Genomic DNA, 57,671 nt, shown 5'->3' with positions numbered 1-57,671 from the left:
TCGCCGGCTTCGAGGATACCCTTCTGCTCGGTGAACTTGCCCCATATGCCAGCGAAGCAATCTGCCTGCAGCTCTACACGGACCGACAACTTGTTCGCTTCCGTCTCGCTCATCCGCTGGCGTGCCTCATTGAACTTAGGCAGGATGCCGAGCAGATTCTGAACATGATGGCCGACCTCGTGGGCAACCACGTAGGCCTCTGCAAAATCGCCGGAGGCGCCGAATTGGCGGCTCAGTTGGTTGAAGAAGGCAGTGTCGAGATAGACCTTGTGATCGCTCGGGCAATAGAACGGCCCGGTCGCTGCCGAGGCAAAACCGCACGCTGACTGCGTCTGCCCGGAAAAGAGGACGAGCCGAGGCTCCTCGTACTGACGGCCCTGAGACTGGAAGATCCCGTTCCAAGTGTCCTCGGTCTCGGCAAGGACGGTGCGAACGAAGGCGGTCATTTCATCGTTGGCGGGCGTCTGACCGCCGGACTCGCTCTGCTCATAGCCTGGGCCGCCCGTCGTCGTGCCGCCGTCCATGATCTGTAGCAGGTCGATACCCATGGCCTTCAGGACAAGATAGATGACGACCAGGAATATGATGGTGCCGATGCTCAAGCCGCCGCCGCGCCGGCCCATGCCGCCGCCCGACGGAAAACTGAAGCCCCCTCCTCTGCCCAATCCGCCCATGGAAGGATCGCCACGGCGATCTTCGATATTGTCGGACTGGCGCCGGCCTTTCCATTCCATAATGGTTCTCCCGGACTAAACCTTCGGTCGTTATCTATATATCTCGGCGATCAGGAAATTCCAGCTATCTCGGGGCGGCAGCCTTGCCGAAAACGGCAGGTCAATCGTTTGCTAGATTTTGTGTCTGCGCGTAGTCAGGCGATTGCGACCGCTGCCTCAGGGGCGTCCGCGACTGGTCCGCGGTCGCGTTCCAACATCCGTTTAAGCGCAAAGTGGCTGGTGCCCACGACGAGTAGTGACGCATAGCCATCCACCGCGTAGTGCCAGCCCAGATAGACGGAGCTGGCCATGACGAACGCGGTGTAACAGAAGGCGATGATACCCAGACGGCGCGAAATCTCCGCCGCGAAAAATGCATTCAGCGCAACCAATCCCACGTGCACGCTGGGAAACGCTGAGATGCCGGAGCCGAGCCCCGGTGTATGGTGCGTATGAAGAGACCAAAGGTAGCTTTGAACCATGCTGGTGGTCGTGGGGCCGTCAGGCGATGCCAGGAAGCTCAATAGTTCCGCAAAGCGCTGGGTGTCGCCGGTCACTGCCCCGTAGAACACTGGCCCGGCGGACATGAAAAGACCCGCGAGAATGTTTCCGCAGACCACCCAGACCAGCATGAACATGCCAATATAGCGGACGCGTACCGGAGCCGCTCGCGGCGAGGTTGCTACGTAGAACAGCGTTCCGAAGCAAACCGCGAACCACAATACGCTGTAATTCCAATCCACGAGTTTGACGATCGCATCGTGCCCGGCAATCGACAGTAGGATCTTCCAGGGGTCTGGGCCAAAGGATAGCAGTGCATCCGTCTTTGCAAGCCATTGGTCGTAGAGAAAGCCGCCTCGAATAACCGGCAACAAATTCTTGATTGTTGTGAACGTGCCCTGAAAGACCATCAGCGCCATCAGCAACGCCATGCCTGAAAGAAGATGAGCTAACCGATGGGGTGAGAACACTCTTCGTGTCGCCAGCGATCTTTTCGCCCCAAAGCGAAGCAAGATCCGTGCGTAGTCAAAAATGCCGGCTATGAGCGGCATTAAAAACAGAAACAGGTAGGTCCATTGGTCGAAATACAGCCCGAAGGACATCATCTCGACGTGACCGTAAGCGACCAGCAACAGGACACCAAGTACGAAGTAGAACAGAACCACCAGATAGAGCCAACCGTCCGCCATTAGTCGGTGGCGGACATGCGGCAGCAACTCGAAGGTCCAAGCTCTCAGATTTGCAAGTGCTTTGTCACGATCAGCCATTGTGATTCTGGATGCCCGCAAGCAAACCGCCTTTTGGTCTGCAATGCCAAATAGAAAGCACACTAAGTATTAATTTTCACGAACCAGTACTATTAAAAACGTCGACCGGACGAACATTTTTGCATGGAAGCCAAGGAGCACTTCCAGGACATCGCTCCTTGACGACACACCGACAATCGGGCCTCCTTGCACAACGAAGGCTGAGGAGGAGACAGGCGATGAAGGCGGTGCGGCTCGAAGCGCCCGGGAAGCTGGTTCTGTGCGAGATGGACCTGCCAGAACCGGCTCAAGGCGAATTGCTTGTCCGCGTGGAGGCCTGCGGCATCTGCGGGACCGATCGCCATCTGTTCAAGGGAGAGTTTCCTTCCAATCCACCAGTCACGCTCGGCCACGAGTTCACCGGGATCATCGAAAAAATAGGCGGCAGTGTCAGCGGCTTTCGCGAAGGCATGCGCGTCACCGGCGATCCCAACATTGCCTGCGGCCGCTGCCCCGAATGCCAGCGCGGCCGCGTCAATCTGTGCCGCAAATTGCAGGCGATCGGCATCCATCGCGACGGCGGTTTTGCGGAGTATGTTTGCATACCGCAGCAGCAGGCCTTCGAGTTGCCCGATGCACTGCCTCCCCTCCACGGCGCCTTTTGCGAGCCGCTTGCATGCTGCATCCACGGAGTCGACCTCGCCGAAATCCGCACCGGCTCTTCCGTCGTCGTGCTTGGCGGCGGTGTGATCGGATTGCTGGTCGTTCAGTTGGCCCGGCTGGCGGGAGCAACCAATGTCGTCCTCGTGACCCGCAGCGAGGAGAAGCGTCGGCTCGCCGAGGAGCTTGGAGCGACCGCCAGCGTAGACCCTTCGACGCGTGAGGTCGTCGCGCACCTGACGGCGACGGACGGCGTGCTGCCCGGCGGCGCAGACGTCGTGATCGAATGCGCCGGCGTTGCCGAGACGATCGAGCAGGCAGCAAGCCTCGCACGTCGCGGCGGCACGGTTGTGATCCTCGGCGTCATGCCGCAGGGTGTGAAGGTCGCGATCGAGCCGTTCGATCTCCTCTTTCGCGAGATCAAGCTCACAAGCTCGTTTATCAATCCCTTCACGCACCGGCGGGCCGCCGATCTCATTGCGTCAGGCACCATCAAGGTCGAACCGCTGATCTCCCGTCAAATCGGCCTCGAGGAGGCCGTCGAAGTCATCTCCAACCCTGCTCGAAAAGGCGAGATCAGGGCGCTCGTGGTGCCGGGCATCCGCTAGGCTCCGGCAAGAGCCGCCAATTCCTGTCGATTCCGTAATTTATGGGGTTCCGTTTACAAATACATTTGCCTATAAGCCGCTTCTAGCCTGAAAAGACCATCATATGCGCGACCCGGCCGGTGCCTCCCACCCTGGCCGGCTTTCTGCGCAGCTAGGAAACGGAAAACGCCCATGCCGAAGCGCCAAGACCTCAAATCGATCCTCATCATCGGCGCAGGACCGATCGTCATTGGCCAGGCTTGCGAATTCGACTACTCCGGCACCCAGGCCTGCAAGGCGCTGAAGGAGGAAGGCTACCGCGTCATCCTCGTCAACTCCAACCCGGCCACGATCATGACCGACCCGGGTCTGGCCGACGCGACCTACGTCGAGCCGATCACCCCCGAAGTCGTCGCCAAGATCATCGCCAAGGAACGCCCCGACGCGCTGCTGCCGACCATGGGCGGTCAGACGGCACTGAACACCGCGCTCTCCCTGAAGCGCATGGGTGTGCTCGATCGCTACAATGTCGAGATGATCGGCGCCAAGCCCGCCGCCATCGACAAGGCCGAGGACCGCGCCCTCTTCCGCGAGGCGATGGAAAAGATCGGCCTCGAAACCCCGCGCTCGATGCTCGCCAACGCCACCGACATCAAGGATGCCGACCGCAAGACGCATGAAGCCGAGCGCAACAAGCTGAAGGAAAGCCTCTCCGGCCCAGATCAGGCAAAGGAGCTCGACAAGGCGCTCGACGAACTGGAAAACCAGTGGAACCTCGGCGAGACCGACCGCAAGCAGCGCTATATCAGCCACGCCATGGCGATTGCCGCCCAGGCGATCGACGTCGTCGGCCTGCCCGCCATCATCCGCCCCTCCTTCACCATGGGCGGCACCGGCGGCGGCATTGCCTATAACCGCTCGGAGTTCTTCGAGATCATCGGCGGCGGCCTCGACGCCTCGCCGACGACCGAAGTCCTGATCGAGGAATCGGTTCTCGGCTGGAAGGAATATGAAATGGAAGTCGTCCGCGACAAGGCGGACAACTGCATCATCATCTGCTCGATCGAAAACATCGATCCGATGGGCGTCCACACGGGCGATTCCATCACTGTCGCGCCGGCACTGACGCTGACCGACAAGGAATACCAGATGATGCGTAACGCCTCGATCGCGGTTCTGCGCGAGATCGGCGTCGAGACCGGCGGCTCGAACGTTCAGTTCGCCGTCAACCCGAAGGACGGCCGCCTCGTCGTCATCGAGATGAACCCGCGCGTCTCGCGCTCGTCGGCGCTGGCATCGAAGGCCACCGGCTTCCCGATCGCCAAGGTCGCCGCCAAGCTCGCCGTCGGTTACACGCTCGACGAACTCGACAACGACATCACCGGCGGCGCAACGCCTGCTTCGTTCGAACCGTCGATCGACTACGTCGTCACCAAGATCCCGCGCTTCGCATTCGAGAAGTTCCCGGGCGCCTCGCCGGTCCTGACCACCGCCATGAAGTCGGTCGGTGAAGTCATGGCGATCGGCCGCACCTTCGCGGAATCGCTGCAGAAGGCGCTGCGTGGCCTCGAAACCGGCCTCACCGGCCTCGACGAAATCGAAATCCCCGGTGTCGAGGAAGGCGAATCCAGCCAGAACGCCATCCGCGCTGCAATCGGCACGCCGACCCCGGATCGCCTGCGCATGGTTGCCCAGGCGCTGCGTCAGGGCATGAGCCCGGAAGAAGTCCACGAAGGCTGCAAGATCGACCCGTGGTTCATCGCCCAGTTCAAGGCGATCGTCGACATGGAAGCCCGCATCCGCGAGCATGGCCTGCCTGCAGATGCCACGAACCTGCGCACGCTGAAGGCCATGGGCTTCTCCGACGCCCGCCTCGCCACGCTGACGGGCAAGCGCCCGAAGGAAGTCGCCGAACTGCGCAACAGCCTGAACGTCCGCCCGGTCTTCAAGCGCATCGATACCTGCGCTGCCGAGTTCGCCTCGCCGACTGCCTACATGTACTCGACCTACGAAACGCCTTTCGTCGGGGAGCTTCGCTCTGAAGCCGAAGTCTCCGCCGCCAAGAAGGTCGTCATCCTCGGCGGTGGCCCGAACCGTATCGGCCAGGGCATCGAGTTCGACTATTGCTGCTGCCATGCCGCTTTCGCTCTCCGCGACGCCGGCTATGAAGCGATCATGATCAACTGCAACCCGGAAACGGTCTCGACGGACTACGACACGTCAGATCGCCTCTACTTTGAGCCGCTGACGGCCGAAGACGTGATCGAAATCCTGCGCGCGGAGCAGGAAAAGGGCGAAGTCGTCGGCGTCATCGTGCAGTTCGGCGGCCAGACCCCGCTGAAGCTCGCCGAAGCGCTCGAGAAGAACGGCATCCCGATCCTCGGCACTGCGCCTGATATGATCGACCTTGCCGAAGACCGCGACCGCTTCCAGAAGCTTCTGATCAAGCTCGACCTGACGCAGCCGAACAACGGCATCGCCTACTCCGTCGAGCAGGCCCGCCTGGTCGCCACCGAAATCGGCTTCCCGTTGGTCGTGCGTCCGTCCTACGTCCTCGGCGGCCGCGCCATGCAGATCATCCACGCCGAGAGCCAGCTGCAGACCTACCTGCTCGACACCGTTCCGGAACTGGTGCCTGAGGACATCAAGCAGCGCTACCCGAACGACAAGACCGGCCAGATCAACACCCTGCTCGGCAAGAACCCGCTGCTCTTCGACAGCTACCTGTCGAACGCCATCGAAGTCGACGTCGACTGCCTCTCCGACGGCAACGACGCCTTCATTGCTGGCATCATGGAGCACATCGAGGAAGCCGGCATTCACTCCGGTGATAGTGCCTGCTCGCTGCCTCCGCGCACGCTCTCGTCCGAAATGATCGACGAACTCGAGCGCCAGGCGAAGTCGATGGCCAAGGCGCTCAACGTCGTCGGGCTGATGAACGTCCAGTTCGCCATCAAGGACGGCACCGTCTACGTACTGGAAGTGAACCCGCGCGCCTCGCGTACCGTTCCCTTCGTCGCCAAGACCATCGGCGCCCCGATCGCCAAGATCGCCGCCCGCGCCATGGCCGGCGAGAAGCTCGATCCGCTCTTCGCCGCCTATGGTGAGAAGCCCGATCCGCGCAACCTGAAGCACATCGCCGTCAAGGAAGCCGTCTTCCCGTTCGCCCGCTTCCCCGGCGTCGACACGCTGCTCGGCCCGGAAATGCGCTCGACCGGCGAAGTCATCGGCCTCGACACCGACTTCGCGCTGGCCTTCGCCAAGTCGCAGCTCGGTGCCGGTGTCGAACTGCCGCGAGACGGAACGGTCTTCGTTTCGGTCCGTGATGCCGACAAACCGCGCGTCCTGCCGGCCATCCGCGTTCTCGTCGGCGAAGGCTTCAAGGTTTTGGCAACCGGCGGCACGCAGCGCTTCCTCGCCGAAAACGGTATCACGGCAACGAAGATCAATAAGGTCCTGGAAGGTCGTCCGCATATCGAGGACGCGATCCGTAACCGCCAGGTTCAGCTCGTGATCAACACGACCGACGGCAACAAGGCGATCTCGGACTCCAAGTCGCTTCGTCGCGCGACGCTGATGCAGAAGGTCCCTTACTACACCACGATGGCCGGCGCCGAGGCAGCCGCCCAAGCCATCAAGGCGCTGCGGGCCGGCAACCTCGAAGTTCGCCCCCTGCAAAGCTACTTCTGATAGGGAGGGCCGGCCATCGCGCCGGCCTTTCTTTTTTCGGACAACCAGAACCGCTAGATTCGCGCTCGCGCATCCTGTGCGTCCGCCTTGACGTTCCAGGCATCCTGAAATGCCGGTCGCGGCCGATCCTGCAAAATCAGCTTTCCTCCTTCTTCACGGCGCGTCGGAATGGCAAGGCGATCGATCGCACCCTCCAGCGTCATGGCAAGGTCGCGGGCAAAGACCCGATTGCCGATGTGCCACGAGTGGGTCCAAGAACCGATCTGCGGCTGCGAGGCGGGGTCAATCGTCTTGAAATATTCACCGCAGTTGACGTCCACCGCTTTGGTATTGACGTCCGCAGGAAGCCCAACGCGACCGACACGTGGGGCAACGCCAAGTCTTTTCGCGTTTGAGACGGCAAGGACCGAATCGAATGGGTTCGAGTAGTTGGTGAGCCGCATGATCCGACGGAACATCGGCTGGTTCCAGTCGCTGGCAAGCGACAGGCTGCTTGTGGAGACATCGCCGCCGATGAAGGCCGCCTGACCGATGCGCCAGTCCGCCTTGAAGAGATCGCCATGCTTGTCCGACTGTGCAAAGGCATCCATGATCACGTAACAGCCGGTTGAATGACCCAGCAGATGCACATTGGTTTCACAGCCGGACTGCTGGCTCTGCTTCAGGAGCCGGATGCCCTTCGTCACGAGCTCACTCGCGACAGCCGCGGCATCCGATCGGTCTTCCAGATAGTTGAGTGTCTGGTTGTCGCTCGGCCAGTCGAAGGCCACGATCTCGCCATGCCAGCCTTCCGCGCGCAGATCGGCGCGAAGCTGCCGGATGCGCTTCAAGACAGTCGGGATGTCGTTGTTATAGCCATGCACGAAGATCAGCACATCGCCCCGCGGGCCGATCGAATTCGGGTTCTCGTCGCCATCCGCGAGCCCCTGCACCTCCGCGACCCAATCCTTGGCACTCGATACCGCCTGACGCGCATCGTAGCTGTCGAGCGTGGAAGGCACCTTCAGAAACTTTATCGGTCCAGGTTCGGCAATCAATGCATCGCCTGCACGCTTTCTGGCACTGATGATATAGTTGTCGCTCATCTTCCCCTCCTGCGCCAACCAGCCCATATCGCCTTAGGCGATCATATCAGCTTACAGATTCAACTCGAAGACGCCAATTCTGAACCGATGCGGGCAATATCGCTACGGAACCGTTCGACTTCCTGTTGCCGCAGGCCTTCATCCGGAAATCGCAGCAGAAAGGAGGGATGGACGGTGACGAACAACTGCCGACCGCCCTCAAGCGGTATGAACTCGCCTCGCGCATCCTCAAGCTTCTGTTGCCAACCCGTGAGCGCAAAGAGTGCCGTCGCCCCCATTGCGACCACCAGCTTCGGCTTGACCAGCTCCAATTCCCGGTCGAGCCACCAGCGGCAATGCTCTACCTCTCCCCGGTTCGGCTTTTGATGGATGCGCCGCTTGCCGCGCGGTTCATATTTGAAGTGCTTGACTGCGTTGGTGACATAAAGCTCCGCGCGATTCATGCCCGCTGCCAACAAGGCCTCGTCGAAAACCCTCCCCGCCGGACCGACAAACGGACGCCCGGCAAGATCCTCCTGGTCCCCAGGCTGCTCGCCAACAAACATGATTTCCGCGTCCTGCGGTCCCTCCCCGAAGACCGCCTGTGTCGCCTTGGCATGCAATGGGCAGCGGCTGCAGGCCGCCGCCTGTTCGCGAAGCGCCTCCCATGTCCCTTCAGCAGCAGATGGCGCAGTCGGCAGGTTCCGGGATGCCGCCTGAAGCTTGTCGTGGAAGGCAGGAGGCATCGTCGCCTCACGCCTGGCCATCGCCAGCACCCGCTGCTCGGCATTCGCGATGAGGTCGGGAATCAACTCCGCCTCGGGCATATTCTTCCAGTATTTCTTCGGCATCTCCGCCTGCATCGCCTTCACCTTCAGGCGCGCAGGATTGAAAATATTGGCAAAATAGGTCTTCCAAAGTTCATCGGCAGGATCGGTAAGGTCAGGTTTGGTGCAGGGCTCATCGCTGAGTGATAACCTCACGCCATCCCAGCTCGCCGAACCCTTTGGCGTCAGGATCATCCAGTCCATGTCGTTGAACCGGCGCTGAAAGAACGGCGCCTTGCGCGTGACGATGTGATGATCCGGCTCGAACCAGGCGAGAAACTTCCGCCTGCCATTCACGGAAATGCCGGATCCCACTTCCTTGAAGCGAAGGAAAGCCGTCATCTTGTGGGCATCGCGGCGAACGCTTTTTTCCATCAACCGCGCAACCGAAACGTCTTCGTCGGACGCCACCGATAGAAGCGACTTGTCGGACTGAAGCCGCCACAGCAGCCGATAGAGAAGAAAGAAGCGGACGGGATCGGAATGGCAAATCACCGCTGAAGCAAGATCAATAAACGCCGGAGGCACTGTCATCGACCGACTGCCGGACACGGGTTGCGGAGGCAATACGTCGCGCTCCCAGAAGAGCTGCTTCTCACCGCCTTCTTCACGCCATTCTATGTCCTCCGGTGCAATGCCGGCACAGGCCAGAGCGCGGGCGGCATTGCGCCATTCGTCGAATTCGCCCCTGCCCTTCAGAACCACGCGGCGCATCAGAGCAGCGTCAATTGCTCGGGCGGCGGCTCGAACATCGTCCGCAAATCCGCTCGATCCGCCAATTGACGTGGCGTCCAGCCCTCTGCCGTCACAAAAGCCTGCACTTTCTTGATCGAGACACCGAGTCTGGAGAGGTCGTCCAAACGCAGCCTCCGGAAGCGACGGGCCGAAAGGATCGCCTTCACCGTTTTGGTTCCGAGCCCCGGCACGCGAAGCAGCCGTTCTCGCTCCGCCTTGTTGACGTCGACTGGAAAGTCGGCCCGATGGCCGAGCGCCCATGCAAGCTTGGGATCGAGATTGAGATCCAGCATTCCGCCGGGCCGCGTCGCGGTGATCTCCTCGATCCCGAAACCGTAGAAGCGATACAGCCAGTCTGCTTGGTAAAGTCGGTGTTCACGCATCAGTGGCGGCTTGATCAGAGGCAGGTTCTTCGAGGAGTCCGGAATGGGACTGAAGGCGGAATAGTAGACCCGCTTCAGGCTATAGCTGCCATAGAGCTGCGCACTCGTCCCAAGGATCGTCGCATCGTTTGCCCCATCGGCACCAACAATCATTTGCGTGCTCTGACCGGCTGGAACAAAACGCTTGCGCGTCTTCGATTGGAGCGTCGGCTCGTCGGCCGCCTCTATCTTCAATCGCAGGTCCCCCATCGAACGGCGGATGTGTGAGGGCCTTTTTTCCGGCGCAAGGCGCGCAATGCCGCTGTCCGTCGGAAGCTCGATGTTCAACGACAGACGATCCGCGTAAAGCCCTGCCTCTTCAATGAGATGGGCCGATGCCTCCGGAATCGACTTGAGGTGTATATAACCGCGGAAGTCATGGGAGACGCGTAGTTCGTGAACGACACGGACCATTTGCTCCATCGTATGATCCGGGGAGCGGATGATGCCCGACGAGAGAAACAACCCCTCGATATAGTTGCGGCGATAGAATTCCAACGTCAGCCAAACCACTTCCTCCGGTGTGAAGCGCGCCCGTTCTACATTGCTGGAGGACCGATTGATGCAATACGCACAATCGTAAATGCAGAAGTTCGTCAGGAGGACTTTCAATAGCGATATGCAGCGTCCATCAGGCGCATAGGCGTGGCAGATGCCGGAACCCTCGGTGGAGCCAAGGCCGCCACTTTTCGCCGAATCGCGCTTTTGTGTTCCGCTGGAAGCGCAGGATGCGTCATATTTTGCTGCATCCGAGAGAATTGCCAATCGTTCTTTTAGAGACTTCCTCATCTTCATGTTCACTATATGTTCTTGCTCAAAAAGTCAATCGAGGTTGGTTTCCAGCCACTCCGACCGGCCTCCGGCCAGCGATACGAATTTTATGGAAATCAGCGGTGGCGATCTGCTATAACCGCAAAAGTTAGGATTGTTGCACGGTTCCGAGGTTCCCCCTCGGGACCTGTTTTCTTTTGTGTCCGCGGCTATGTGGATACAGGGAGTGAAGGACAAAAAAATGGTTGATAAGGTACCGATGACGCAGGGTGGTTTCGTCAAGCTGCAGGAAGAACTGCGCTGGCGTCAGCAGGAGGAGCGTCCCCGGATCATCGAGGCAATCGCCGAAGCCCGTGCGCATGGTGACCTCTCGGAAAACGCCGAATACCATGCTGCGAAGGAAGCTCAGAGCCACAACGAAGGCCGTATCAGCGAGCTCGAGGACCTGACCGCGCGTGCCGAGGTCATCGACCTGTCGAAGATGTCCGGCGACAAGATCAAGTTCGGCGCGAAGGTGAAGCTCGTCGACGAGGATACCGAAGAAGAAAAGACCTATCAGATCGTCGGCGATCAGGAAGCCGACGTTAAGGCGGGACGTATCTCCATCTCCTCCCCAATCGCGCGTGCGCTGATTGGCAAGGAAGTCGGCGACTCCATCGAAGTCAATGCGCCCGGTGGCTCCAAGGCCTACGAAGTCCTTTCCATTTCCTGGGGCTGATTGATCCGTGGACGGTCGAGGGCAGCCGGCTATCGCCAAGGTCAGTGACGTCGAGATTATTGCGCCTAACTTCAAGAAGCGGCTCTCCGGCGTCACGTCCACCATCATCCAGTTGATCCCGGTCCAGCGCGCACTCGGCGAGAAGATTGCAGCCCTTGGACCGGGTCTTCCGGCATCCTTGCCGCACATCCGTTTTCGTGACTTGCTGAAGCTATGGCGGGCGCCGCGCGGCAAGCGGTTTCGCATATGGCACGCCCGTCGCAACATCGAAATGCTGCCGGCCATCCTGATGCGCGATGTCTTGCGCATGCCGCTGAAGATCGTCTTCACCTCGGCGTCCCAGCGCCGCCACTCCGGCTGGACGAAATGGCTGATTTCGAAGATGGACGCGGTGATAGCAACCAGCGGCAAGACGGCGAATTATCTCGAAGTGCCGAGCACCGTCGTTCTCCACGGGATAGACACAACCCGCTTTTCGCCGGCAGATGATAGGGTAGCGGCCAAACGGCTGCTTGGTCTCGACGAGACGAAGAAGATCGCCGGCTGCTTCGGTCGCGTTCGCCATCAGAAGGGCACCGACCTTTTCGTCGACAGCATGATCCGTCTGCTCCCGTCCCGGCCCGACTGGGTCGCAATCGTTGCCGGACGCGCCACGGCACAACACGTCGAGTTTGAAAACGAACTGAAGGCGCGGGTTGCCTCTGCCGGCCTGTCCGATCGCCTACTATTCGTAGGCGAGCACACCAACATCAACGACTGGTATCGTGCACTCGATATGTTTGTCGCGCCACAACGCTGGGAAGGCTTCGGCCTGACGCCGCTCGAAGCGATGGCGACCGCCGTTCCCGTTGTCGCGACGGACGTCGGAGCCTTTCCGGAACTGCTGCTCACCGGTGACCAGGAAACCGGGATAATCATCCCGCGTGACGATCTCGATGAGATGGTACTGGCCGCTGCCCATTTCATGGATGACGACGCCCGTCGCCAAGAGGCTTCACTCCGCGCGAGGAACCACGCGATAAGCGCCTTCAGCATTGAAGGCGAGGCCCGGCGACTTGGCGCGGTCTACACGGCCCTATGACCGGGGGCCGTCAAGGCTTGCGCTTGAAGAGTTCAAGATAGGCGTCGGCAACAGCGCCTTCAGAAAACTGCCCCATCAACGTGTCCCGCCCACCGGCGGTCACCTTTGCCGCCAGCAAGGGATCATTGATCAAACGCTCAATGGCCTTCGAAAAACCGTCGGTGTCGCCGATCTCAACAAGAAGCCCGTTCTCGCCGTCCCTCATGAACCACGACGGCCCCTCTGAACGGCTGGAAACGACGGGTTTGCCCTGCGCCCAAGCCTCCAGAATGACGTTGCCAAGCGGCTCATGGTTCGAGGGCATGACGAAGATGTCGGCAGCCGCCACAAACGGCCGCGTGTCTTTCTGCCATCCGAGAAACCGCACCCGGTCCGTTACACCGAGATCTGATGCGACTTTTTTGACGTTTTCCAGTTCCTCGCCCTCGCCGGCGAGCCAGAGATAGACGCCCGGCAGCTTCGCCACCGCTGCCGTCAACAACGCGAACTCTTTCCGCGGCACGAAACGCCCCATGGACATGACGACGGGCGCGTCTCGTGGCGTGTCGAACGCGGCACGATCGACCGGGGCCACTTGCTCGGTTCTCGTGAAGTTCGAGATCACCTCAACTCTACGCGTCCAACCGATTTCGCGCACATGGTCGGCAATGCCGGGTGTGTTGCAGACGAGAATGTCGGAGTTCTTGAAATACTTCAGATCGGTCGGATAATCTCCCAACCTGGAGATCTTGATGCATCCCTTGTAGTTCGGCATCAATTCGCTCGCGCGTGGCGCCCAGGCCATGATTGCATCCGGCCGAAGCCGTCGCGCACCAAAGGCGACTTTCAGCGGCAACAGGATCCGATCCAGCGACACATTCCGAAAATTGCTTTCCACGATCGCGACCGAAGCCGGCATGTCCTTGCGCCAGATCCGGTTCGGTCGAATGACTGCGCTCTGCTCGACACCGCGCCGAGCCAGGGCGTTGACGAGGTGCACGAAGAACCGCTCGGCCCCGCCATCCTTGCCAAAGTGGAAATGCATCACCTTCACGGCGCACTTGTCCCCGTCTCGAACAAACGGATGTAGGCCTGCGTGATCGCTTCTTCGGAAAACCGGTTCTTAAGCGTCTCCTGACCGCCATCGATCAATGCGGTGCGCAGGTCGGGCTCATCACGAACGCGTGCGATCGCGTTCGCGAGACCGTCGACATCGCCGCAATCAACCATCAGGGCATCCTTGCCGTCTGTCATCACCCAGCTCGGGCCTTCGGCGCGAGAACCAATCGTCGGCTTGCCAGCGCCCCACCCTTCAAGGCATACATTGCCGAGTGGCTCGTGCAGCGACGTCACGGTGAATACATCGGCGGACGCAAGGTAGGCGTAGGCATTGGTCTGCCATCCCGCAAAGCGGACACGCTCCCGCAGGCCGAGTTCGTCGGTTAGCTTTTCAAGGTTTTCGCGCTCCGGCCCATCCCCCAGCAGCCACAGAAATGCGCCTTGCGTCTTTGCGATGGCCTTGATCAGCACATCGAAGCCCTTCCGCTTAACGAAGCGACCCATGCCGATGACGACGAAAGCTTCGGCGGGTGTTTGCAGTGCTTCCCGGGCAATCGGCTCGCTTGGGGTCGAGCGGGTAAAGTTTGCAATGACTTCCACGCCGCGCGTCCAGCCGAGTTCGCGCACGCGCTTGCCTATATCGGGTGTGATACAGACGAGCGTTTCGGAATTGCGATAGTAGCCGAGGTGCTCTGGATAATCACCGAGCCGCGAAATGCGTCGAGCGTTCTTGTACCGCGGCATGAAGCGGCTTGCGCGCAATTGCCACGACATGATCACGTCAGGCTGAAAATCGTTCAGGATAGCGCGCATGCGCGCCGACAAGATGAAGCGCGAGAGCGAAATGCGCCGGAACGTCCCCTCATAAACCTCACCACATTTTTCAATGTCCTTGCGCCAGCTGCGATCGGGACGAATGAGCGCGCGTTGCTCCACGCCACGATCGTGGAGCGCATTGACGAGGTTGACAAAGAAACGTTCAGCTCCGCCCTCCTTGCCGAAATGGATATGCATCACCTTCATCGCGATTGGACCTTAGTGCTTTCCTGCGTCGTCAAAGCTCGGATGCTTCTCGGCAGCCTTGCGCTGATACAACTTTGCCTGCGTGAGAAATGCGTAGACTGCACCGGTCATCGCCTCGACAAAGCCCGACTGTCCGCAGCGCCACAAACCGTTGTGAAAATAGAGACGCCAGAAATACAGCAGCGGGCTGAAAATCAGTCTGGCGAAGGTTGTGCCCTCGCCCAAGGCGAAGTGTTGATCGGCCTTCAACGTCGAGTACTTGTTCTCTTTGAGGATCTGTTCATCGATGACGAGTGGCCGGTAGTGAAGCAGACTCCCGGACGAGGCATCCTGAACCCGGCCGGTCGGCACGATACCTTCGTGCACGGTTTGCGTGAGGTCATAAGCGCCTCTGCCTTTGCGAACAAGCCGCAGATTCTTCCGCTCGTGGACATGCTCAGGCGTGTAGCCGTAGCCGATCAGATAGGGGCGACGCGCAACACGCCAGCCAACAACATCGTCTGGCGCGGCGATCAGTTCCGGCAAAAGCCTTCTCAGTGGCGCATCGAGCCGTTCATCGGAATCAATATTCAAGCGCCAGGGCTGCGTGCACTGATCGAGCGCAAATTGCTTCTGCCCGGCGTAGCCGCGCCACGCCTCGTGAAACAACCGGATCGGCCATCCCTTGTCGATATAGGATTGCAGCAAGGCAACGGTGCCATCCGTCGAGCCGGAGTCAACGACCACAATCTCCGCGCACTTGTCCAAGCTCTCGATGCAATTGCCGAGATACGCTTCTTCGTTCAAGCAAATGATGAACGCGGAAATAGGCAACTTGGTCATTGAACGATCTTCGTGTCTTCTTCCGCAGCAAACGGCTCACAAAGCGCCTTCAATAAGGCATAAGCCGCTCAATTCATAGAGCTTAGCTGCGCTCAGACTTCGACTAGGCCCACCCGCTTCACCTGTCGGATCGTCAGCATCGTTCGCACCGTGTCCACGTGCTCGTTTGCCGTCAGCACCTCGATAACGAAGTCCTGGAAACACGTCAGGTTCTCGGCAACGCAATGCAACAGGAAGTCGCTGTCGCCCGAAACCATCCAGGCCTGACGCACCAGCGGCCATTGCGCCGTCGCTGCCGCAAACGCCTTCAGGTTGGCTTCGGACTGATGCTTGAGCCCTACCATGCAGAAGGCGACAAGATCGAAGCCCAGCTTCGGGCTGTTCAGCATCGCGTGATAGCCTTCGATGACGCCGGTCTCTTCAAGCTTTCGCACGCGCCGCAGGCAAGGCGGCGCCGAAATGCCGACACGGTCGGCGAGATCGACATTGGTCATCCGCCCGTCTGCCTGCAACTCCCGCAGTATCTTTATATCGATGGCATCAAGTTCGGCGCGAAGCACAATCCTGCCCTTCCTTTAATTCATGATTGCCAGCTTCTATATAAAGCGGCGGAATTCGCAAGAAAGTTTCAGCTCGGCGACGGATTGTTGCACCGGCAGCCGAGAAAGCCTTGTTGGTAACGCAGGGCTGCCCTTGAATAAAAGCACTGGACGTTCATAAATGGCGAATGGATCGCGAAACGGCCGCATTCGCCACTTAGCCGCCGCCCTCCTGACAGTCGAAAGGAAATACCCATGTCCGCCCGCCACACCAAGGTGCTCATTATCGGCTCCGGCCCTGCCGGCTACACGGCTGCCGTCTATGCAGCCCGTGCAATGCTGAAGCCCGTTCTGATCGCCGGCCTCGATCAAGGCGGACAGCTGATGATCACCACCGACGTGGAAAATTATCCGGGCTTTGCCGATCCGATCCAGGGACCGTGGCTGATGGATCAGATGCTGCAGCAGGCAAAGCATGTCGGCGCCGAGATCGTCAATGACATCGTCACCGAAGTCGAGCTGAACCAGCGCCCGTTCGTGGCGCGCACCGATAGTGGTCAGGTCTGGACGGCTGATACGCTGATCATCGCAACCGGCGCCAAGGCAAAGTGGCTCGGCATCGAAAGCGAACAGCATTTCCAGGGCTTCGGCGTTTCCGCCTGCGCGACCTGCGACGGCTTCTTCTACCGCAACAAGAACGTGATTGTTGTCGGCGGCGGCAACAGTGCTGTCGAGGAAGCGCTGTACCTCTCCAACATCGCGAAGTCCGTGACGGTCGTTCACCGCCGCGACAGCTTCCGTTCGGAGAAAATCCTGCAGGAACGCCTGTTCTCGAAGGAAAACATCAAGGTGCTCTGGAACACCGAGGTCGCCGAGATCACCGGCACGCCGGCCAAGCCGCCGATGCCGCCGTCGGTTACGGGCGCTCGCCTGCGCGACACGCGCACGGGTGCGATCACCGAGGTTGCAGTCGACGGCGTCTTTGTGGCGATCGGCCATGCCCCGGCGACCGAACTCTTCAAGGGCAAGCTGAAGCTGAAGGACAATGGCTATCTGTGGACCGCCCCGGATTCGACCGCGACCAGCCTGGAAGGCGTTTATGCCGCCGGTGACGTGACCGACGACACCTTCCGCCAGGCGATCACAGCCGCGGGCCTGGGATGCATGGCTGCTCTTGAAGCCGAACGATATCTGACGGGCCACATGCCCGTTGCCGTGGCCGCGGAGTAGGATCGGCTATGAGGGGTGGGGGAATGCCATTGGATTGGGACAAGCTGCGTATCTTTCACGCAGCTGCCGAAGCGGGTTCGTTCACGCATGCGGCGGATAAACTGCATCTGTCCCAGTCCGCGATCAGTCGTCAGGTAAGCGCGCTTGAGCAGGATGTCGGTACCAAGCTCTTCCACCGCCATGCGCGCGGCCTGATCCTGACGGAACAGGGCGAACTGCTGTATCGCACGGCCCACGACGTGCTGCTGAAGCTCGAAACCGTGAAGATGCAGCTGACCGAAACGACGGAAACGCCGACAGGCAAGCTGCGCGTCACCACGACCGTCGGCCTCGGACAGGGCTGGCTGACGGACAAGATTCAGGAGTTCATGCAGCTCTATCCCGACGTCCAGATCCAGCTGATCCTCGACAACGAGGAGGTGGACGTCAACATGCGCTACGCGGATTGCGCCATCCGCCTGCGTCAGCCGGTGCAGTCCGACCTCATCCAGCGTAAACTGTTCACCGTTCACATGCACGTCTACGCGGCGCCTTCCTATATTAACCGCCATGGCGAGCCGCAGACCGTCGAAGACCTCGACAACCATCGCATCATCACATTCGGCGAGCCGGCACCGAGCTACCTGCTCGACGTCAACTGGCTTGAAGTCGCCGGGCGCTCGTCGGACAACAAGCGAATCCCGCATCTGCAGATCAATAGCCAAACCTCGATCAAGCGCGCCTGCCTGCTCGGCATGGGCGTCGCGTGCATGCCCGACTACATCGTCGGACGTGACCCTGGCTTGATCCAGCTACCGATCAATGCGGACGTGCCGTCCTTCGATACCTACTTCTGCTATCCGGACGAAATGAAGAATGCGGCCAAGCTGAAGGCCTTCCGCGACTTCATCGTCAGCAAGGCGCGCAACTGGAACTTCTAGTTGCCTCCATCAGAAATACAAGCCGTGCAACCTATGCATGTCTGGCATGCATAAATCGGGGTTGCCGTTTGCTCATTAAAACACCATATCGCACATAGCTGATGCAGACGGTGGCTTTTCCTCCCAGTTCCACCGCATTAGCTGTTCCCCTCTGGAGGTTTTGACCTTCACACCTATAAGGGCCCCGATCTTTCGGTGGCCCTCTTTTTTTGCCCGATTTTTTCGCACTGCAGCAGAAAATTGTGCAGCGCATAGCAGGCATGCGCAAACATGCATTGTAATCTGCCTCTCAAAGCATCATATCCAATTCAGCTGATGCATTTCGTGGCTTCTCTCCCAGTGCCACCGCGTTAGCTGTTCCCCTCTGGAGGTTTATTGACCTTCATACCTTAAAGGGCCCCGATCTTTCGGTGGCCCTCTTTTTTTGCCCAAAATCTAGCCACATCGCGAAAGTCCGCATCTCACGCCGTCGTGACTTGCATATCGGAAATTGCCGATCCATATATCGCTTAGAAACGATTTATAATTCGAATAACGACGATGGAAAAAGACGAGATATTGAAGGCAATCGCTCATCCTACGCGGATGGAAATCCTCAACTGGTTGAAGAATCCCGAAGAGCACTTCACCTCGCAGGAGCATCCGTTTGAGATGGGCGTGTGCGCCAGTCAGTTCGAGCGCTGCGGTCTCTCACAGTCGACAGTCTCGGCGCATCTCGGGACATTGAGCCGCGCGGGTCTCGTGACGACACGGCGCGTTGGCCAGTGGATCTTTTACAAGCGCAATGAGGAGACTATCGCGGCATTCCTGAAGCAACTTGCCATGGACCTGTAAAGATGCCGTCGGCTTCCTGGCCTTCCGCCTCCGGCAGATTGGCGTCCGGTTGGGCAAAACAGCACCCGGACGACGTCAGCAGGCCGTGTCTCCATTTCACGTCAGCGATGCTCCCCGCGACCGATACCACCCTCACCCCATCCTCCGCCGAATAGCACCCGCTTCGGCCAAGTGATCTTCCCACTGAGAAAGGACCTACATGAGCAAGCTTTTCGAACCCGCCAAGGTTGGCGATATTTCCGTTAGGAATCACATCGTGATGGCGCCGCTGACGCGCAACCGATCGCCGGGCGCGATCCCGAATGATCTCAACGTCGAGTATTACCGTCAGCGTGCCACGGCCGGCCTCATTATCACTGAGGCAACCGCAATCACCCATCAAGGTCAGGGCTATGCCGACGTTCCGGGCCTTTACAAAGAGGAAGCACTCGACGGGTGGAAGCGTGTCACCGATGCTGTCCACGCCGCGGGGGGCAAGATCGTCGTGCAGATGTGGCATGTCGGCCGTATCTCGCACACGACACTGCAGCCGAACGGCGGCAAGCCCGTCTCCTCTACCAACCGCATTGCCAAGGCCAAGACCTACCTGGTCAGTAACGACGGCTCCGGCGCGTTTGCCGATACCTCCGAGCCGCGCGCCCTCGAAACCTCGGAAATTCCGGGTATCGTTGAAGATTATCGCAAAGCGGCGCGTGCCGCGATCGACGCTGGCTTCGACGGTGTCGAAATTCACGGCGCAAACGGCTACCTGCTCGATCAATTCCTGCGTGACGGTGTGAACGACCGCAACGACCAGTATGGCGGCTCGATCGAAAACAGGGCGCGCTTCACTTTTGAAGTGGTAGATGCCGTGACCAAGGAAATCGGTGCCGGCCGCACCGCAATCCGCATTTCGCCGGTCACGCCTTCAGGAGAAAGCTACGATTCTGCCCCCCAGGTCCTCTTCACCCATGTCGTCGAGGGTCTGGCAAGATATGATCTCGCCTATATCCACGTCATCGAAGGCCAGACGGGCGGTGATCGCGATTTCATGCAGGGCACAAACCCCGCCTTCGACTATGCAGCTCTGCGCCAGACTTACGAGAAGGCTGGCGGCAAGGCGAACTGGATGGTCAACAACGGCTATGACCGGGAAATGGCGATCGATGCCGTCGAGAGCGGCCGCGCCGATCTTGTCGCTTTCGGCAAACCGTTCATCGCCAATCCGGATTTGGTCGAACGCCTGGAAAAGAACCTGCCGCTGAACGCGCCGCAACAGGCAACCTTCTACGGTGGTGGGCCACAAGGTTACATCGACTACCCCGTGGTGGAAAAAGCCGCCTAACCTCAAGAGCATGATGTGGGATCCCGCCGTAGGCGGGATTTCCTTTTCTCCTGACGCCGTTAGGATGCGGCCATGTTCGAATCCCATCTCGACCGCTGGCGACTGACCGTCGACGGTGAACCGATCATCACCCATTCCAGCCACCTGTTGCCGGTCCTCTGGGACGGAAAACCTGCGATGCTGAAACTCTCCCGGGATGAAGCCGAGCGAGCCGGCGGCGCCCTGATGCAGTGGTGGGATGGCATCGGCGCTGCCAAGGTCTACGCACACGACGGCGAGGCCGTTCTGCTCGAGCGAGCAATGGGCAGTCAGTCACTGCTGGCAATGGCAATGGACGGCGCCGACGATGCGGCAACCCGCATCATGTGCTGCACCGTCGCCAGGCTTCATGCGCCACGCAGGCAGGCATTGCCAAAGCTCATTCCGCTAGCCCGCTGGTTTCGCGAGCTGGAACCGGCTGCCCGAGCTCACGGGGGCACATTGGCCCACTGCCACAGGGTTGCTGAAAGCCTGCTTGCCGACGCCACAGATCCCGTCGTCCTCCACGGCGACATTCACCACAGCAACATCCTCGATTTCAAACAGCACGGCTGGCTAGCGATCGACCCCAAGGGCCTCATCGGTGAACGCGGCTTTGACTATGCCAATATCTTTGCCAACGAAGACCTTCCGACAATAACCGCTCCCGACCGCCTACAGCGACAACTCCGGATCGTCGCGAGCGAGGCTGGCCTAGAGCCAAAGCGCTTGTTGCAATGGATCGCAGCCTATTCCGGCCTGTCGGCGGCCTGGTTCCTCGGCGATGGATCGACGGCGCAGGCCAAAAGTCCTCTCGCCGTCGCACGTATTGCACTGACCGAACTGCAGCAGAGTTAGACGATCAACGCAACCCGGATGGGTCCTAATGCCCCGCTTGCACCGAAACACGCGCTTGGACTTCCGCCCCTATTGAGCGGAGGCAACCGAGCGAAACCAGCGAGGCATGAACAGCTTCGTCGATGGGCGTATGCGGCTCGCTGCCGAGCTCGGCGACCAATCGTTCATTCGACATCCGCAACGGCTCCCGCCAGAGATAGCGCATCTCTTTCAACTCTTGCATGAAGGTGATGAACGGCGCCGACAGCGGTACGATCCACCACGGAAAGGTGCGCGTCTTTATCTTGTTGCCGGCCACCCGGTTAATCGCGGCGGCCATCTGGCCGCCATCAGCATCCCAGAAGCCGTCCATGTGATAAACCGCAAAGGATGGCAGGCGATCGCCACGTTCGACGAGACGGATCATCGTCTCCGCAACGTCGGGCAGATAGGCCCATTGATGCCCGATACCACGTCGCGCCGGATTCTTGACTGTGTGCACCGGCTTGCCCGGTGTGACCATCCCTTGCGAGAACCAGCTATTTGCTGCCCCCGGTCCGAAGAAATCGCCGGCGCGGACAATGATGACCGGCACCCCGGTCCGCGAGGCAGCCTCCAGACGTCGCTCCATTTCGACGCGGATCGCTCCCTTCTTCGTCACAGGATGCTGTGGGCTGTCTTCCCGGAGAATGGGAAAGGCATCTGGTCCGAAATTATAGACTGTTCCTGGCAAGACGATGCGGGCGCCGACCGAGCGGGCGGCAGCGATCGCGTTGTCAAGCATCGGGAGAACCAGCTTCTCCCAGTTGCGATAACCCGGTGGATTGACGGCGTGGATGATAAGGCTGACGCCTTGCGCGGCCCTCATGAGATCGGCAGCCTTCATCGCATCGCCCTGGATCCACTCGAAGTTCGGCACCGTCGCGCGCGCCCTGGCTGAATGCCGGTTCAGCGCCCGCACCCGCCAGCCACGTGCGGCGAGCTTGCGTGCGACTTCGCCGCCAATTCCGCCGGTCGCGCCCAGCACCAGGGCAACTTGTTTGTTCTGCTCCGCCATGATGATCTCCGTCATTTTTCAACTGACCGGATCATGCCGACATTCCAACATAAACGAAATTGACGAAATTCGTGCTATCACTATACATAAATCCATGAACAGGGAACCCGACTGGCATTTCTACCGAACCTTGCTTGCCGTTCTCGAATACGGATCGCTTTCGGCAGCAGCCCGCAATCTGGGCCTCACGCAGCCGACGGTTGGACGGCACATCGATGCTCTCGAGGAGGCAATCGCCTCACAACTCTTCGTCCGCTCGCCGAACGGTCTGTTGCCCACCGACGCAGCCCTTGAATTGAAGCCTTACGCCGAAGCCTTGGCCGCAACATCGGCCGCGCTGCTGCGCACGGCATCGGGACATCGGGAGCGAGTTGCCGGCACTGTCCGGATAAGTGCCAGCGAAGTGATCGGCGTGGAAGTGCTTCCGAACATTCTTGCACCGCTCGTCGCGGCTTATCCCGACCTCAACATCGAACTCTCTGCATCGGATGCCATCGAGGACCTTCTTACCCGCGAGGCAGACATTGCCGTTCGGATGGCGCAGCCGACCCAGGATCAGCTTGTCGCCCGCCACATAGGGGAGATACCGCTGGGCTTCCACGCCCACCGTCGCTATCTCGAGCAACACGGAGTGCCGCAGGAGATATCAGACCTAACACGACACCGCCTCGTCGGCTTCGACCGCCCGACGGCCTACATCAGAGCCATGATAGCGCGCTTTCCCATTCCTGAGGGGCTCACCTTCGCCTTCAAGAGCGACAACCCGCTTGCGCAAATCTCTGCTATTCGCGCCGGCATCGGGATAGGAATTTGCCAGGCGGGGCTCGGTGCCAGGGACCCGGATCTTTTGCCCGTCCTGCCGGAGCATTTCCGCATACCGCTCGACACATGGGTCGTCATGCACGAGGGAACGAAGACAGCACGCCGTTACCGCGTCACGTTCGACGCGCTCGTAGACGGCCTGCTGAACTACGTGGGAGAAACGGCGCGCAAGCGCCAGCGCTGATCATCGCAGTGGCGATCAGGCACCATGTCATGCGCGCGGCGAGGTTTCGCTGGAATGGCTTTTCCATGTGCCGTCGACCACCTCGGTCTCCGGCCGGTCCCCGCCTTCGGCGTACTCCTCATGCCATTTTCCCTTGTCATCCTGCCAGCTGATTTCTGCGGAATCACCGCCGACCTGCTGTTCGGCCGCGACAATACGGGCTGCTTCGAGCGCTTCGGAGTGTGTCGGGAATGCTTCGGAATACACACCACCCAACCGGTAGGCCCAGCCCCCGTCGTGAGGCACGACCTCGTAGACCACCTTGACCATGCATTTCACTCCTCTTCTTCTTGTTCGCGCTCCAATGCTGACCGGATTGCATCCAGTTCTGCGCGGGCCGCGTTGCAAGAGACGAGTGGGCGCCGCGATATGCTTCCGGCTGACCGATGCGTTAGTATTCCATTAAATTCTCAAGACTGCAAACGCACTGGCCACCATGCTCGCTTGCCATGCAAAATCATCGCTTTAGACTTCTTGGATGAATCAAAGTCGGAGCTTTTCGTGCAAATCGTGTCGCGACTGAAAGACGAAATGTTCCTGGTGTTGGCAATGGCCGTCGCCGTCGTCGCGTATTTCTCGGAACATACGGTCCTTGAGATGGGGCGCGGCATGTCGCTGATCGCGGCCGTAGCGCTTGTTGCCACGATCGTCGTCGCCTCCGTTCGCGTCGCCCATCATGCCGAGATCCTGGCAATCAAGGTCGGCGATCCCTACGGGACGATGATCCTGACGCTGTCGGCGGTTGCCGTAGAGGTGATCATCCTCGCGATCATGATGAGCGGCGAAAGCTCCCCTACCCTCGTTCGCGATACGATCTACGCTGCCCTCATGCTCGACATCAACGGCATTCTCGGCCTCGCCGCTCTGCTCGGCGGCTTGAAGCACGGCGAGCAACCCTACAACGACAATTCTGGCAAAACCTACGGCGTCATGATCCTCACCGCCATGGGCATCTCGATGATCGTTCCGGAATTCGTGCCCGACGACAAATGGCACTATTATTCCGCCTTCACCATCGTGGCGATGATCGCGCTCTACGGCTTGTTCCTCCGTATGCAAGTCGGTCAGCACAGCTACTTCTTCAGCTATGCCTACCCGCGGGGCGAGCGGAAGAAGACGGACGCCGAGGAACACTCGGCCGAAGACTCCACGATGGTCTCGATTGCAACAATCCTGATCGGCGTCGTCATCATCGGCCTCCTAGCGGAATTCATGTCGACTTTGATGACGGAAGGCTTGCGAGACACCGGCGCCCCAGTCGCGCTTACCGCCATCGTTGTGGCTGCGATTTCGGCGGCCCCCGAAATCCTCACGGCGCTGCGCGCCGCTTTGCGCAACCGCATGCAGGCGACCGTGAACATCGCCATGGGCGCCTCGCTATCGACCGTCATCCTGACGGTCCCTGTCATGGAGGCGATCGCCCTCTACACCGGCCAGCCTTTCATCATGGCGATGACGCCGGTACAGACGGTTATGGTGGCGATTACGCTGATTGCGGCGGCGATCAATCTCAACGACGGCGAAACCAACGCCATCGAAGGCATGACGCACTTCATTCTTTTCGCGACGTTCCTGATGCTAACGGCACTCGGTCTCTGAACGAACGCGGCGAAACAGCAGATCGTCAGGCGGCGGCACGAATGCCTGGCTCGAACAGAACGGCACGATCGCGCCCAGAATCCTTCGCCGCGTAGAGTGCTGCGTCAGCCATCTTGAAGAGGTCGGCCAAGGAGGTTTGGCTTTCCTCTACAGCAGCAACGCCGATGCTCACCGTAAACGATATCCGCTCACCGCCACACGCGACGACAAGGTCGTGCGCGGCTTTGCGGAGGTTCTCCGCCGTCATCAGCGCTTCATTTGCGGTCGTGTTTGGCAGGTACACGCCGAACTCTTCTCCACCCAGCCGGCCGAAGCTGTCGCCCGGTCGCATGGTGCGGCTAATCGCGTCTGCAAACGATACAAGAACCGCGTCGCCGGCGTCGTGACCGAAGCGGTCGTTCACTTGCTTGAAGAAATCGAGGTCGATCAGCAGCAGCGCATTGCCCGCGAGCATGGTGCGCGGCATCCGCGACATGAACCAGCGGCGGTTGCCAATGCCGGTCAGCATGTCCGTTTCGGCAACACGCCGCAACTCTGCTTCCGTTCGCTCCGTGACAAGGATGATGACGAACAGCGCGACCGCGAATTGGGTCATTATCCGCAAGAAGAAAGCCCATATCGGTGTCATCGGTGCCACGTCAGGGACAAGGAGGCCAACGACCACCATCAATGCCAGTAGCCCGCCTAAACCGATCGAGGCGGCGAGCAGTATCCGCGCTGGCAACCGCTCACGTTCGCCATCCCTCAGTATGCAAGCGGCAGACACCGTTAGCGACGCAAAAGCAAAGCCGTTGCCGATGCTTCCGCGCATGTAACTTGTGACGTGAAATTGCGTCGCCAGCGCCACAACGGCCGCCACGGCCGGAATGGCAAGGGACGCCCAATCCATGCGCCGCAATTTGCCGCTGCTCAGCCGGCGAATGCCTATCCAGAAGAGCGCGTAGCCGGTCATGCCAAGAACAATACTGCCGAAACCCCAAACAGGAACCGACAGCAGATGCTGCTCGCCCAATCCGGCCAGGGTCGAGGCTAGCGCAAGCGCAAAATAACTAGCCGCGAGTGCTCCTAGGCCTTCGCCATTCCGCGATTGGATACGCATGTAAACAAAGCAGACAGCACCGACCAGAAAGGAACATTGGTGCAAAAGGAGAACAGTCGCCAAATCGAGATGGATGATCATGATCCCGAAAACATGAGAGCCAAGGAAGTTGGCCCGACACATAAGCGACAGTTGTTAGCGAAGACTGAATTGCCGGCCTGCAAAAAAGAACCCGCCGTTTCCGGCGGGTCGATATTCATCAACGCTCAGATCGGAGCCTTACTTGCAAGCCCCGCAGAAGCGCTGGATGCGCTTGCAGGCCTCCTCAAGCAGCGCTTCCGAAGTCGCGTAGGAGATGCGGAAGTTGGGGCCGAGGCCGAAGGCCGAGCCATGAACGACGGCAACACCTTCGCTTTCCAGCAACTCCGAAACGAAGTCTTCGTCGGTCTCGATCACCTTGCCTGACGGTGCTGTTTTGCCGATCAGGCCGGCGCAGGACGGATAAACGTAGAAGGCGCCTTCCGGCGACGGGCATGTGATGCCCTTGGCCTGATTCAGCATCGACACGACGAGATCACGGCGGCCTTCGAAGATCTTCTTGTTCACAGGGATGAAATCCTGCGTCCCGTTCAGCGCTTCGACAGCGGCCCACTGGGCGATCGAGGTCGCACCGGAGGTCTGTTGGCCCTGGATCATGTCCATCGCCTTGATCAGCTGGATCGGGCCTGCTGCGTAGCCGATACGCCAGCCGGTCATCGCGTAAGCCTTGGAAACGCCGTTCATGGTCAGCGTGCGATCGTAGAGCTTCGGCTCGACTTCGACAGGCGTGACGAACTTGAAGTCGCCATAGGTCAGGTGCTCGTACATGTCGTCCGTCAGCACCCAGACATGCGGATGCGTCATCAGCACGTCCGTCAGAGCCTTCAGTTCGTCATGCGTATAGGCAGCACCCGATGGGTTGGACGGCGAGTTGAAGATGAACCACTTCGTCTTCGGCGTGATTGCCTTGTCGAGATCGGCAGCCTGGAGCTTGAAGTTGTTTTCCTGCGTCGCCGAGACGATTACGGGGGTGCCACCGCACAGCGCCACCATCTCCGGGTAGGACACCCAGTATGGCGCCGGAATGACGACTTCATCGCCCGGGTTCAGCGTCGCCATGAACGCGTTGAAGAGAATCTGCTTGCCACCGGTGCCGACGATCGTCTGCTCCCAGGAGTATTCCAGGCCGTTCTCGCGCTTGAACTTCGCGGCGATCGCCTTGCGCAGCTCAGGGATACCGGAAACCGGCGTGTACTTCGTCTCGCCGCGGTTGATCGCGTCGATAGCGGCCTTCTTGATATTGTCGGGCGTATCGAAATCCGGCTCGCCGGCACCCAACCCGATTACATCGCGCCCTTTCGCTTTCAGCTCGCGCGCTTTCTGGGAAACGGCGATGGTGGCTGAAGGCTTCACACGGGAAAGAGCATCGGCAAGAAAGGCCATGATATCGGTCCTATACGGTTGATTTGGACAGAAGGCCGGGGACCGGAATTCTGCGCTAAGCTCTATGTCCAATGTAAGCAGGCATTTCAAGCGCAAAGGCGTGATGGTGCCGATGATTCTTCGTGATCAGTCAGCTCATAAAATTGCCGATTCGCGACATCATCCCCTCAGCCTGCTGAATCATTTTGCGAAGGAGTTGATTCAGTTTCTGAAGGGAGTCGGATTTACGCCCTGAAATCAAAAACTTCGGCATTTACGCGCCTTGCCACGAATTGGCCGCAACAAATGCCGCGGCATGCCGCAATTCGGTCGCGAGCGCGCCGAGATCGAAGCCGCATTTTGTTGCATCCGACATTGGTTATTGAGGGCATACCCATGTTTCTGGAAGACGAGTTCGTCATAAGGCGCCTCCGCGCCCGCCGCGTATCCATCTCATTGCTGGTTGCATTCGTGGCTTTCACCGCGTCGATCCTTATGACGTTCGGGCTCGTCACGACGGTTTATGCCGAAGAAAGCCAGCAGAAGGTCGAGCAACTCGCCGGACTCGTTCGACCGAACGACGTGAACAGCGGCTCCCTCCTCTTTCCCGCCAAGGAGCCCGGTTTCTTCGTTGAGGCCCCGCGCCTGGCAGCCGGGCTGATCGCTCAGAAGTCCACATCGGTAAATCTGCCGCAAACGGCAACACGCGCCGATGAGCAGATCCTGCGAGGGATCGTCATGCTTCTCACCGCACTCATTGCGGCAAGCGGGCTTGCCATCTGGCGCCGCCGCGTGCGCGGCATCTTTGCAGGAGCCAAATCATGACGCGGATGACCTCGCGAGCCGGAATGCGAAATTATGAAGCGGACGAGTTCGGCCCGCTTCCGACCTATCTCGAGCTCGCCATGGCAACAGCGGCAGCGACCGCTTACGATGTGACGAGCGAGCAAAAAAGCCGCACGCTGCTGTCTCGTCTTTCTTTGGTCGAAAAGGCCATTGCCGTCAGCATCGCAGTTCTCGCGCTCTATGGAACGGCGTTGGTTGCCGACGGGCTCTACATCAAGGCCAAGGCCGAACTGTCGCAACTCCTCCTGAAGCGCGCCTTTGCCGCCGAGCTTCGCGGAGAAGACACCAAACCCTGGCCCTGGGCGGATTTCACGACCGAGGCAGAGGTGACCGCGCCGCGCCTCGGCAAGCATGCCATTGTCCTTTCCGGAGCTTCCGGAGAGGCGTTGGCTTTCGGTCCCGCTTGGCTCGCCAATACGCCCCAACCCGGCGATGAGGGAACCTCCGTCATCGCCGCCCATCGTGACACGCACTTCCGTTGGCTAAGGGATGTCAAACCGGGCGACGAAATCGAGGTCACACGGCGCGACGGCAAAGTCCTGACCTTCAAGGCAGGCGAAGGCCGCGTCGTGCCCTGGGATCAGAGCGGCATCGACCCGGCAGCACAGGGCCGTCATCTCGTGCTTGCGACCTGCTGGCCTTTCGGCGCCACGGAACGCGGACCGTTGCGTTATATCGTCGAGGCCGAACTCGTCGATCCGCAGTCGACGGGCGCGATATCATCGACAAACACAAAGGCGTTATCCCAAGCAGAGTGAGGTTGAAGCAGGTGCACGGCGCACCACGTTGACGGGGACAGGCAATGGGACGGACGATGACAACATCTGCAAAGCTTCAATTCGGATTTCTTCTCGCAACAGTGCTCTTTGCCGCCTCCTCGGGCCTCTCGGCTGAGACCGTCAAGACGAAAGCGGTCGAGGTGCAGGTCGATACGATTGCAACAGGGTTTGAGCACCCCTGGGCAGTAGAGGTACTTCCCGATGGCTCGTATCTCGTCACCGAGCGACCGGGGCGACTGCGCATCGTCCGTGACGGCAAGCTCTCTGCCCCCATTGCCGGCGTCCCTGAGGTCAGCGCCCGCAGCCAAGGCGGCTTGATGGACGTTGCGCTCGCGCCTGATTTCGCAACAAGCCGAAAGGTATTCCTGACGGCTGCGACAAGAGCCAAAGGCGGCTCTGGCACGGAGGTGTTCAGTGCCACGCTGTCAAAAGACGGCACAAGGCTGAATGACGTCAAATCCATCTTCGCGATGAAGCGCTTCACAAGCGGCAATATCCAATACGGCGCCCGCATCGCCTTCGCCAAGGACGGCTCGCTGTTCATCAGCATCGGTGACCGCGGCGACCGGGATCGTTCCCAGGACTGGAAGGATGACGCCGGCTCCATCATCCACCTCAATGCGGATGGCAGCATTCCCGATGACAATCCCTTCAAGGATGGCGTCAAGGCGCTCCCGGAAATCTGGTCGAAAGGCCACCGCAATCCGCAGGGCATCGCTTTTGATGCCGCCGACGGCAAGCTTTACACCGTTGAGCACGGCGCCCGCGGCGGTGATGAGATCAACGCCATCGAGCCGGGCAAGAACTATGGCTGGCCAATCATCACCTATGGCCGCGACTATTCAGGAGCGGAGATCGGCGAAGGCACTGCCAAGGAAGGACTGGAGCAACCGCTTTATTATTGGGACCCGTCCATAGCGCCGGGCGCCTTGGCAATTTATCGCGGCAAGATGTTTCCCGAATGGGACGGCAACTTTCTGGTCGCCGCGCTGAAATTCCAGCTGCTTTCGCGAATGCAGCGCGACGGTACCGGCGCTTTCGTCGCCGAGGAGCGAATGTTCGACGGTTCCTATGGCCGGATGCGGGATGTGGTCGTTGCCCCCGACGGCGCTTTGTTGATCCTTACGGACGAGGACGATGGTTCTTTGCTGAGAATCTCGCGAGCGCCAGCCAACAATGGCTAGTGGGAGGCCTATAGCCCGGCGCGCAGGTCCTTTCGGATCACGAACTTCAAGCCGGACCATGTCTTGTCAATAGCGCAGACTTTGACGTCGACCATGCCCAGAGGCAGGAAGATCGTTCGCAGCACGTCTTCGGTGACCGTCGTCGAAACCCGCGCGGCTTTCTTGGGCCAGGAAATCCATAGCATCCCGTCCGGTTTCACAGCGGTTGAGAGAGCTAAAGCCATATCCTCCAGGACCGGCCGGCCTGTTTCGAAAACGTGGATGTAGTCGAAGCGACGCTCGACCACTGATGGCAACGCTGTCTCGATCGAGGAGAAACGCCCAAAGGTTTCTATCTCGGCAATCTCGGGCACGCCGATCAGCAATGCCGCCTGCCCCTCCCTCAAGCCCAGCTTTCGCGTGAGCGAACTGCCCGAATATCCCGCCGGCGCATCGCCCTGCTGCCGTGCCGCAGCTTTTTCGTCCAGCGATGAAACCGCTTTCGTGGTCATCCGTTTGCTCTCTGCGCTGCAAGGAATAGCGACATTCTTCACCCTTGCTCGAACGAAAGGCAACTGCTAACGCTCGGCATACTCTCTCCCGAACCGAGGATGAAATGACGCGCATTCAGGCGAACCTCCTTCTATTGCTTGCAGCTGCCATCTGGGGCGGCGGCTTTGTCGCGCAGTCGACGGCAATGAAGGCGATCGGCCCGTTCTGGTTCATTGGCCTGCGCTTTATGATCGCCGCCGTAGCGGTTCTGCCGTTCATGCTGTTCGAGGCACGCAAGGCGCCGGTTGCGACCGCGCCGCGGCATCTCAAGCTCTATCTGCTGACCGGTCTTGCGCTGTTCGGGGGCGCAGCTACCCAACAGATCGGCCTGCAGACAACGACGGTGACGAATTCGAGCTTCATCACCGGTCTCTATGTCGTCATCGTGCCATTGATCGCCGTCGTTTTCCTACGCCGTTCTCCGCACTGGATCATCTGGCCGGGTGCGCTCATGGCCGTTTCGGGTATCTACCTACTATCCGGCGGGCAACTCTCGGCATTGACGACGGGCGACCTGCTAACAGTCGTTTGCGCAATATTCTGGGCCGGACAGATCACGCTGGCCGGGATCACGGTGTCCGAGACCGGTCGCCCGCTGGCGCTCTCAACGGCCCAGTTTGCCGTCACCGGCGCCTGCGCCCTCGCCGTCGCTGTGGTTAGCGAGCCAATCAGCTGGGCGGCGATATGGGCCGCTGCCCCCGAGATCCTCTATGTCGGGATATTCTCCTCGGGTGTCGCCTTCTCGCTGCAGATTATCGGCCAACGCTACACCACCCCTTCACAGGCGGCGATCTTCCTGTCCGCCGAAGCGCTTTTTGGCGCCTCGCTTGGCGCCCTGCTGCTGGGCGAAACCATGCCGCCACTCGGCTATATCGGCTGCGCGCTGATGTTTACAGCGATGCTATTGGTTGAAGTGGTCCCCGAAATAGCGCGCCGTCGCGCTTCCGACAGGTTGAAACCGAGCCCAAATTTGGGTTGAACGCCCGGAAAAGAAAAAAACTTTAGCTTTTACGCAGTCGCGTTAACGTTGCATTTTTGGGAAAATCTGCTCCCAAATTATATTGCTAACGATGTAAACCGTTAAACTCTGGCGCCTAACGACCGATTTTTTGCTTTAAGGGCGTGAAAATGCTGCCCAGAGGCGCTTCTCGGCACAGAGGCGTTAAAAAACTTTTGCTTGCCAAAATTTAATAATCGCAGCACTCTCGCCGTGTTCGGGCATTTTGCGAGCATGGGAAGTCCTTGAGAATGTGCGCGCCGGAGACGCTAAAATTCCGGTCAACCAGTTCCGAGAAAACGGGCGTCAGTCCCGTGGTGAGCTTGGTTGTGCTAGAGGGGACCTTTTTCTCACATTTCAATAATTGCCTGCTAACGTCTCCGTGAGGAGGCAATATCAGTGATGCTGCCCGTGTGGATGGCGGGCAGAGATAAAAGGACCTGACGCATGGCCGAGACTGGCACAGTAAAATTCTTCAACACCGACAAAGGTTTTGGCTTTATCAAGCCGGACAAGGGCGGCGCGGACATCTTTGTACACATTTCTGCCGTTCAGGCTTCTGGCTTGGCCGGACTGACGGAAAATCAGAAGGTTAGCTTCGACACGGAGCCGGATCGCCGCGGCAAGGGCCCCAAGGCTGTCAACCTGCAGATTGCAGGCTGAGCCTCCAGCCAACGCTGTCAATTCGAGTTGAAGCCCGGCAGCGATGCCGGGTTTTGTCATTCAGCCTGCATTCACCTCGCGGCCCTTACCTTGCCATCATCAAGGTGCAGAACCGGAATCGGTTAAAACAGGGAAAGACAAATGAATAGGTTTGCCAAGGCGCTCTTCATGACGGCAACTGCTGCTGCCCTCACGGTGTCATCGATCGGCGTTGCATCGGCTGGTGATTGGCATCGTCATCATCACGGCGGCGACGACGCGCTCGTTGGCGGCGCCGTCGGTCTTGCAACCGGTCTGATCGTTGGCTCTGCTATTGCCAGCGCCCCGCGCTACGACGAGCCGCGCTACATCGACCCGCCTTATGAGCCGGGATACGAAGACGCTCCGGTCTATCGCGCTGCCCCGGCTCGCTATTATCGTCCAGTTGCCGACGTCGAGCCATGGACTCCGCAGTGGGAGCGCTATTGCTCATACCGCTACCGCTCCTTCGACCCGCGCAGCGGCACCTATATCGGCTACGACGGTCGCAGCCATTTCTGCACGGCCGGCTGATCGACCAGCTGCATAATCGAGCACGAAGCGCCGCCTCTCAGCGGCGCTTTTGTTTTTTGATGATCAGATTCCCTGCAGGAAGGGGTTGCTGCGGCGTTCGTCGCCAATCCGGCTGCCTGGCCCGTGACCGCAAATGAAGCCGACGTCGTCGCCGAGCGGTAAAACTTTGTCCCGGATGGAGTCGATCAGTTGCTGGTGATTACCTCCCGGCAGATCCGTTCGACCGATCGAGCCGTTGAAAAGGACATCACCCAGATGAGCGAAATTCTGCACGCGATTGAAGTAGATGACATGCCCCGGTGCGTGACCCGGAGTGTGATACACCTCGAACTCGTGGCTGCCGAAGGAAACCTTGTCGCCATCCTTCAGCCAGCGATCCGGAACGACGTCCTGCATACCGGGCGGTAAACCATATTTCTGCGCCTGCATCTCAATCCGCTGCAGTAGTGGAAGGTCGTCCTCGTGCGGACCGACGATCTCGATGCCTAAGGCCTCCTTGAGTTCCTTTGCCCCGCCAGCGTGGTCGAGGTGACCGTGTGTTAGCCAAATCGCCTTGATGTTAAGCGCGTTCGCCGTGATGGCCTGCAGGATTGCTGGGACGTCCCCACCGGGATCGACCACGACGCCTTCCTTGGTTTCCGGATCGAATAGGATCGTGCAGTTCTGTTGAAAGGGTGTCACCGGAATAATACCGGCCTGGAGCATGCCCATGAGTGCCTCGCTTGTCTCTGTCCCGCATTCGTATAGTCCGAAACGTCGCAACGAGCAGCCCGCGATTTATTGGGTGCTGCGTCAGGTCACGGGAGGCTTACTCCATTCGGCGTTCAGTCACCAGTCGCGATGGAGTTTAACACGTCGATACAATCGTTTACCGGCGAAGGGCAAGCAGGGGGAACCTCGTCATACTCCAAACGTTACCTGCCTGTGTAAGACAAGGAGAAACGAGATGACCTTCAAGCGAAATCTATTCCTAGCTGGGGCGATCGTCGTGGGAAGCGCCGGTTTTGCCCAGGCGGAAATGGTTGCGACGGCCATCAACGATCTGAACGTTCGTGCCGGCCCTGGCCCTCAGTATCCCGCTGTCGGCGTAGCGCCGCGCGGCTCGCAGGCAATGTTGGATGGCTGCATCCAGGGAAGCCGCTGGTGCCGGGTTGACGTCGGCGGTGTCCGCGGCTGGGTCTATGCGCAGTATCTGCAAGTCGAGCAGGCTGGCAGCACGGTCGTCGTCGAGCAACATCAGTCGGAACTTGGCGTTCCTGTCGTGACTTATGAAACGACCGCAAGCGTCGCTCCAGCTGACCCGGCACCAGGCGACGAGCTGCTGGGACCGGTCGGTTCCGTAGAGGCGATTAGCCCGCCGGAAACAGTCACGACCTACGTCCAGACCAACCCGGCCCAGACCGTACGTCTCGGCGGTGATGTCGTGGTCGGCGCCTCCGTGCCCAATGACGTGACGTTCCAGGAAATTCCGGACTATCAGTATCGATATGTCCGCATCAATGATCGCCCGGTTCTTGTCGATCCCGGCACCCGTCGCATCGTCTACGTCTACAACTGACCGCGATGCACAAGATGAAAAGGCGCTTTCGGGCGCCTTTTTTTGTTGACGGACGCAAGGAAGCTTCCCGCATGAGTTGCTTTCTATTTCAAGTTTCATTCAATCATGATAAGATACTGAAATTCAGACGATATCCCTGCTCCCGGTCGGACGTCGGATCGCCTGTATGGCTGGCGATCCATTCAGACCGCGCAGCCGGCAGAGGCGTTTTGAGGAAACGCGAAGGAGGGAAATCGTGGAAGCCTTATTGCCTATCATCACGCAAGCGATCGCAGGCGCCGTCGGCGGCAATGTCGCAAGCGGCGCGTTGAAGCAGGTTGCAATCAATGCCGTTGCCCGGACGATCGCCGGTGCAATCGGTGGCATCGGCGGCGGCATGCTGCTCAGCATGGTCGGCGGCGAAGCGGCAATGACCGGCCTGATCGCCGATGGTATCGGCGGCCTGATCGGCGGCGGTATCCTGTCGACGATCGTCGGCGCGGTGGCCGCTCGCGCCAGGTAGACAGAGCAACGAAAACGGTCGCGCCTCCAGGAAAGCGGCCGCTCTCTTGCCATCAGATCACTCGGCCGCTACCGCGGCCGGGTACATTCCTTTCATGTGGCGTTCGTCAACGGTTCGTGATCGTCGCGAACTTAATCCATCTCGCGCTCGCCTGCGCCCGCACGCCATTGCTGTTGATTGTTGTCCCCAATACGTTTTATCCACTCACGTAGGGGAAATTACGCATTGTTGTGAAGTTTGCGAAGTCGGTCCAAATTCCGGTGGAATGGCGTCCTCTTCCGTCTTTGCAACGCGTGGGGAAGCTAGCAGCGCGCGAAGATATGTCGCCGATACTGACATATTCACGAGAGCTTCCCACAAGGTGCGCAACAAGAAAGGAAATGCCAAATTGGCACGCCAGACGAGCCCGAAGACGGGCAAGCCGGAACCGTTGAAACTGCCGATGGAGAACACGGAAACCATCGATTTTGAGATCATCGAGCTTCTGTTCTTTTCCTATCGTGACTTCGTTTCCGATCCCGACGCCATCTTGGCGGAGATCGGCTTCGGGCGGGCGCACCACCGTGTCGTTCATTTCGTTAACCGCAACCCGGGCATGACAGTTGCCGATCTGCTGGATACGTTGAAGATTACCAAGCAGAGTCTTGCAAGAGTGCTCAAACAACTCATCGATTCGGGGTATATTCGTCAGATTGCGGGGCCTGAAGACAGGCGGCAGCGCAAGCTCTATCCTACCAAGCTGGGGCGCGAGCTTGCTCTTGCTCTGGCAGAGCCGCAATCGCGCCGTATTGAGAGAGCATTCGACGGGGCTTCTCCGGAGGTACGGGAAGGCATAAAGGCCTTCCTCAAGGGTATGCGGAACAGACCAAACTCGAGAGCAGATTGAATGGCGACAAAGACAGTGATTTCGGACGACGCTGCGCACTTGCTTGTTGTGGATGACGACACGCGTATCCGCGCCCTGCTCAACCGCTATTTGACCGAGAACGGCTTCAGGGTGACGGTGGCCGCGGATGGCGCTGAGGCCCAGCGCAAGCTCGCCGGCTTGGATTTCGACCTCATCATCATGGACGTCATGATGCCCGGCGATTCGGGCATCGAAGTAACCAAGGGTCTGCGCACGATCAAGAACGTGCCGATCATCATGCTGACGGCGCTGGCGGAATCGGGCAGCCGTATCGCCGGGCTGGAGGCTGGCGCCGACGATTATCTGGCGAAGCCCTTCGATCCCCGCGAACTCGTTTTGCGCGTCAACAATATCCTGCGCCGCAATGTCTCGAGCGATGCGCCGAAGATCGAACAGGTGATGTTCGGACCATACACATTCTCGTTGACACGCAAGGAACTGAAGAAGGCCTCCGAAGTCGTTCGGCTGACGGATCGCGAGCAGGAAATCATGCTGCTGTTCGCCAAGCGCGCCGGCGATACCATTCCGCGGCATGAGCTCATCGGCAACGATGTCGAAGTCGGCGAGCGCACCATCGATGTGCAGATCAATCGGCTGCGACGCAAGATCGAGGACGATCCCGCAAATCCGGTCTGGCTGCAGACGGTTCGTGGTATAGGATACCGGCTGAGCATCGATTGACAGTCGCAACCCCAGGATCAGCGACCATATGGTGACATTCGACTCCCTTCGGCGCGACGACCGCTCGCCCGCCCGCGGCTGGCGGGCGATGTTGCGCAGATTTCGGTTCTATCTGCCGACAGGACTCTACGTTCGCTCGCTGCTCATCATCATTATCCCGATGGTGCTGCTGCAGTCCGTCGTTGCCGCTCTGTTCATGGAGCGCCACTGGCAGATGGTGACGCAGCGCCTCTCTGCAGCGGTCACGCGCGACATTGCGGCGGTGATCCAGATCATCGAGACCTACCCGCAGGACACGGATTATAGCGAAATCACGCGGATAGCGCGCGACCAGTTGAACCTGCAGATATCAATAGAGCCCGATGGCGATTTGCCGACGCCGCGCACCAAGCCTTTCTTCTCCATTCTCGACGGAATCCTCAGCGACGAACTCAGCGACCAGATCAAGCGCCCGTTCTGGATCGATACGTTGGGCGATTCCAACCTCGTCGAGGTCCGCATAAAGCTCGAGGACAAGATCCTCCGCGTATTGGCAAGACGCAGTTCGACCTACGCTTCCAACACTCACATCTTCATTGTCTGGATGGTCGGTGCTTCGCTGGTATTGATCGGCATATCTATTCTTTTCCTGCGCGGACAGATCCGTCCGATACTTGCGCTTGCGAACGCGGCCGAAAGCTTCGGCAAGGGCCAGAAGGCAGACAATTTCCACCCGCGCGGAGCGGACGAGGTTCGCCGTGCCGGTCTCGCCTTCATTCTGATGCGCGAGCGTATCGAACGCCAGCTTGAGCAGCGCACGGCGATGCTGACGGGAGTGAGTCACGATCTGCGCACGATCCTGACCCGCTTCAAACTGCAGCTGGCGCTTGCCGGCGAAAATCCCGATCTGCACGGTCTGAACGACGACGTCAACGATATGCAGTCGATGCTTGAGGCCTACATGGCGTTCGCCCGAAGCGAGGTCGAAGAAGATGTCGGCGACATGAAGCTCAGCGACCTTTTCGCGCGAGTGGAGGCAGACTTCGAACTTCACGAGGGCAAGGAATTTACATACGCGATCGAGGGAGACGATGAGATCTCGGTGCGCCCGAACGCCTTCACGCGCCTTGTGACCAACCTCGCCTCCAATGCCCGACGTTACGCCAATACCCTGGACATCAACGCCAAGCACAGCGCCAAGTGGCTGACGATCACTTTTGATGATGATGGCCCGGGCATTCCCGAGAAGAACCGCGAGGATGTCTTCAAGCCGTTCTTCCGGCTCGACGAAGCGCGAAATCTCGATGCCTCGGGCACAGGCCTCGGCCTGGCGATCGCCCGCGACATTGCGCGAAGCCATGGCGGCAATGTCACGCTCGGCGATAGCCCTCTCGGCGGTCTACGGGCGACCGTCCGCCTGCCCGCGTGAGGAAAGGTGACCATGAACACGCACTCAATGACATGGCTGAACCCGCCGCCCCGCTTCGAATTGCGCGGCGAGGATTTGCATGTATGGTCGGGACCAAAGACCGATTTCTGGCAGGGAACTTATTACGGCTTCCATCGCGACGATGGACATTTCTTGCACCAGCAAAGACAAGGTGATTTCACCGCCCAAGTCTGCTTCTCGGGACACTACCAAGACCTCTACGACCAGGCGGGCCTCATGGTGCGGGCTGATGCGGCGCATTGGATGAAGTGCGGGATCGAATATACCGATGGCGCCATGCATTTCAGCACCGTCGTGACCAACGGCAACTCCGATTGGTCAGCCTTTCGCCTTGACCATACATTTGAGCGCATGAGCGTGCGGGTGACGCGGAATGGCGATGCACTGTTCGTTCAATATAGGGCGGATCGCATGGAAGGCTGGCGCATGGCCCGCCTTGCGTGGTTCGATCCGACATTTGCGGAGGTCGCCGTCGGGCTAGTATTCTGCTCACCGCAACGCGCAGGCTTCGAAGCAGTATTCCACGACTTCTCGCTGACCGACCCCCTGTCGCGCGAGATTCATTGATCACATGAGCTTCTGGCCGTTTGGCACCGGCCTGTCGGTCGCAGCAAGTACGATCGCGCCCGCTTCATCCTCGAAACCGAGCGTCAGGACTTCCGAGCGAACCGGACCGATCTGCCGTGGAGGAAAGTTGACCACACCAAGAACCTGCCGACCGACAAGGCTCTCGGGCGTGTAGTGAACCGTGATCTGGGCTGACGACTTCTTGAGGCCGATTTCGGGACCGAAGTCGATCAGCAGCTTGAAAGCCGGCTTACGCGCTTCCGGAAATGGACTTGCCTCAACGATCGTACCAACGCGAATGTCGACACGCTCGAAGTCGGCATAGGTGATCTCGTCAGCCATGGTCTTGGTGTCCTCAGCCAGCAAGCTCTTCGGCGCGCTTGCGCGCTGCGGCAAGGGCCTTGTCGAAAAGCGGCTGCATCGCATCGTCGGCCATCAGCACGGAAAGCGCGGCAGCCGTCGTACCGCCCGGCGATGTCACATTCTGCCGGAGCCGCGAGGCGTCGTCGGGGGACTGGTGCAAAAGCTCACCAGCCCCCGCGACTGTTTCCCGTGCAAGGCGCATGGCAAGGTCCGCCTGCAAGCCAAGTTTACGGCCTGCCTCTGCCATACACTCGACGAGATAGAACACATAGGCCGGTCCGCTACCCGACAGCGCCGTCACGGCGTCGATGTCAGCTTCAGTGGGGACCCACTCGACCGGACCGGATACACGCAAGAGAGAATGAACCTGTTCGCGCTGCGCATCAGTGACGCGCGCATTGGCAAACGCACCCGTGATACCGCGACCGACCATGGCCGGGGTGTTCGGCATGGCGCGCACCATCGCGGACTCGCCGAGATGCTTTTCAAGGAACGACAGCGTCTTGCCGGCAGCCACTGAAACAACGACGGTTTCCTGCCCCACCGTTTCCTTGACCGGAGGCAGCACGGCATCCATCACCTGCGGCTTGACCGCGAGGAACAGAACGCCGGCCGTCAATCCGGCCGGGGCCGAGGTGACATGGGTCGCACCGGCGTCGGTGATCGTCTTCAGCATCTGGTCCGAGGGACCCGGGTCAATGACGACGATAGAAGAACCGGGCACGCCGTTCTTCAGCCAGCCGGAGAGCATAGCGCCCCCCATATTGCCGGCGCCGATGAGAACAACAGGACCTGAAGCTGCGGATGACATTTACGCCTCGCCGACGGTTTCGAAGAGAACCGCTTCCATCGCACGGTTCGCATCCATGCCGGACCAGATCACGAACTGGAAAGCCTGATAATACGCCTCGCATGTGTCCAGCGCACTAGCGAGCAGAACTTCGACCTGTCGATTGGTCGGCTCGGCACCGCCGGCAAGCAGCAGCGACTGGCGAAAGATGATGACATCTTCCTGACGCCACAGATCGAAGTGTCCCATCAGGACCTGGCCATTGATTGCCGCCAAAAGCTTGGTGACTTCGTTGACACGCTGTTCGGGAACCTTGACGTCGAAGGCGCAGCCCAGATGCAGCGCCTCGAATTCTTCCATCCAGGAAAAGGAAACGTGGTAGTCGGTCCACTTCCCTTCAACCGTCATCGCAATCTCGTCATCGCCCGACCGCTCGAAAGACCAGTCGTTATTGGCGGCGACGTACTCGATCATATCGACCGGGTTCGACTGACGCTCGACTTCCAATTCCATGAGGCTCATGCAGCACCTTCTTGACCGGAGTGAATGCGAACCAACTTCGTCAACGAGACACAAGGAGAACACACGCAACAGCCGGAACCACCAACCCTGATGACCGTTGAACCGCTACCAGACTTAACGCAGTCAAACCTGCCTGGAGCTTACCAACCGCTTCGAATCATCATTTAAAATCAGTGTATAATGGGCTAGGCGACACGCCAGCCCCTTAGCGCCGTTTTAGGGAACGGCACTGTGGAAAGCTTTTCGGATTTCCATTCAGAAGGAGGGTTTAAATGACTCTGCCCATTGATCTTTTTGGCAGTGTCCACCGGTGGATAACGGCACCTGGTTTTTAGGTCGCAGCCGCGGCGTGTCTCATAAAGGTCACACCACGGCCTGTCTCACAACAGGAATTACTTGCCCTTGGCTGCAAGCTTCTCTTCAAGGGCCGCGATGCGTGCCAGCAGCGCATCGTTTTCATCACGCGCCTTGATCGCCATCTCGCGCACGACCTCGAATTCCTCGCGCTTGACGATATCGAGTGTGTTCAGCCAGCGCTCCGCCTGCGCATTGAAGGCCGTCTCGATTTCCTTGCGCACGCCTTGGGCGGCACCGGCCGCGTCCGTCATCAGCTTGGCGAACTCGTCCATGATGCGGTTTGCTCCAGTCGTCATGGCGGTTTTCTCCCTTTGCAACATACAATTACGACCGTTAGGCCTTTCAGGGAATGAGGTAGGGCTTCGCCAGTAAGGATGCAAGCGCTTTACTCTGGATAAGCCGGCCCGCCCTTTCGCGATCGCCAACAATCGACTTGACCGCTTTTGATCGCAGCGCCATCTTCCGCCCACATCGAGCTTGGCGCGCCTTCAGAAAGTCGCAAAGGACGCCTTGAAGAGAACTGCGTCAGACGCCCGATTCCATACCTCGGGCTTGCGCCAGCGAATGGGAAACCCTTGCCGACAGTAGCCAATCTCATGGCGATCATGCCGTTCCCCGAGATCGATCCGATCGCCTTTTCGCTCGGCCCCCTCTCAATTCATTGGTACGGACTTGCCTATGTCGCCGGCATCATGCTCGGCTGGTACTATGCGCGTCAGATCGCTGGAAACAACAAGCTGTGGCCGGGCGATGTTTCGCCTATCACCAAGGTTCAGCTCGACGATTTCATCATCTGGGTCGCGCTCGGCATCGTTCTCGGAGGCCGCATCGGCTATATCCTCTTCTACGATATGCCGGCGGTGATCGAGAACCCGATCCGCGCGATCCAGATATGGAACGGCGGCATGTCGTTCCATGGCGGACTGACGGGCACCACCATCGCCATGGCGATCTTCGCCCGTCGCAACAGCGTACCGATCTGGAGCCTATTCGATATCGTGGCAGCGGTCGTGCCGATTGGCCTCTTCTGCGGCCGTATCGCCAACTTCATCAATGGTGAATTGTGGGGTCGCCTGACGGATGCGCCCTGGGGCATGGTTTTCTGCAACCAATACATCGAGAGGAACAATGGCTATTGCCCTGGCGGCGACTTCGTTCGCCACCCGAGCCAGCTATATGAAGCCGGCCTGGAAGGCATCGTGCTCCTGCTCGTGCTTGCTGTTCTGATTTACGGTTTCCGCGCCCTGAAGAGCCCTGGATTCATCACCGGCGTCTTCGTCTGCGGCTACGCGCTCTCTCGCATTTTCGTCGAATTCTTCCGTGAACCGGATGCACAGTTGGGCTACCTGCTGGGCACCAATTGGCTGACCATGGGCATGGTGCTTTCCACGCCGATGGTTCTGCTGGGAATCTGGGCCATGCTTCGCGCTCGCCGTCAGGCTGCCCTGCAGCACTAACCGCAGCTGGACAAGAGGGGGATCCATGAGCACCGCGCTCGGTGAGAAGATCAAGGCCATCATAGAGGCGAACGGCCCGATCAGCGTCACGGACTTTTTCTCGCTGTGCCTCGCCGATCCCGAATATGGGTACTACAGGACCCGCGAGCCTTTCGGGCGCTCCGGCGACTTCGTGACCGCGCCGGAGGTCAGCCAGCTTTTTGGCGAAATGATCGGCGTCTTCGTTGTCCATGCCTGGCAGCGCCACGGAACGCCTGCCGGTGTCCGCCTCGTCGAGATCGGCCCCGGTCGCGGCACCATGATGTCGGATATGCTGCGCGTCATCTCCCGCATCGCGCCGCCGCTGTTCGAGGACATGACGGTGCACCTCGTCGAAACCAGCGAACGACTGCGCGATATCCAACGGGAAACGCTGGCGCCTCATGGCGACAGGGTCAGCTGGCATCAGGGTTTCGATGAAGTGCCGCCAGGATTTTCGCTCGTCGCGGCGAACGAGTTGTTCGATGCGATCCCGATCCGTCAGTTCGTGAGAACGCCGGCTGGCTTCCGTGAAAGGATGGTCGGCACCGACGCCGCGGGCGAACTAACGTTCGGCGCCGGCGTGGCGGGGATCGATTCCAGCCTCCTGCCATGGCCGGAAGAGGACGTGCTTCCCGGAACAGTGTTTGAAGTCTCGCCGGCTCGCCAGTCGGTGATGATTGCGATCTGCGATCGGTTGAAGGCATTTGGCGGAACCGCTGTCGCCATCGACTACGGCCACCTTGTGAGCGGCTACGGCGATACGCTGCAAGCCGTGCGCATGCACGAGTATGATCCACCGTTGGCGAATCCCGGCGAAGCTGACCTGACGAGCCACGTCGACTTTCAGGCCCTTGCGCAAGCCGCCGCCTCCGCCGGCGTTCACATGAACGGCATGGTGCACCAAGGTGATTTTCTCGTCGGCCTCGGCATTCTCGATCGCGCAGCCGCCCTTGGCCGTGACCGCGAGGCACATACGCGGCAGATTATCCAGACAGCAGTCGATCGACTGGCCGGCGAAGGTGAAGGGCGCATGGGCGAACTCTTCAAGGTCCTGGCGGTCTCGTACCCGGCCGTGGATTTGATGCCTTTCCGTTCTGTGGATTGACAGCGCGAGCGCCGCTGGGCCAACATTCAGCACAACCGAGCAGGTCTCGCCATCGAGCAAGGTGCACAACAATCAATCTTGGAATTTCGAATGAATGAAGCAGCAACTCCGGCACCGATCCAAAGCGCGCTGCTGAAAGAGGCAACCGGTGACGCCATTCTCCATGGCTATTTCACCCGGCAGGGCGGCGTCTCGGATGGCATCTATCGCGGCTTGAACGTCGGCCTTGGCTCGAATGATGAGCGCGTGAAGGTTCAGGAAAACCGCCGCCGCGTGGCAAACTGGTTTGAGTTGCCGGTCGAGCGTCTCGCTACCGTGCACCAGGTCCATTCGCCCGACGTCGTCATCGTCGACAAGGATTATGACGGCGCCCGCCCGGCAGCAGATGCGCTGGTAACGGCAACTCCGGGCATAGCGCTCGGGGTGCTGGCAGCCGATTGCGGACCTATTCTCTTTGCCGATCCGCAAAACGGCGTTATCGGCGCCGCGCATGCCGGTTGGAAAGGCGCCCTTACCGGCGTGCTGGAGAACACCATCGACACCATGGTCCAACTGGGCGCGAAGCGGGACGCAATTGTTGCCTGCCTTGGGCCGTCGATCAGCCAGGCGAGCTATGAGGTTGGCCCGGAATTCGTGGAGCGCTTTGTCGTGCAGGATCCATCGTACGAGCGCTACTTCGAACCCTCCGAAAAGCCGGGCCACGCGATGTTCGACCTGCAGGCCCTCACCGTCGATCGACTGCGCGCCACTGGCGTCCGGGCAGAGAGCTTAGGTCTCTGCACTTATCCGGACGCCGAACGCTTCTTCTCGTATCGGCGGACCACACATAATAGGGAGCCGGACTACGGCCGGCAGATTTCAGCAATCGCAATCAGGGAGATTTGAGCGGCATGGCCCTGCACTTCGACAGACCCGAATTCGCCGTCCGCCTCGCGCGTCTGACTGACAAAATGCGCGAAGAGAAACTGGATGCCCTGCTGCTCTTCGCCCAGGAAAGCATGTACTGGCTGACCGGATACGATACCTTCGGCTACTGCTTCTTCCAGACCCTTGTCGTCAAGTCCGACGGGACGATGGCCCTGCTCACCCGCTCGGCCGATCTGCGTCAGGCCAAGCACACCTCAATCTTGGAAAACGTCCACATCTGGGTCGACCGCGTGAATGCCGACCCGACCGTCGACCTCCGGAACCTGCTGGTCGAGATGGATCTGCTCGGCGCCAGAATCGGCGTCGAATACGATACGCATGGCATGACCGGCCGCGTTGCCCGGATGCTGGATGCGCAGTTGACGTCCTTCGGTCAGATCGTCGACGCATCCTATCTCGTCAGCCGCCTGAGACTGGTCAAGAGTCCCGCTGAAGTGGCCTATGTGGAACGCGCCGCGGTGCTCGCCGACGATGCGCTCGATGCGGCGCTCGGGCTGACCAAGCCCGGCGCTGACGAAGCGGACATTCTCGCTGCCATGCAAGGCGCGGTCTTTACTGGCGGCGGCGACTATCCCGCCAACGAGTTCATTGTCGGATCCGCCGAGGATGCGCTGCTCTGCCGCTACAAGGCCGGCCGACGCAAGCTCGACGCGAACGACCAACTGACGCTCGAATGGGCCGGTACCTTTGCGCATTATCATGCAGGAATGATGCGAACGGTTGTCATCGGTGAGCCGAGTTACCGCCACCGCGAGCTCTACAATGCCTGCTTCGAGACGATCCAGGCGATCGAGACGGTACTGAAGCCGGGCTACAGCTTCGGCGATGTCTTCGATAAGCATGCGAAAATCATGGATGAGCGCGGTCTGTCGCGCCATCGCCTCAACGCCTGCGGCTATTCACTCGGCGCCCGTTTCTCGCCGTCCTGGATGGAGCACCAGATGTTCCATGTCGGCAATCCGCAGGCGATCGAGCCCAATATGTCGCTCTTCGTGCACATGATCATCATGGATTCCGACACTGGCACGGCGATGACCCTCGGGCAGACCTATCTGACGACCGACGACGCACCCCGCGCGCTTTCCCGTCACTCGCTGGACTTCATCAACGTCTAGGCGGGAGACGGAGAAGCGTGGACAGCTCAGAGAGCCAGTCATCCTAATACGGCGCAAACCATTGCGGGCAAGAATCCGGAATTGACACAGACCGGCGCCGGCCTTCATAAAGTGCACGGGGCCGGCACTTGGAAGGATGAAACGAGGGATGACGCGAGTTGCGACTGCGCCGATGCTCCTTGCCTGCTTTGCCCTGTCCGCCTGCAACACCACCGACGCCCTCGTTCCGCTGGTCGATATTGGCGATTCCTCAGCAAACATGCGTTCATCGCCGGTAACGCAGGGCGACGCGGAACGCATGGCCGGCACGCCGCCGCGCCAGCAGGCTTTCGCCTCCCTGCAGCGGGCGAACGGATATCATCCCGCTTACCATCAGATGACGTACCGCCAGGGTTCCGGCGCACCGCCGACAACGATGGAAGCCCAGGCCATTGCGCTCGAAAACAACCCCTCCTCTCCCGCGGCCTCCGCTCCGATCAAGACGCAGACGCTGCCGGAGCCCATATCGAACGCCCAGGCCGAGGAAGAGGATATGGTGGAAGCGCCTGCCCGCCAGCCGCGGCAGCAGACCCAGACGGCTGCGCTGACCGCGAGCTCATCGTCACGCGGCTCGACCGTTCGCTTCCTGCCGATCATCGGCGCGCCCGTCCAAGCCGTTACGCCGCTGTCGCGCCAGCTCGGAGCGGAAGCGCGGTCGCACGGCCTCTCGATCAAGAGCTCGAACGACAGCTCCACCGCCTACATACTGAAGGGTTACCTGTCGGCCTTTTCCGACAGCGGTAAGGTGACCGTGGTCTATGTGTGGGACGTTCTAGACGGCGCTGGTGCTCGCCTGCACCGCATCCAGGGACAAGAAAGCATCCCTTCGGATGCACAGGATCCCTGGGCCGCCGTCCCGGCTTCTGTGATGCAGCAAATCGCCTCCAAAACCATCACCGAATTCTCGACCTGGCGTGACGCCCGTGACGGCTAAGCCACAAGGTTTTTAGAAATATGAGCGCAGATGACGCGTTAGCCCTTGCATTCAGAAGCAAGCTGGCTAAAAAGCGCGGCTATCAGCAGGAAATAGGCGGACCAAGATGAAGGTTTTCGCAGGCAATTCGAACCGGCATCTCGCCGAAGCGATCTGCAGCTATCTCAATGTGCCCTTGGGCAAAGCCAGCGTCAGAAGATTTGCCGATCAGGAAATCTTTGTCGAAGTTCAGGAAAATGTTCGCGGCGAAGACGTGTTCGTCTTCCAGTCGACGTCTTTCCCGACGAACGATCACCTCATGGAACTGCTCATCATGATCGATGCGATGCGCCGCTCGTCTGCGCGCCGCATCACCGCCGTTCTTCCCTATTTCGGCTACGCCCGACAGGATCGACGCGCCTCCGGGCGTACGCCGATCTCGGCCAAACTCGTCGCAAACCTCATCACGGAAGCCGGCGCCGATCGTGTGCTGACGCTCGACTTGCACGCTGGCCAGATTCAAGGCTTCTTCGATATCCCGACGGATAACCTCTACGCCATCCCGGTCCTGACACGCGATATCAAGGCCAATTACGACATCAGCAACGTCATGGTCGTTTCGCCTGATGTCGGCGGCGTCGTTCGAGCCCGCGCGCTCGCGAAACGCCTCGACTGTCTGCTGGCGATCGTGGACAAGCGCCGCGACCGCCCGGGCGAATCCGAAGTCATGAACATCATCGGCGAAGTCGAAGGCAAGGACTGCCTGCTGATCGACGACATCGTCGATTCCGGCGGCACACTCTGCAATGCCGCGGATGCCCTTCTTGCCCAGGGCGCTGCAAGCGTTACCGCGTATATCACCCACGGCGTTCTTTCCGGCGGCGCGGTTACCCGCATCACCTCTTCGAAGCTTCGCGAGCTCGTAATCACCGACTCCATTCAGCCGACCACCGCCGTCCAGTCTGCCCACAACATCCGCGTCGTCAGCACTGCAAGTCTGATCGGCGAGGCGATCAACAGGACCAGCCAGGAAGAGTCGGTTTCGAGCCTGTTTGACTGATCTGTTAGAGATTATCAGCGGTCGCTGACGTTTGAACTTCCCCGCAAATGCAACTTGCGCTAGGATTTCGTAAGAAATCCAGCCATGGGGGAAGAGTTATGACACTCGCCGGATTCCTATCGACACGAAAGCTCGCCTTGCTTGCGCTCATCCCGCTTCTTTCTGCCTGCACAGCAGACATGGGGTCCGGCTACTCGCGCCCGTCAACATCGCCCCCTCCTCGCCTGCCGACCAACCCGGAGATATGCACCAGGGAATATGCTCCGGTCTGTGGCCAGCGAGGGCCGAGTGTCCGGACATTCTCCAATGCATGCGAGGCGCGCGCAGCCAACTTCACGGTGATCAATCGCGGCCAGTGCCGCAGACAGCCGGGCATCACGGTGCGTCCAGCGCAGCCGGGTGGTATGTGAACCTGCGAGTATGATGCCGTCGAACACTAGGCAGCGATATGGGATGCGGCCGACATAACCTCCTCAGGCGCGGGCACGCCGAACATATGGCGTCCCTCGTCGGCAACCTCAGTGAAGCACCATCTGACGACACCATCGCGGTCGAGCAGGAATTCACCAACCAACTGCCCCTCGCCCGTCGCGATCATGCGCTTATCGTCGTCGGAGAATTCGTAGCCGTCGGCATTGTCGAGGAATTCGACAGCCGCCATCGGCGCCATCGGCTCAGGCAAATCCGGGATATCGACACGCATGGACGTGAGCGTATCGAGACTGACTTTGTATGGCCAGACTGTCTCTGATTGCGTGAACTCGAGGTTCGGGAGCCCAAAGGCGCGATGCGATACCCTGTCGGGATCGGACGCTGCCACCAGATTGGGCAAGGGATGATAGCGGAAATAGAGGCGGGCCCGGTCGATGGGCGTGTTCACGATCGTCAGGCTCTCGACTCCCTTCTGCTGGAGTTCACCCGCAAGGCTCGCCATTGAGGCAATTTGCCGCCGGCAGAACGGACAGTGGAGCCCCCTAAACAGGCCGACCAGCACGGGCTTCTGCCCGCGGAAGTCGTCAATCGAGATCTTGCCCTGACGGGTGATCGCATCGAGAACGATATTCGGCGCGCGGTCGCCGGGCTGCAACGGTCTTTCGCTTCGATTTGCGGGCATGACACCCTCCCTCACTTGCACGTCGGCGAAACGCCGAGCGGAAGAACAAAATAGCGAAAACTCAACACCTTACGTGGCGGCATTGAATCAATCCAGGAAAGGCAGCACGACAAGCGCGTCGGGATCCAGCCCGTGCCTGACGCAAACCTCCTGGGCGAGCGAAAAGTATCGCTCGGCCTCGGCCATGTCGTCTCTTTCCAGGTTCAAAGTGGCCAGCCCATCATAGCATGGAAACAAAAGCTGTGGTTCGCCGATTTCACGCGCCAGCTGAAGCGCCTCCTCATAATAGGTCAAGGCCAAGGCCGGTTTGCCGTGACATTGATGAATCTGCCCAAGCACGATGAGCGGCACCGCCAAGTGATCGCGCTGATCCAGAGCCCGGTCGATCTCGATGGCCTTCTCCGCGGCAGGCACCCCCTCCTTGGCGCAATTGTCCGTGAAGGTGCAGCAGGCAACAGCGAGATTGGCGAACAGCCGGGCTTGAAAGCCGAGATCGGAAATGCGGGTAGCAACGTCGAGGCCGCGGCGGCAAACATGAATGGCGCGCCCCGGATCGACGATCGTATAGAGCACCCCAAGATTGGAATAGGCGCGGCAGGCTGCCCCGAGAAGACCCGCCGTTTCGGCGACCTCCAGACTTCGTTCGACTTCCCTGACAGCTTCGCGATGCTGCCCGAGTCGGGCCAATGCCACTCCTTTCGTATTCAGCGCCTCCGCGCGCACTTGTGCTGCGTCCCTTGCGACCGGACCACTTTGATCAAAGGCGGCCGCGCTGAGGCAGGATAGCGCGTCGTCAGCCCAGCGCGCAGCCGCGTTCTGGTCGCCCATGCGAAAGGCAAGATGCCCGCGCTCCTGAAGCAGGTGGGCAAGTTCGATGGGCGCATTGCTCTCACTCAGCAACGACGCGGCCTGCGCATAGTCGGCGTCTGCAAGATCGGATCTGCCGGCTGCGAGATTGAGACGACCGAGCTTGCGGAGGATTCGCGCCGCCCCAGTCTGATCATCGCTCTTTTTGAAGATGGCCAGCGCACGCCCGTAGTGATCGCGTGCCGCCTCCCGCTCGCCCGCCGGGCCGCAGAGATCGGCAAATCGCTCATAGAGGGCAACCAACTCCGAAGTGGTCTTCGGATGATCCGGAATCGCCGCAAGCGCTTCGCGGTAGAGGCGCATCGCATCGTCATTGGCGTAGGTCTGGCGGGCGAGATCGCCAGCAGCCATGAGGTACCGGATACCCTTACCCGACTCGTCGGCTCGGCAATAGTGACGACCGAGTTGTGCGATGTCCTCAAGCCGAGAGGGTATGCCGTGATGCATCCGCTCGATGGCCGCACCGATGCGCGCGTGCAACTGCTTGCGGCGCTGTAGCAAGAGGTTACCATAGATGGCATCGTGCAGAAGTTGCTGCGGAAAGCGATAGGAGATCGCATTTGCCGAGGTAGCACGGGGCGTCTCCTCGAGAATCTCTGCCTCGCAGAGATAGTCCAGCCCTCGCTCGATGCGCGCGGTATCCGACGCAACCGCACGAAGCAGCGCAAGATCGAAACGCGGGCCAATGACCGCAGCCTCCTGCGCCAACAGCTTGACGTCGGGCGGCAAACGGTCGACACGCGCAAGCAGCATCGCCTGCAGGTTCATCGGTATCTCGGTTCCCATCTCAGCGCTGGCGATACACCAGGATCCGCCCGCGGAATAAAGCGCACCTGTTTCGATTAGAGCCCGGACGATCTCCTCGATGAAGAGCGGATTGCCGCCCGCTCGTGCGAGAATTCGCGAGCGCCTTTCAGCAGGTACGGAACTGTCGGTGCCGAAGAACTGGCTAAGTAGCTCCTGGCCATCCTGAACCGAAAGCGGCGCAAGCCGCATCAGCGTGCGGTTGATCCGGCTCGACTCCAGGCCCTCGCCTTCGGCAACCGAGCGCCCCGTCGTCAGCATCATCAGACGCGTTCGCTCGAGCCTGTCTAGCACAAACCGCAGCGCCTCGATCGAAGCAGCATCGGCCCAGTGGAGGTCCTCCACAACCAGCAACAGCGGGCTGAGCGACAGCCGCCGCTCAAAGATGGTACGCGTAGCGTAGAAGATCTGTCGCCGCAGCTGCTCCGGCTCGACGTGACGCAGCGCGCCATCAGGATCGCCGAGGCCAAACACATACGAGAGAACCGGCGTGAGGCCGGCAACCTCGGTCTCGCTGAAGCCCAGATCGATCAGTCCAGACGTCAATAGTTCCGCCGTCCGCTCGGCAGTTTCCCGCTCGGCGATTCCATAGGCGCTGCGCAACACCGATGCGAGCGTGCCATAGGATTGCTCCCCAAGCGGTGAACAGACAGCACGGCGCACCACAACCTCTCCGAACCGCTCGGCTTGACTGACCCTCTCCAGGAGCTCACGAACCAGCCTTGACTTGCCGATGCCGGCTTCCCCGATCAGCTGGACGAGTTGCGCGTTGCCGCCACAGGCAGAATCCAGGCAATCGGACATCCGCGACAGGTCTGCGTCGCGCCCGATGAGTTCGGCGTGTAGGCCCAAGCTCTCCAATCCGCGCGCAGTGTGCGGTGTCTCCATCCGCCCGATCAGACGATGCACCTGCACGTTACCCGTCCTCCCGCGAAGGGCCAGGGAGCCGAGATTTTCGAACGCGAACGCATGCCGCGTCAGACGGTAAGTCACCGGCCCGACCAGAATTTCGCCCGGGCCGGCCAGGCTTTGCAACCGCTGCGCGGTGTTCACGGTATCGCCGGTCACGGAGTACGACCGGGCGGCAGCGGCACCGAAGCCGCCTGTCACCACCGGCCCTGTGTTGATACCGACATGGAGCTGCAGCGGATCGCCACCGGCCAGATCCACCCATTTGGCACCGGGGCGCTCCGCCCCTGCAATCATCTCGAGCGCTGCGCAAAGAGCACGATCGGGATCGTCCTCGTGCGCAGTCGGCGCCCCGAACAGCGCCAGCAGCGCATCGCCCACAAACTTGTCGACGAAGCCACCATAAGCCTCCACGGCACGCGTCAGTTCCTCGAACAGCTCGTTCTGCAGAGAGCGCATGAGCTCGGGATCTAGTTTCTCGCTGAGGGTTGTGAAACCGCAAAGATCCGCAAAGAGTACGGTCAACGGACGCCGATCGGCGGCATCGTCAGGCGTAGATGGATGCAGTAGCGGCTCGACAGGAACCGCACGAATCTCGCCTCGGCCAAGGGGTGTTCCACACTTCGGACAAAAGGCGAAATCGGGTTGGCAGGCCTCGCCACAGGAGGAGCAGACGATAGGCTGTCTTGCGCCGCACTTCGGGCAGAACGCAAAACTGCTCTCGATCGCAAAACCACAGGCAGCACAATTCATCGGCCCGCCCCTCGGCAGCGCAGTGGCCCTCACTTAACCTTGCGCCGCCAAGACAGCATGAACCGGACATTGATTGCCCGCAAGTGGTCTCCGCCCCAGCACTTGGCGCGGCAACGCTGCGATAGCGTCAGTCAGCGCCCTTGATGACCTGGCCGTTGATCGTCACGGATCCGTTGCGCGCAACGCTGATATCCCAGCGCTGGCGCCCATCGGGATCTGTCTTGGCAAAGCCCTTGGCCATCATCAGGCCGAACGATACCTGGTTGAGATCGGCATTGGTCTTTGCAAGTTCCTGAACGGCGGCGATGGTCTTGTCCAGATCGCGTGCCAAAACTGTTGCATCCATGGAATAATCCTTGGACGTGTCAATTCGCCCGCGAACCTGTCCGGAAAACTCGGCGTCGTAAACACCCGAGACTGCGCTGATCTTCGGGAAATCCATGACCAACTCGCCACCCTTGAAGAGCCGCTCAGCCGCCTTCTTGCCGCTATCCTCCGATGAAGTGTCGCCGCTGAAATCAACCTTGAGAAACTCGTCCCCGAAGGCCGCGAAATCCATGTCGGCAATGGCAAACTGCAGCTGAAACTCATGAGGCACGAATGCGGAATAGGCAGCCGGAACGATCGCGCTGGCGAAACTGATTTGCTCCGCTGTCACGCCAACTCCGAAACGCGTCGCATCAGTCGGGCCATCAAGCGTAATTGCATAGTTGACGTTCTTCGCACCGCCGTTACCCGCAGCGCTGGAGACGGTCAGATTGTTGAAGTCGATGGTTTCGTTGAAGCTCGTGAGCAACGGGAACGCCTCGCGAAGCATTCCCTTCAACTTGTCGCTATCCGCCACGGCAAGCTTCTTGTCGTCGGCGTGGTCGACCGCGAACATGATAATGTCGCGAACCTTGCTTGCTGGCAGGCCGTTCACCGCCGCCGCGAAATCGATCGCGTCGGCGCGAATTTCGACCGGTGGCACCTCACGGCTGCTGATCTTTTCCAAGAATCCCGAAGCAGAGCCGCTGGTGGCGAAATTGGCAGTACCAGCAGTGGCACCCTCAGACGAGGTCAGCTTGTACTTCATGCCGTCAAAGCTGGCACTGACTTCCTCGGCTTCGGTCTTCGACGAAAAGTTCACGGCCTTTGTTGAGAAATCGCCTGAGCGAAAATAACTGATCGCCGGGTCGAAGACGCCGCTGAAGAGGAAGGCATCGATGGCGTAGGTGAAATCCGTCTTCGGTTGTCCCGGCGCCTTGAAATTCCCGGAAACATTCAGGGAATTGTTCCCCTCCATGCTCCATAGACCAGTTTCCAGTGGCGTTGCGAACATCGACCACGGGGTCAAGCCGGTGATTGCAAAGGTGCCCGGTTCGATCTTCTTCAGAAGCTTTGCGAAATCATAAATGATCTCATAGCGTGTGCCCGCCGGCTTTACGGTCACGAAGCCATCTTTTGCCACGCTCTCCGGCACGACCTTCGTCAGGCTTTCCTCGAGCTGTTTCGCCCCCGCCTGATTGATGTCGACGGCATAGGCTGAAGATGCCAGTGCGATTGCAATCGTGCTTGTTGCCGCAATGAGATTGAGCCGCATACTGAATTCCTCCGCCGCTTGAGTTTTGCGAGCATGTGAGGTTTCCGCAGGGCCAATGTCAAGCCGGGTTGCAACGCGGTCAGGCTGCCGCGTCGGTCCTCGCGGCGTCCGTCGGGCCATTGCCGTCAGTATTGACGAACGCCTCGATGTCGAGACGCGGCATCGGCTTCCCGAACAGAAAGCCCTGGACCTGCAAGCAGCCTTCGCGGCGAAGAAACTCGATGTGCTCCTCCCGCTCCACACCTTCTGCCAGCACCGGAATATCAAGACTCTGCGCAAGAATGAGCGTCGAGCGAACGATGGCCGCCGACTGCTTGTTGGTAACGACGCCGTCGACGAAGGCGCGGTCGATCTTGATCTTGTCGAATGGGAAGCTCTGCAGGGTCGATAGTGAGGAATAGCCGGTTCCGTAATCGTCCATGGCCACCTTGACGCCCAATGCCTTCAGCCGGCGTATGGCGTTCAGCGCGTGCCCGTGGTCGGCGATAATGCCGGATTCGGTGATCTCAAGCTCGAGCCGCGACGCTGCCAAGCCGGTTTCCTGCAGGATCTGCTGTACGATCTGCGGCAAGCGACTATCGGCGAGCTGCTGGGCAGCCACGTTGACCGCAATCCCCAAGGGATTCTTCCAGCTGGCGGCCTCCGCGCAGGCGCTGCGCAGCACCCATTCCCCGAGTTCCATGATGAAACCCGTCTTTTCGGCGATCGGAATGAATTCAGCCGGCGAGATGTAGCCGCGCGTCGGATGCTTCCAGCGTAGCAAAACCTCGAAGCCGAGCACCTCGCGTGTAACGGTATCGTTCTGCTGTTGATAGAAAAGCTGGAATTCGCCGTTCTTCAACCCTTCACGCATCTCCATCGCCAGCGCGCTTCGTTCCCGCGCAGCCTCGTCCATCGAGGGATCGTAGAAGCAGATGCTGCTGCCGGCCGTCGTCTTGGCACGGTACATCGCGACATCGGCCTGCGAAAGCAGGTCATCGACGGTGCGCGCCCTGTCTGGATAGCTGGAAATACCGATGCTGGAGCCGACGCTCAGCGACTGGCCGTTCCACTCCACTGGCCGTTCAATTTCGTCGAGCAGACGCTGGGCCCCGATCTTCGTCTCCGAACGGCCAACGTGATCTCGCATCACAACGACAAATTCATCACCGCCGACGCGGGCCACAAATTGCCCCTTCTGCATGACCTTTGCCAGTCGCTCGCCGATCGCGCGCAGCACCGCATCGCCAGCCGCATGACCATGGACGTCGTTGATTTCCTTGAAGCGATCGAGGTCGAAGCAAAGGACCGCGACGTTCCAGCCGATTTCATGGGTGCTCTTGGTAGCCGCGGCGAGATGTTCGTTGAGCGCCGAACGGTTCGCAAGGTTAGTCAGCGGGTCATGAAGCGACAGATGACGGTAGCGAGCGACCGCCGCTTCTGTCGACTGCATGTCGATGATGTAGGTAGACGCGCCGAGGAGCAAGATGATGATCATCACCGCACCGACCAGGCTGGTCATCACGCCCACGGAAAGAATTTCACGCGGAACGGCGACCGTGGTATCCGGCACGATCGTCATGCCCGCCATGGCGAGAAAATGCGTTGAAACGATCGCGAGGATGAGCGGCAACGCCGCGCCGACCGGGCTGAAGCGGGCAGTCGGTCGCGCAACACGGGTTGCCATCAGCGCGCCGAAGCCAGCCGCTGCAATCAGCGAAGTGATCACATAAGCGCTGTCCCACTGAATGTCGCCTGCCACCTTGTAGCCGGCAATGCCGACATAGTGCATCGCCGCTACGCCAAGGCCGACGATCGCGCCCCCAGCTTCGACCAGCGCATCCTGGCTACGCACCGAGGCAATCGTAAAGCCGATCATCGCCGAAGCGACGCCGATGAAAAGCGAGAGCAGCGTGAGATCCGGCTCATAGCCGCTGAGCGTCGGCGCACGAAAGCCAAGCATGGCAATGAAATGGGTTGTCCAAATCGTCGCGCCGCCAACGAAGCCCGATAGAAAAAGCCAATTGAACTTCTGCAGTCCTTGCGTGCGCCGAACTCGCGAGAAAAGCCGCACGGTGAGCAAGCAGCCAAGCAGGCAAATCACCGTTGCAAAGATCAGATGCGGCCAGCTGTGTTCAGCGACAATGCAGGTAAGGAGACGTGGCATCGGGAGGACCAAGTTGCGTTTTGGCCTTCATATCTGCAGCAACATTTTGTATTACTTAATCTCGCGGAAAATCCGGCTATATGGTTAAGCCTTCTCGATTGCTTTCAACTTCTGGAAATGCTGCACCTGGATTGTTCGCCATCAGCTTGTCCCGGGCCATGACCATCGCCAGCATCAAGCGATCAGCTTGCGTTTCCGTCACATCTATACTATAGCGCACGCGTCCGCACAGACACCCTTGGAGGCAATGCGGATGAGGATGGGGAAACCCGCCTCCAGTTCAGCGACAGGCAATGCCTGCGTCGAGCTCTCCAAATAACCTCGGAAGGAAAAGTCATGAGCCACGAAAGCTACGAGCTCAAGGCCGAGGCGCGCGAACGGGTTGGTAAGGGGTCCGCCCGTGAACTTCGCCGCAATGGTCTCATCCCGGCTGTCATCTATGGTGACAAGCAGGCCCCCATTTCTATCGCTCTCAACACCAATGAGGTGACGAAGCGCATTCATGCCGGTGGTTTCATGACCACGATCGCGACCATCGAAGTCGACGGCAAGAAGTACAAGGTTCTGCCGAAGGACTACCAGCTGGATCCCGTACGTGACTTCACGATGCACGTGGATTTCCTGCGCGTTTCCGGCAACACCCAGGTTACCGTTGAAATCCCGGTTCACTTCATCAACGAAGAAAAGTCCCAGGGCCTCAAGGCTGGCGGCGTTCTGAACATCGTTCGTCACGAAATCGAAGTTCATTGCCCGGCCGATGCGATTCCGGAATTCTTCAACGTTGACCTCAACGGCAAGAAGATCGGCGACAGCATCCACATTTCTGACGTGACCCTGCCGAAGGGCGTGTCGCTCGTCATCGCAGACCGTGACTTCACGGTCGCCACGATCATTGCTCCGGCAGGCGGCGTCGATGAAACCGCTGAAGAAGCTGGCGAAGGCGAAGCTGAAGCTTAATCGCTTCCATAATTTGTAAAGTATAGGGCCCGCTTTCTCCCGAAAGCGGGCCTTTTCAATTACGCGCAAAGGTCCTGTTTCAGCAACATTTAATACATTTCATGGAACCATGCCGGTACGTTTTGGAGACCCGCGGGCGTAGAAACCGCGGGCGTAGGAAGTGCGGCGGGGAGCAAACGGAACGATGAGTAATTCCGTTGAAAATCGTTTTCTGGCAATCATTTGCGGAGCGCTGCTCCTTTTCGTTGCTCCACTGTTCGTGCTGTTCCTTTTTCTTTCGTCCGAGCGTGCGGATAAGGAAATACGCGACCACATCTCCGTTCTTCTTGTCGCCAATTCTCAGGCGCTCGCAAAGCCGCTCTGGGACCTCGACGACGACAGCGTGACCCAGATCAGCGCGACGATCGTTTCGCAGGGTGCCATCGTCAAGGTTCAGGTTCGCGATCAATCGGGCCAGCTCGACGTCACACAGTCGACCATACCGAAGTCATTCAATGGCAATCTCGTCCAGGTCTCGCGCGCGATCATATACAACACGATCGATGGCCCAAAGAATCTGGGTACCATCTCGGTCTTCTATCCGGCGCTCGGTCTCTTCTCCGGCCTCAAGCACGAAGAAATCGTCTTCATGTCGATCTTCATCTTCGCGGTGCTTGCCGTATTCACCGCGGCTTTGGTCGGCAATCGGATCTTCATCATCCGCCCGTTGATGCGCCTGACGGCCGCAGTCGAGGCCACGCGCCAACTCGGGTCGCGACATCACGTCAACTGGCAGTCGAACGACGAGATGGGACGCCTGGCCCGGGGCTTCAACGAGATGCAATCGAAGCTCGAAAGCGAGGAACGCGAACTGAAGCTCGCGCATCGCCGCGCCGTCGACATCTACGACCTGACGCCTGCCATGCTGTTCTCGCTCGATGAGACTGACCGCATAACCGCTGTCAGCGACTATTGGCTCGTCGCGACCGGCTACGATCGGCCCCGCGTGATCGGCCAAAGATTCGCCGACCTCGTGACATCAGATACGCGCGAAGCCTTCCTGAAGCGGAAGAACGAACTCGATGGCGGCGCCGCTCTTGACGTTACGGTCAAGTTCATGTGCGCCGACGGCAACATCATGGACGTACTCATTCTGGAGTCGACAGCAGCTTCGGCGGGTCACAACCGGCTCTCTCTTTCTGTCATGACTGATGTAACCGAGCTGAAGGCCTCGGAAGCCCGCAACCATCAGCAGGCCATCAGGGACCACTTGACCGGCCTCCTGAACCGTCAGGGGTTCGAAGCTGTGCTGGACGCCAAAATTCGCGAAGCAGACGCAGCAACCCAGGAACTGGCCTGCCTTTTCGTGGACCTTGATCGCTTCAAGTGGATCA

54 protein-coding genes and 1 pseudogene (2 of these 55 cut by a window edge) are annotated in these 57,671 nt (G+C 59.7%); 32 read left to right on the top strand and 23 right to left on the bottom strand.

The window, feature by feature from the left end:
- Nucleotides 1–734: the 5' portion of a neutral zinc metallopeptidase gene (locus FHX16_RS16940; RefSeq protein WP_183754280.1), read on the bottom strand. The gene continues 184 nt to the left of window position 1, outside the view; the window shows 734 of its 918 coding nt (coding positions 1–734); the start codon lies at nt 732–734; its stop codon lies beyond the left edge, outside the window.
- A gap of 134 nt (nt 735–868) precedes the next feature.
- Nucleotides 869–1,981: a phosphatase PAP2 family protein gene (locus tag FHX16_RS16935; protein ID WP_183861115.1), complete on the bottom strand. Its 1,113-nt coding sequence runs from the start codon at nt 1,979–1,981 to the stop codon at nt 869–871.
- A 218-nt stretch (nt 1,982–2,199) separates the two neighbouring features.
- Between FHX16_RS16935 and FHX16_RS16930 the strand changes: the two genes are divergently transcribed.
- Together FHX16_RS16930 and carB are read left to right on the top strand one after the other, a co-directional pair.
- Nucleotides 2,200–3,228, top strand: coding sequence for a zinc-dependent alcohol dehydrogenase family protein (locus FHX16_RS16930; RefSeq protein ID WP_259129472.1), 1,029 nt, complete (start codon nt 2,200–2,202; stop codon nt 3,226–3,228).
- Nucleotides 3,229–3,399: 171 nt separating this feature from the next.
- Nucleotides 3,400–6,897, top strand: a complete 3,498-nt coding sequence (gene carB / locus FHX16_RS16925) for a carbamoyl-phosphate synthase large subunit (RefSeq protein ID WP_183861126.1) — start codon at nt 3,400–3,402, stop codon at nt 6,895–6,897.
- Nucleotides 6,898–6,950: 53 nt separating this feature from the next.
- Here the strand turns inward: carB and FHX16_RS16920 are convergent, their stop codons facing one another.
- From FHX16_RS16920 to FHX16_RS16910, 3 genes are read right to left on the bottom strand one after another with little or no spacing between them, the layout of a single operon-like run.
- A complete protein-coding gene (locus FHX16_RS16920; RefSeq protein ID WP_259129471.1) occupies nt 6,951–7,982 on the bottom strand; it encodes an alpha/beta fold hydrolase in 1,032 nt (343 codons plus the stop codon).
- A 59-nt stretch (nt 7,983–8,041) separates the two neighbouring features.
- Entirely contained in the window at nt 8,042–9,502 is a 1,461-nt protein-coding gene (locus tag FHX16_RS16915) for a UdgX family uracil-DNA binding protein (protein ID WP_183861130.1), read from the bottom strand.
- On the bottom strand, nt 9,502–10,734 hold the full coding sequence (locus tag FHX16_RS16910) for a putative DNA modification/repair radical SAM protein (RefSeq protein ID WP_183861132.1): 1,233 nt from the start codon (nt 10,732–10,734) through the stop codon (nt 9,502–9,504). The genes FHX16_RS16915 and FHX16_RS16910 overlap by 1 nt, the downstream gene beginning before the upstream one ends.
- Nucleotides 10,735–10,957: 223 nt before the next feature.
- Here FHX16_RS16910 and greA point away from each other — a divergent pair, with 223 nt between their 5' ends.
- Together greA and FHX16_RS16900 are read left to right on the top strand one after the other, a co-directional pair.
- The gene (gene greA, locus FHX16_RS16905) at nt 10,958–11,434 is read left to right on the top strand and encodes a transcription elongation factor GreA (protein WP_018857193.1); all 477 of its coding nucleotides are present in this window, start codon (nt 10,958–10,960) and stop codon (nt 11,432–11,434) included.
- 31 nt (nt 11,435–11,465) lie between these two features.
- Nucleotides 11,466–12,515: a glycosyltransferase family 4 protein gene (locus FHX16_RS16900; protein ID WP_183861420.1), complete on the top strand. Its 1,050-nt coding sequence runs from the start codon at nt 11,466–11,468 to the stop codon at nt 12,513–12,515.
- Between the two features lie 10 nt (nt 12,516–12,525).
- On the opposite strand, the gene FHX16_RS16895 is transcribed toward FHX16_RS16900, so the two are convergent.
- From FHX16_RS16895 to FHX16_RS16880, 4 genes are all read right to left on the bottom strand, one after another.
- A complete protein-coding gene (locus FHX16_RS16895; RefSeq protein ID WP_183861134.1) occupies nt 12,526–13,548 on the bottom strand; it encodes a glycosyltransferase in 1,023 nt (340 codons plus the stop codon).
- Entirely contained in the window at nt 13,545–14,576 is a 1,032-nt protein-coding gene (locus FHX16_RS16890; RefSeq protein WP_183861136.1) for a glycosyltransferase, read from the bottom strand. Before FHX16_RS16890 ends, FHX16_RS16895 begins: the two co-directional genes overlap by 4 nt.
- A gap of 12 nt (nt 14,577–14,588) precedes the next feature.
- Nucleotides 14,589–15,398 (bottom strand): glycosyltransferase family 2 protein, encoded by an 810-nt coding sequence (locus FHX16_RS16885; protein WP_183754256.1) that lies wholly within the window; start codon nt 15,396–15,398, stop codon nt 14,589–14,591.
- Nucleotides 15,399–15,490: 92 nt separating this feature from the next.
- Complete coding sequence (locus tag FHX16_RS16880; RefSeq protein WP_259129466.1) at nt 15,491–15,958, bottom strand: Lrp/AsnC family transcriptional regulator; 468 nt, start codon at nt 15,956–15,958, stop codon at nt 15,491–15,493.
- Nucleotides 15,959–16,192: 234 nt separating this feature from the next.
- Between FHX16_RS16880 and trxB the strand changes: the two genes are divergently transcribed.
- The 5 genes from trxB (at nt 16,193) to FHX16_RS16855 (ending at nt 21,121) form a co-directional block, all read left to right on the top strand.
- The gene (trxB, locus tag FHX16_RS16875; RefSeq protein ID WP_183754254.1) at nt 16,193–17,167 is read left to right on the top strand and encodes a thioredoxin-disulfide reductase; all 975 of its coding nucleotides are present in this window, start codon (nt 16,193–16,195) and stop codon (nt 17,165–17,167) included.
- Nucleotides 17,168–17,190: 23 nt separating this feature from the next.
- On the top strand, nt 17,191–18,087 hold the full coding sequence (locus tag FHX16_RS16870) for a LysR family transcriptional regulator VtlR (protein ID WP_018857199.1): 897 nt from the start codon (nt 17,191–17,193) through the stop codon (nt 18,085–18,087).
- Nucleotides 18,088–18,627: 540 nt separating this feature from the next.
- Complete coding sequence (locus FHX16_RS16865; RefSeq protein ID WP_114713331.1) at nt 18,628–18,921, top strand: helix-turn-helix transcriptional regulator; 294 nt, start codon at nt 18,628–18,630, stop codon at nt 18,919–18,921.
- A gap of 199 nt (nt 18,922–19,120) precedes the next feature.
- A complete protein-coding gene (locus tag FHX16_RS16860) occupies nt 19,121–20,245 on the top strand; it encodes an alkene reductase (protein ID WP_183861140.1) in 1,125 nt (374 codons plus the stop codon).
- Nucleotides 20,246–20,317: 72 nt separating this feature from the next.
- Complete coding sequence (locus tag FHX16_RS16855) at nt 20,318–21,121, top strand: aminoglycoside phosphotransferase family protein (protein WP_183861141.1); 804 nt, start codon at nt 20,318–20,320, stop codon at nt 21,119–21,121.
- Between the two features lie 25 nt (nt 21,122–21,146).
- Here FHX16_RS16855 and FHX16_RS16850 read toward each other — a convergent pair whose 3' ends face one another.
- The gene (locus tag FHX16_RS16850; protein ID WP_259129462.1) at nt 21,147–22,157 is read right to left on the bottom strand and encodes an SDR family NAD(P)-dependent oxidoreductase; all 1,011 of its coding nucleotides are present in this window, start codon (nt 22,155–22,157) and stop codon (nt 21,147–21,149) included.
- A gap of 94 nt (nt 22,158–22,251) precedes the next feature.
- Here FHX16_RS16850 and FHX16_RS16845 point away from each other — a divergent pair, with 94 nt between their 5' ends.
- The gene (locus FHX16_RS16845) at nt 22,252–23,163 is read left to right on the top strand and encodes a LysR family transcriptional regulator (RefSeq protein WP_183861145.1); all 912 of its coding nucleotides are present in this window, start codon (nt 22,252–22,254) and stop codon (nt 23,161–23,163) included.
- Nucleotides 23,164–23,190: 27 nt separating this feature from the next.
- On the opposite strand, the gene FHX16_RS16840 is transcribed toward FHX16_RS16845, so the two are convergent.
- Complete coding sequence (locus FHX16_RS16840; protein WP_016554668.1) at nt 23,191–23,472, bottom strand: DUF2188 domain-containing protein; 282 nt, start codon at nt 23,470–23,472, stop codon at nt 23,191–23,193.
- 231 nt (nt 23,473–23,703) lie between these two features.
- Between FHX16_RS16840 and FHX16_RS16835 the strand changes: the two genes are divergently transcribed.
- Nucleotides 23,704–24,801 carry a calcium:proton antiporter gene (locus FHX16_RS16835; protein WP_183861147.1) on the top strand — a complete coding sequence of 366 codons (1,098 nt, stop codon included), beginning with the start codon at nt 23,704–23,706 and terminating at the stop codon, nt 24,799–24,801.
- A 25-nt stretch (nt 24,802–24,826) separates the two neighbouring features.
- On the opposite strand, the gene FHX16_RS16830 is transcribed toward FHX16_RS16835, so the two are convergent.
- Nucleotides 24,827–25,900 carry a GGDEF domain-containing protein gene (locus FHX16_RS16830; protein WP_246712579.1) on the bottom strand — a complete coding sequence of 358 codons (1,074 nt, stop codon included), beginning with the start codon at nt 25,898–25,900 and terminating at the stop codon, nt 24,827–24,829.
- 219 nt (nt 25,901–26,119) lie between these two features.
- Nucleotides 26,120–27,322 carry a pyridoxal phosphate-dependent aminotransferase gene (locus tag FHX16_RS16825; protein WP_183861151.1) on the bottom strand — a complete coding sequence of 401 codons (1,203 nt, stop codon included), beginning with the start codon at nt 27,320–27,322 and terminating at the stop codon, nt 26,120–26,122.
- Between the two features lie 375 nt (nt 27,323–27,697).
- Here FHX16_RS16825 and FHX16_RS16820 point away from each other — a divergent pair.
- From FHX16_RS16820 to FHX16_RS16810, 3 genes and pseudogenes are all read left to right on the top strand, one after another.
- A pseudogene (locus tag FHX16_RS16820) lies at nt 27,698–27,949 on the top strand (marine proteobacterial sortase target protein); the annotation flags it as partial.
- A gap of 173 nt (nt 27,950–28,122) precedes the next feature.
- Nucleotides 28,123–28,905 carry a class GN sortase gene (locus FHX16_RS16815; protein ID WP_405049291.1) on the top strand — a complete coding sequence of 261 codons (783 nt, stop codon included), beginning with the start codon at nt 28,123–28,125 and terminating at the stop codon, nt 28,903–28,905.
- 56 nt (nt 28,906–28,961) lie between these two features.
- Nucleotides 28,962–30,110: a PQQ-dependent sugar dehydrogenase gene (locus tag FHX16_RS16810; RefSeq protein WP_183861155.1), complete on the top strand. Its 1,149-nt coding sequence runs from the start codon at nt 28,962–28,964 to the stop codon at nt 30,108–30,110.
- Nucleotides 30,111–30,118: 8 nt separating this feature from the next.
- Here the strand turns inward: FHX16_RS16810 and FHX16_RS16805 are convergent, their stop codons facing one another.
- Nucleotides 30,119–30,601 (bottom strand): DUF3052 domain-containing protein, encoded by a 483-nt coding sequence (locus FHX16_RS16805; protein ID WP_183861157.1) that lies wholly within the window; start codon nt 30,599–30,601, stop codon nt 30,119–30,121.
- A gap of 104 nt (nt 30,602–30,705) precedes the next feature.
- Here FHX16_RS16805 and FHX16_RS16800 point away from each other — a divergent pair, with 104 nt between their 5' ends.
- The 3 genes from FHX16_RS16800 to FHX16_RS16790 all read left to right on the top strand — a co-directional run bounded on the left by FHX16_RS16800 (nt 30,706) and on the right by FHX16_RS16790 (nt 32,853).
- Nucleotides 30,706–31,620: a DMT family transporter gene (locus tag FHX16_RS16800; protein WP_183861159.1), complete on the top strand. Its 915-nt coding sequence runs from the start codon at nt 30,706–30,708 to the stop codon at nt 31,618–31,620.
- A 465-nt stretch (nt 31,621–32,085) separates the two neighbouring features.
- Nucleotides 32,086–32,301, top strand: coding sequence for a cold-shock protein (locus FHX16_RS16795; protein ID WP_007534130.1), 216 nt, complete (start codon nt 32,086–32,088; stop codon nt 32,299–32,301).
- 141 nt (nt 32,302–32,442) lie between these two features.
- Complete coding sequence (locus FHX16_RS16790; protein ID WP_183754234.1) at nt 32,443–32,853, top strand: BA14K family protein; 411 nt, start codon at nt 32,443–32,445, stop codon at nt 32,851–32,853.
- A 63-nt stretch (nt 32,854–32,916) separates the two neighbouring features.
- Here the strand turns inward: FHX16_RS16790 and FHX16_RS16785 are convergent, their stop codons facing one another.
- Nucleotides 32,917–33,564 (bottom strand): MBL fold metallo-hydrolase, encoded by a 648-nt coding sequence (locus FHX16_RS16785; protein WP_183861161.1) that lies wholly within the window; start codon nt 33,562–33,564, stop codon nt 32,917–32,919.
- 235 nt (nt 33,565–33,799) lie between these two features.
- Here FHX16_RS16785 and FHX16_RS16780 point away from each other — a divergent pair, with 235 nt between their 5' ends.
- The 6 genes from FHX16_RS16780 (at nt 33,800) to FHX16_RS16755 (ending at nt 38,497) form a co-directional block, all read left to right on the top strand.
- Nucleotides 33,800–34,411, top strand: coding sequence for a DUF1236 domain-containing protein (locus tag FHX16_RS16780; RefSeq protein ID WP_183754231.1), 612 nt, complete (start codon nt 33,800–33,802; stop codon nt 34,409–34,411).
- 235 nt (nt 34,412–34,646) lie between these two features.
- Entirely contained in the window at nt 34,647–34,913 is a 267-nt protein-coding gene (locus FHX16_RS16775) for a hypothetical protein (protein WP_037132788.1), read from the top strand.
- A gap of 388 nt (nt 34,914–35,301) precedes the next feature.
- Complete coding sequence (locus FHX16_RS16770; RefSeq protein ID WP_183861163.1) at nt 35,302–35,799, top strand: MarR family winged helix-turn-helix transcriptional regulator; 498 nt, start codon at nt 35,302–35,304, stop codon at nt 35,797–35,799.
- On the top strand, nt 35,800–36,501 hold the full coding sequence (locus tag FHX16_RS16765; RefSeq protein ID WP_183754229.1) for a response regulator: 702 nt from the start codon (nt 35,800–35,802) through the stop codon (nt 36,499–36,501).
- A 28-nt stretch (nt 36,502–36,529) separates the two neighbouring features.
- On the top strand, nt 36,530–37,909 hold the full coding sequence (locus FHX16_RS16760; protein WP_183754227.1) for an ATP-binding protein: 1,380 nt from the start codon (nt 36,530–36,532) through the stop codon (nt 37,907–37,909).
- 12 nt (nt 37,910–37,921) lie between these two features.
- Complete coding sequence (locus FHX16_RS16755; RefSeq protein WP_259129458.1) at nt 37,922–38,497, top strand: DUF1349 domain-containing protein; 576 nt, start codon at nt 37,922–37,924, stop codon at nt 38,495–38,497.
- Here FHX16_RS16755 and FHX16_RS16750 read toward each other — a convergent pair whose 3' ends face one another.
- The 4 genes from FHX16_RS16750 to FHX16_RS16735 form a co-directional block, all read right to left on the bottom strand.
- Entirely contained in the window at nt 38,498–38,839 is a 342-nt protein-coding gene (locus FHX16_RS16750; RefSeq protein WP_183861167.1) for a tRNA-binding protein, read from the bottom strand. It abuts the gene before it with no gap.
- A 13-nt stretch (nt 38,840–38,852) separates the two neighbouring features.
- Nucleotides 38,853–39,671, bottom strand: a complete 819-nt coding sequence (gene proC / locus FHX16_RS16745; RefSeq protein ID WP_183754221.1) for a pyrroline-5-carboxylate reductase — start codon at nt 39,669–39,671, stop codon at nt 38,853–38,855.
- Nucleotides 39,672–40,172, bottom strand: coding sequence for a YbjN domain-containing protein (locus FHX16_RS16740; RefSeq protein ID WP_007789996.1), 501 nt, complete (start codon nt 40,170–40,172; stop codon nt 39,672–39,674).
- A 392-nt stretch (nt 40,173–40,564) separates the two neighbouring features.
- Complete coding sequence (locus FHX16_RS16735) at nt 40,565–40,825, bottom strand: accessory factor UbiK family protein (protein ID WP_007534115.1); 261 nt, start codon at nt 40,823–40,825, stop codon at nt 40,565–40,567.
- Nucleotides 40,826–41,104: 279 nt separating this feature from the next.
- Between FHX16_RS16735 and lgt the strand changes: the two genes are divergently transcribed.
- The 7 genes from lgt (at nt 41,105) to FHX16_RS31560 (ending at nt 47,576) form a co-directional block, all read left to right on the top strand.
- Entirely contained in the window at nt 41,105–41,986 is an 882-nt protein-coding gene (gene lgt / locus FHX16_RS16730; protein ID WP_183861169.1) for a prolipoprotein diacylglyceryl transferase, read from the top strand.
- A 25-nt stretch (nt 41,987–42,011) separates the two neighbouring features.
- Entirely contained in the window at nt 42,012–43,112 is a 1,101-nt protein-coding gene (locus FHX16_RS16725) for a class I SAM-dependent methyltransferase (RefSeq protein ID WP_183861171.1), read from the top strand.
- 90 nt (nt 43,113–43,202) lie between these two features.
- Nucleotides 43,203–43,997: a peptidoglycan editing factor PgeF gene (pgeF, locus tag FHX16_RS16720; protein WP_183861172.1), complete on the top strand. Its 795-nt coding sequence runs from the start codon at nt 43,203–43,205 to the stop codon at nt 43,995–43,997.
- 5 nt (nt 43,998–44,002) lie between these two features.
- A complete protein-coding gene (locus FHX16_RS16715) occupies nt 44,003–45,154 on the top strand; it encodes a Xaa-Pro peptidase family protein (RefSeq protein WP_183754215.1) in 1,152 nt (383 codons plus the stop codon).
- Between the two features lie 148 nt (nt 45,155–45,302).
- Entirely contained in the window at nt 45,303–46,127 is an 825-nt protein-coding gene (locus tag FHX16_RS16710) for a hypothetical protein (protein WP_183861174.1), read from the top strand.
- Between the two features lie 106 nt (nt 46,128–46,233).
- Complete coding sequence (locus tag FHX16_RS16705; RefSeq protein ID WP_183754212.1) at nt 46,234–47,166, top strand: ribose-phosphate pyrophosphokinase; 933 nt, start codon at nt 46,234–46,236, stop codon at nt 47,164–47,166.
- Between the two features lie 47 nt (nt 47,167–47,213).
- Nucleotides 47,214–47,576, top strand: coding sequence for a Kazal-type serine protease inhibitor family protein (locus FHX16_RS31560; RefSeq protein ID WP_405049290.1), 363 nt, complete (start codon nt 47,214–47,216; stop codon nt 47,574–47,576).
- Nucleotides 47,577–47,602: 26 nt separating this feature from the next.
- Here FHX16_RS31560 and FHX16_RS16700 read toward each other — a convergent pair whose 3' ends face one another.
- From FHX16_RS16700 to FHX16_RS16685, 4 genes are all read right to left on the bottom strand, one after another.
- Nucleotides 47,603–48,280: a peroxiredoxin-like family protein gene (locus FHX16_RS16700; protein ID WP_183754209.1), complete on the bottom strand. Its 678-nt coding sequence runs from the start codon at nt 48,278–48,280 to the stop codon at nt 47,603–47,605.
- Between the two features lie 87 nt (nt 48,281–48,367).
- A complete protein-coding gene (locus FHX16_RS16695; protein WP_183861176.1) occupies nt 48,368–51,613 on the bottom strand; it encodes an adenylate/guanylate cyclase domain-containing protein in 3,246 nt (1,081 codons plus the stop codon).
- A gap of 127 nt (nt 51,614–51,740) precedes the next feature.
- Nucleotides 51,741–53,195 carry a hypothetical protein gene (locus tag FHX16_RS16690; protein ID WP_183861178.1) on the bottom strand — a complete coding sequence of 485 codons (1,455 nt, stop codon included), beginning with the start codon at nt 53,193–53,195 and terminating at the stop codon, nt 51,741–51,743.
- 79 nt (nt 53,196–53,274) lie between these two features.
- Entirely contained in the window at nt 53,275–55,341 is a 2,067-nt protein-coding gene (locus FHX16_RS16685) for a bifunctional diguanylate cyclase/phosphodiesterase (protein ID WP_183861180.1), read from the bottom strand.
- A 336-nt stretch (nt 55,342–55,677) separates the two neighbouring features.
- On the opposite strand from FHX16_RS16685, the gene FHX16_RS16680 reads away from it, so the two are divergent.
- Nucleotides 55,678–56,298, top strand: coding sequence for a 50S ribosomal protein L25/general stress protein Ctc (locus FHX16_RS16680; protein ID WP_183861182.1), 621 nt, complete (start codon nt 55,678–55,680; stop codon nt 56,296–56,298).
- 184 nt (nt 56,299–56,482) lie between these two features.
- A protein-coding gene (locus FHX16_RS16675) for an EAL domain-containing protein (protein WP_259129456.1) crosses the window boundary here: on the top strand, nt 56,483–57,671 show its 5' portion. 1,172 nt of this gene lie beyond the right edge of the window; the window shows 1,189 of its 2,361 coding nt (coding positions 1–1,189); its start codon is at nt 56,483–56,485; the stop codon falls past the right edge of the window.

Origin of the sequence: Rhizobium sp. BK661 (assembly GCF_024808825.1) — a bacterium.
GTDB lineage: Bacteria > Pseudomonadota > Alphaproteobacteria > Rhizobiales > Rhizobiaceae > Rhizobium.
Note: the sequence above shows the minus strand (reverse complement) of the source record. Positions and strands in the feature narration are given on the sequence as shown.

Coding starts and splice junctions, on each gene's coding strand:
- FHX16_RS16680 (WP_183861182.1), top strand. CDS start 55,678: ATGAGCCACGAAAGCTACGAGCTCAAGGCCGAGGCGCGCGAACGGGTT.
- FHX16_RS16865 (WP_114713331.1), top strand. CDS start 18,628: ATGGAAAAAGACGAGATATTGAAGGCAATCGCTCATCCTACGCGGATG.
- FHX16_RS16935 (WP_183861115.1), bottom strand. CDS start 1,981: ATGGCTGATCGTGACAAAGCACTTGCAAATCTGAGAGCTTGGACCTTC.
- FHX16_RS16740 (WP_007789996.1), bottom strand. CDS start 40,172: ATGAGCCTCATGGAATTGGAAGTCGAGCGTCAGTCGAACCCGGTCGAT.
- FHX16_RS16915 (WP_183861130.1), bottom strand. CDS start 9,502: ATGCGCCGCGTGGTTCTGAAGGGCAGGGGCGAATTCGACGAATGGCGC.
- FHX16_RS16805 (WP_183861157.1), bottom strand. CDS start 30,601: ATGACCACGAAAGCGGTTTCATCGCTGGACGAAAAAGCTGCGGCACGG.
- FHX16_RS16790 (WP_183754234.1), top strand. CDS start 32,443: ATGAATAGGTTTGCCAAGGCGCTCTTCATGACGGCAACTGCTGCTGCC.
- proC (WP_183754221.1), bottom strand. CDS start 39,671: ATGTCATCCGCAGCTTCAGGTCCTGTTGTTCTCATCGGCGCCGGCAAT.
- FHX16_RS16850 (WP_259129462.1), bottom strand. CDS start 22,157: ATGGCGGAGCAGAACAAACAAGTTGCCCTGGTGCTGGGCGCGACCGGC.
- FHX16_RS16825 (WP_183861151.1), bottom strand. CDS start 27,322: ATGGCCTTTCTTGCCGATGCTCTTTCCCGTGTGAAGCCTTCAGCCACC.
- FHX16_RS16695 (WP_183861176.1), bottom strand. CDS start 51,613: ATGAATTGTGCTGCCTGTGGTTTTGCGATCGAGAGCAGTTTTGCGTTC.
- FHX16_RS16815 (WP_405049291.1), top strand. CDS start 28,123: ATGACGCGGATGACCTCGCGAGCCGGAATGCGAAATTATGAAGCGGAC.
- FHX16_RS16785 (WP_183861161.1), bottom strand. CDS start 33,564: ATGGGCATGCTCCAGGCCGGTATTATTCCGGTGACACCCTTTCAACAG.
- FHX16_RS16840 (WP_016554668.1), bottom strand. CDS start 23,472: ATGGTCAAGGTGGTCTACGAGGTCGTGCCTCACGACGGGGGCTGGGCC.
- carB (WP_183861126.1), top strand. CDS start 3,400: ATGCCGAAGCGCCAAGACCTCAAATCGATCCTCATCATCGGCGCAGGA.
- FHX16_RS16715 (WP_183754215.1), top strand. CDS start 44,003: ATGGCCCTGCACTTCGACAGACCCGAATTCGCCGTCCGCCTCGCGCGT.
- FHX16_RS16830 (WP_246712579.1), bottom strand. CDS start 25,900: ATGCGTATCCAATCGCGGAATGGCGAAGGCCTAGGAGCACTCGCGGCT.
- FHX16_RS16910 (WP_183861132.1), bottom strand. CDS start 10,734: ATGAGGAAGTCTCTAAAAGAACGATTGGCAATTCTCTCGGATGCAGCA.
- FHX16_RS16795 (WP_007534130.1), top strand. CDS start 32,086: ATGGCCGAGACTGGCACAGTAAAATTCTTCAACACCGACAAAGGTTTT.
- FHX16_RS16735 (WP_007534115.1), bottom strand. CDS start 40,825: ATGACGACTGGAGCAAACCGCATCATGGACGAGTTCGCCAAGCTGATG.
- FHX16_RS16860 (WP_183861140.1), top strand. CDS start 19,121: ATGAGCAAGCTTTTCGAACCCGCCAAGGTTGGCGATATTTCCGTTAGG.
- FHX16_RS16810 (WP_183861155.1), top strand. CDS start 28,962: ATGACAACATCTGCAAAGCTTCAATTCGGATTTCTTCTCGCAACAGTG.
- FHX16_RS16710 (WP_183861174.1), top strand. CDS start 45,303: ATGACGCGAGTTGCGACTGCGCCGATGCTCCTTGCCTGCTTTGCCCTG.
- FHX16_RS16845 (WP_183861145.1), top strand. CDS start 22,252: ATGAACAGGGAACCCGACTGGCATTTCTACCGAACCTTGCTTGCCGTT.
- FHX16_RS16750 (WP_183861167.1), bottom strand. CDS start 38,839: ATGGCTGACGAGATCACCTATGCCGACTTCGAGCGTGTCGACATTCGC.
- FHX16_RS16725 (WP_183861171.1), top strand. CDS start 42,012: ATGAGCACCGCGCTCGGTGAGAAGATCAAGGCCATCATAGAGGCGAAC.
- FHX16_RS16700 (WP_183754209.1), bottom strand. CDS start 48,280: ATGCCCGCAAATCGAAGCGAAAGACCGTTGCAGCCCGGCGACCGCGCG.
- FHX16_RS16855 (WP_183861141.1), top strand. CDS start 20,318: ATGTTCGAATCCCATCTCGACCGCTGGCGACTGACCGTCGACGGTGAA.
- FHX16_RS16690 (WP_183861178.1), bottom strand. CDS start 53,195: ATGCGGCTCAATCTCATTGCGGCAACAAGCACGATTGCAATCGCACTG.
- FHX16_RS16890 (WP_183861136.1), bottom strand. CDS start 14,576: ATGAAGGTGATGCATATCCATTTCGGCAAGGAGGGCGGAGCTGAACGT.
- FHX16_RS16800 (WP_183861159.1), top strand. CDS start 30,706: ATGACGCGCATTCAGGCGAACCTCCTTCTATTGCTTGCAGCTGCCATC.
- FHX16_RS16920 (WP_259129471.1), bottom strand. CDS start 7,982: ATGAGCGACAACTATATCATCAGTGCCAGAAAGCGTGCAGGCGATGCA.
- trxB (WP_183754254.1), top strand. CDS start 16,193: ATGTCCGCCCGCCACACCAAGGTGCTCATTATCGGCTCCGGCCCTGCC.
- pgeF (WP_183861172.1), top strand. CDS start 43,203: ATGAATGAAGCAGCAACTCCGGCACCGATCCAAAGCGCGCTGCTGAAA.
- FHX16_RS31560 (WP_405049290.1), top strand. CDS start 47,214: ATGCAACTTGCGCTAGGATTTCGTAAGAAATCCAGCCATGGGGGAAGA.
- FHX16_RS16760 (WP_183754227.1), top strand. CDS start 36,530: ATGGTGACATTCGACTCCCTTCGGCGCGACGACCGCTCGCCCGCCCGC.
- FHX16_RS16755 (WP_259129458.1), top strand. CDS start 37,922: ATGAACACGCACTCAATGACATGGCTGAACCCGCCGCCCCGCTTCGAA.
- greA (WP_018857193.1), top strand. CDS start 10,958: ATGGTTGATAAGGTACCGATGACGCAGGGTGGTTTCGTCAAGCTGCAG.
- FHX16_RS16930 (WP_259129472.1), top strand. CDS start 2,200: ATGAAGGCGGTGCGGCTCGAAGCGCCCGGGAAGCTGGTTCTGTGCGAG.
- FHX16_RS16705 (WP_183754212.1), top strand. CDS start 46,234: ATGAAGGTTTTCGCAGGCAATTCGAACCGGCATCTCGCCGAAGCGATC.
- FHX16_RS16885 (WP_183754256.1), bottom strand. CDS start 15,398: ATGACCAAGTTGCCTATTTCCGCGTTCATCATTTGCTTGAACGAAGAA.
- FHX16_RS16780 (WP_183754231.1), top strand. CDS start 33,800: ATGACCTTCAAGCGAAATCTATTCCTAGCTGGGGCGATCGTCGTGGGA.
- FHX16_RS16765 (WP_183754229.1), top strand. CDS start 35,800: ATGGCGACAAAGACAGTGATTTCGGACGACGCTGCGCACTTGCTTGTT.
- FHX16_RS16870 (WP_018857199.1), top strand. CDS start 17,191: ATGCCATTGGATTGGGACAAGCTGCGTATCTTTCACGCAGCTGCCGAA.
- FHX16_RS16685 (WP_183861180.1), bottom strand. CDS start 55,341: ATGCCACGTCTCCTTACCTGCATTGTCGCTGAACACAGCTGGCCGCAT.